This is a genomic window from Brevibacterium sp. H602, from assembly GCF_051172395.1.
Lineage (GTDB): Bacteria > Actinomycetota > Actinomycetes > Actinomycetales > Brevibacteriaceae > Brevibacterium.
Window position 1 is genome coordinate 1 of record NZ_JBPIZD010000003.1, and the last position, 57,671, is coordinate 57,671.

Here is a 57,671-nt window from a genome sequence, read left to right on the forward strand (position 1 = left end):
TAGTAGGGACGTACATAACGACGTGCAGGTGGGAGTCCTCGGAGGGAATGAGCCGGTGGTGCTCGAACTCGACGATGCCCTGCGCGTGGTGGTCGAAGACGCGCAGCCTGCTCGCGAAGCGCTCCACCGTCTGCTCGGCCCATTGCTCGCGGAAGTCCTCACTCGCCTGACTCAGCCTCTCGATGAGCGCACGGTGCCCCGGTGTACTCAAGCGCACCCCGGACTCGACGCGGAACTCGGCCAGGAAGTGACGGCTCTCTGCCTCCCAGTCGGGAAGCATCCTGCGCAGAGTGGGATCGGTGTAGATGAGCCAGATGAGATTCCGGTCGGGCTTCGGAATCGACGTGATCGCCGGATACAGCCATTCGTAGGCCGCATTCCAGCCGGCGATCGTCCAGTCCGGGGCGACAGCGAATGCTGGGAAATCGAGCGCATCGAGCAGACGCTGCAGCGACTCCGAGACCTCAGCAGGCTCATCGTCCCGAGCAGCCACGACCCGTTCGACGAGTCCGAGGACATAGTCGGTCTCGGCGGCGCTGAGGTCGAGGACCCGGGCCACAGCGGTGAGCACCTGCCTGGAGACATTGGTGTCCCGGCCCTGTTCGAGCCACGTGTACCAGGTGCTGCTCACCCCTGCGAGGGTGGCGACCTCCTCGCGGCTGAGTCCGCTGTCACCGCGCCTGGAATTCGGCGGCAGACCGGCCGCCGAACGCTGCCGTTCCCTGCGCCTGATGGTGAGGAACTCACCGAGCTGCTCACGTTGTGGTGTGCGGGGTCGAATCATGGATTGATAGTACTCACAGTACTGGTACCGATGGTAGCTTCCGCCGAAGCCACTACCGCGCTGGAATAGATTCCATGCCGACCTATCGTTCTCGCACAGTCACCCACGGCCGCAATATGGCCGGAGCCCGCGCCCTCTTCCGCGCAGCCGGAGTCTCCGGTGCCGACCTCGGCCGCAAACCGATCATCGCCGTGGCGAACTCCTTCACCGAATTCGTCCCCGGGCACACTCACCTCGCCCCGGTCGGGCGGATCGTCTCCGAGGCAGTGACCGCCGGCGGCGGCATTCCCCGAGAATTCAACACCATCGCCGTCGACGACGGCATCGCCATGGGGCACGGCGGCATGCTCTACTCACTGCCCTCACGCGACCTCATCGCCGATTCCGTCGAGTACATGGCCAACGCTCATTGCGCTGACGCCCTCGTCTGCATCTCCAACTGCGACAAGATCACGCCCGGCATGCTCATGGCCGCGCTGCGCCTCGATATTCCCACGGTGTTCGTCTCCGGCGGACCGATGGAGGCCGGGCGGACCACCTTGGCCGACGGCACTGTCCGCTCGCTCGACCTCGTCGATGCGATGTCCGAGGCCGTCAACGAGGCGACCTCCGATGCCGATGTGCTCCGCATCGAGGAGGCGGCGTGCCCGACCTGCGGATCGTGTTCGGGCATGTTCACGGCGAACTCGATGAACTGCCTCACCGAGGCGATCGGACTCTCCCTGCCCGGCAACGGTTCGGTGCTCGCTACGCACACCGTGCGAAGGGCCCTCTACGAAAGGGCGGGCAGCCTCGTCGTCGATCTCGCACGTCGCCTCTACGAGGACGATGACGATTCGGTGCGCCCCTGCGCGATCGCCACCTCGGCGGCCTTCGGCAACGCCATGGCTCTCGACCTGGCGATGGGCGGGTCGACGAACACGATCCTCCACCTGCTCGCCGCCGCCCATGAGGCAGGGGTCGACTTCGACCTCGACGATATCGACGACCTGTCACGCCGGGTGCCGTGTCTGGCGAAGGTCGCCCCAAACGTGGCCGGGGACCGCACCTTCTACATGGAGGACGTGCACCGTGCCGGTGGGATCCCCGCTCTTCTGGGGGAGCTGCGCCGTGCGGGTCTGCTCAACGAGGAGGTCCACTCTGTCCATGCTCCGTCCCTGTCCGCGTGGCTCGACGAATGGGACGTCCGCGGTGGCAAGGCCGCATCTGCCGCTGAGGAACTCTGGCATGCCGGCCCCGGAGGGAAGCGCTCCTCGACGGCATTTTCGCAGTCGGCCCGGTGGAACAGTCTCGACCTCGACGCCGTCAGCGGCTGCATCCACGACATCGACCACCCATATTCGGCAGACGGCGGTCTCGGCGTGCTGCGCGGGAACATCGCCGTCGACGGTGCCGTGGTCAAGACCGCCGGCGTCGACGAATCCATCCACGTCTTCTCCGGGCCCGCCGTGGTCTGCGAGTCACAGGAGGAAGCGGTGGAGAAGATCCTCAGCAGACAGATCAAGGAAGGCGACGTCGTCGTCATCCGCTACGAGGGACCGCGGGGCGGACCCGGCATGCAGGAGATGCTCTACCCGACCTCGTACCTCAAGGGCCTGGGCCTGGGGAAGTCGTGCGCGCTCATCACCGATGGACGTTTCTCCGGTGGGACCTCGGGGCTGTCGATCGGTCATATCTCGCCCGAAGCGGCAGCGGGCGGCACGATCGCACTCGTCGAAGACGGCGACATCATCGGCATCGATATCCCCCGCAGGTCGATCAGCCTCGAGGTCGCCGAGGCTGAACTCGACCGCCGTCGGTCCCGCCTCGAGGCGGAGGGGCCCTACCGTCCTCGTCAGCGCAAACGCACAGTCTCGACCGCGCTGCGCGCCTATGCCGCCTTCGCTCAGTCCGCAGACAAGGGAGCGGTGAGGAAGGTTCCCGAGGCGGTCTGACTATTCGTCGGTAACCGCCCGTCCGTGCTCAGCATTCTGCCAGCCGGGGCCAGGATAATTGAGACTGGCCGCCCACTTGATCACTTTCGGAAGGACCATGGACGACTATCGAAGTCCCGGCTGGGACATCACACTTCGCACCTCAGAACAATTCAATAATGCGCAGGCAGACGCTTTGCGGGCACAGAGCGCGCGGGCAGGTGGTCGCCGTTGACCTGGTTGCTCTCGCTTCTCATAGGCCTCCTCGTCGTCCTCCTCATCACAGTGGCCACCGGCTACTTCGTGGCGCAGGAATTCGCGTACATGGCCGTCGACCGCTCCCGTCTGGCCGCGCGTTCGGCCTCCGGTGATCGCGCCGCGGACAGGGCCCTGTCGATCACCCGCCGCACCTCCTTCATGCTCTCCGGAGCGCAGTTGGGCATCACCGTCACCGGACTGCTCGTCGGCTACGTCGCCGAACCGCTCATCGGCAGGGCCGTCGGCGAGGCCCTCGGCGGCACCCCGATCCCTGCCGGCACAGGCGTGCTCATCGGCACCGTCCTCGCCCTCCTCGTCTCAACGCTCATCCAGATGCTCTTCGGTGAGCTGTTCCCGAAGAACCTGGCCATCGCCCGCCCCGAGGCGCTCGCCACGTGGCTCGCACGTTCGACCTCGATCTACCTCGCCGTCTTCGGCTGGCTCATCACGATCTTCGACAAAGCCTCGAACGCCCTGCTGCGCGTCCTCGGCATCGAACCGGTCCACGACGTCGACCACTCCGCCACCCGGCGCGACCTCAAACACATCGTCGCCGAATCCCGGGAGGGCGGCGAGATCGTCGACGACGATTCGCTCATCCTCGACCGCATCCTCGACTTCCCGCAGCAGAGCGTCGCCCACGCTACGGTGCCGCGCTCACGCGTCGACGTCATCGACATCGACACGCCCCTGGACGAGGTGCGCGAACTGATGAGCCGAGGCCACTCCCGCTACCCCGTGCTCGACGCTGATGATCAGGTGATCGGCACGATCGACCTCCTCGACGTCCTCGCCGAGGCGGGGCCGGGCACCACCGAAAACCTCGCCGAGGCGGCGCCGAGCGCTGCGGACACCGTCACCGCGACCGGGGTCCGTTCCCTCCTGCGCGACCCGGTCTTCGTCCCGGAATCCCTGCCGCTGCCGGACGCGGTGGCCACGCTATTCGAACGGCGGGAGCAGATGGCCTGCGTCGTCGACGAATACGGCGGCTTCGCCGGAATCCTGACGATGGAGGACCTCGGTGAGGAACTCGTCGGTGACATCGCCGACGAACACGACCACATCGTCGAAGAACTCATCGAGACCGGCGACGGCACCTGGACAGCACCCGGGGTCATCCCCCTCGACGAGGTGGCCCGCGTACTCCAACGCGAACTGCCGACCACCTCGGCGCAGACCTTGTCGGGCCTCGTCATCGAACACCTCCGCGGATTCCCCGAGGTGGGGGATCGAGTCTCGATCGAACTGCCGATCGACCCCGCCGACCTCGGCGGAAATGACACCCCGGAGACCGACCGTCTCGTCATCGACGTCATCGAGGTGGCCACGCATGTGCCCGCGCGGCTGCGGATCGGAATCGAGGTGGCACGATGAGCAATCCCTGGGTCATCACAGCGATCACGATCGCCATCATCGGGCTGTCCGCGTTCTTCGTCGCCGTCGAATTCGCGCTCATCGCCGCTAAACGGCACCGTCTCGAAGACGCGGCCGCGGACAGCCGATCGGCCCGGGCCGCCCTGCGCAGCTCGACCGAGTTGTCGGTGCTGCTGGCCGGGTCGCAGCTGGGCATCACGGCCTGCACTCTGGCGCTCGGGGCGATCACGAAACCGGCCGTCCACCATTGGATCACCCCGGTCGCCGAGGGACTGGGTCTGCCGCTGTGGATCGCCGACATCGTCGGCTTCGTCCTCGCCCTCGTCATCGTCACCTTCCTCCACCTCGTCGTCGGTGAGATGGCGCCGAAGTCGTGGGCGGTGGCGCATCCGGAACGCTCGGCGATCATGCTCGCATTGCCGATGCGGGCGTTCATGCTCCTCACCCGCCCGCTGCTGCATGTGCTCAACAACGCTGCGAACGCGTGCCTGCGCCTCGTGCGGGTCGAACCCGTCGACGAGGTCGATCAGGCGCACACGCCCGAGGACCTGAGGCAGCTGCTACAGCATTCGGCGCAGGCGGGAACCTTGGAGAAGGAGTCCTCGGAGGCTCTGCTCGGCGCCCTCGACCTCACCCGGCTCACACTTGACGAGCTCGTGGCCGGTCGCCCGGAGCCGACGGCCGTCGGTCCGGAGGCGATTGCGGGTGAGGTGCACGAGGCGTCGCGCCGTGACCGTCACCGTCGCATCCTCGTGCGCACCGAGGCTGACGGCCCGCTGAGTCATGTGGTGCATGTCAGGGATGTGCTCGGACTTACCGAGGATGCTCCCATCGCCGAGGTAGCCCGTCCCGTCGCCGTCGTGGACGGATCGATGACCGTGGTGCGGGCATTCGAGGCGATGCGGGAGGACAGCGTGCAGCTGGCTTTGGTGGAGAGGGCCGCCGTCAGGTATGTCTGAGCCAGGACATGATGCATGCATCAATGTATGCATCTGCTATCGTGGGCCCGTGAATGATTTGCTGACACTGCCCTGGCAGCGCATCGACGACTCCGCTCCGATCGCCGTTCGGATGGCCGCGGCGACCGCCCGGGAGATCATCGAGGGCCGCCACGAACCCGGCGACCTCCTCATCGAGTCCGACCTCGCCGCCGCACACAACGCCAGCCGCACACCAGCGAGAGAGGCGATGCTCCAGCTCGAGCGTTGGCGCCTCGTCCGCCTCGTCCCGAAGAAGGGTGCGCTCGTGACCACGGTGACGGTCAAGGAACGCCGCGACCTGCTCGCCGTGCGCTCGATGTTCGAGATCGACGCCGTCGAGACACTGGCCGACGGCGGCGACCTCACCGCCCTGGCCGCCGACCTGCGCACGCTGCTCGGCGAGCAGAGGAAGACCCTTGACGCGGGCGATCCACTCGGCTTCGCCAGCGCCGACTACGCCTTCCACGCCCGCCTGATCCGCAGCGGCGACAACGCCATCGTCACCGAGATGCTCACCACCATGGGCCCGCGCCTGGCCCGCCTGACCTTCCAGGTCGCCATCGACGCGCCGCACACCCTCGACACGCTCCTGACCGAGCACGAAACGCTCACCGACCGCGCCGAGGCGGGCGACGCAGAAGGCTTCGCCCGCCTCGTCCGCGACCACATCGAAGGCTCCCACTTCCCGCAGTCCCGCTGAGGAGGACCATGACCGCTTACCCCTCGACCTCCGCGACCGTTACCGCCGCCGAGGCAGTCCCCACCGGGAACAGGAATACCCGCACCGAGGCGGCCCCCGCCGCGGACAGCGAAACGACGGTTCCGAACCCTGCCCGGTCCCACCTCGGCGAGGTGGACCCCGATCGAGAGCCAGAACGGCCACGGCGGGCACGGGCGTGGCTGATGGTGGCCCCGGCGATGTTCCTGCTCGCATGGGGCGGCAATCATTTCACCCCGCTCGTCCACATGTATGAAGAGGACGGAGGCTACGCCATCTGGCAGGCGAACCTGCTGCTGGGCATGTACGTGGGCGGACTCATTCCGGGACTGTTGGTCGCCTCGGCGCTGTCGGATCGGCATGGACGCAAACCGGTCCTCATCGCCGGATCGCTCGCCGCGATCGCCGGCAGTCTTGGGCTTGGGCTCGGTTTCGATCTGTTCTGGCTGCTCTGCCTGGGTCGGGTGCTCGCGGGGATCGGCGTCGGGGTGGCGATGTCGGTGGGCACGAGCTGGATCAAGGAGCTCTCGGCCCCGCCCTTCGATCACCAGGCCGGAATCACCGCCGGTGCCCGGCGTCCTTCACTGACGCTGACCTTGGGGTTTGCCATGGGCGCGGCGGTCACCGGGTGCCTGGCCCAATGGGGACCGGTGCCCGAAGTCGTGCCCTACGCCGTGCACGGAGTGCTCAACCTCGCCGCACTGATCCTGGTGATCTTCGCGCCGGAATCGATGCCTCGCGACCAGCGGGCAGCAGGCCATTGGTGGCACGGTCTGCGTGTTCCGCTTGTCGCGCATCGGACGTTCCTGCGACTGATCGTGCCGGCTGCGCCCTGGGTGTTCGGTGCCGCCGGGGTCGCCTATGCCGTGATGCCGGCGATCGTGCAGGGCGAGCTGGGGGAGTGGACGACGCTGTATGCCACGGTGCTCACTGTCGTCACGCTCGGAGCCGGTGCGCTGGTGCAGAACATCGTGCCGTGGATCAACAGACTGACCGGCGGGCGGGCGCTCGTCGTCGGACTGGCGCTGATGACCGTGGGGATGGGGCTCGGGGCGGTGGCCGCACTTCTGGCGGACCCGATCCTCGCGTTCATCGTGGCGATCGTGCTCGGTGTCGCCTACGGAATCTGTGTGGTCTCGGGGCTCATCATCGTCCAGGCCATCGCCTCACCGCAGGAGCTCGCCGGCATCACCGGTGTCTACTATTCGCTGGCGTACTCCGGGTTCCTGCTGCCCACCGTGCTCGCCGCCTTATTGCCCGTGCTGTCGTACACAGTGTCTTTGGCGGCGGTCGCGGTCATCTGCCTAGCCTGCCTCGCAGCAGTCGCCTTATCCACCAAACACCCCTAATTGCTACCCGACGGCGGCCCAGCAACCTGGCGCCAGGTATCTGGGCCGCCGTCGGGTAGTTCTGAGAGGGGATGCGGAGTGCGAACCCAGACACCTACCATGAGAACAACCGTCGCCTACCGATAGGGATCGACCATATGCCCGGCAAGTCACGTCACCAGTCCCCAGCCGTCAACGCGTTCATCGACATCATGGGGCCGCGCCACGTCCTCACCTCCGCGCGAGCGACCGCACCGTACGCCAAGGGCAACCGCTTCGGCGGCGGCGACGTGCTCGCCGTGCTGCGCCCGGGCAGCCTCGTCGACATGTGGCGGGCCCTGCAGGTCTGCGTCGACAACGACCTCATCGTCATCCCGCAGTCGGCGAACACCGGCCTGACCGGCGGTTCCGGCCCCGGTGCGCAGGACTACGACCGTCCGATCGTCATCATCTCGACCCTGCGGATCAACGAGATCTACCTCATCAACGACGCCCGCGAAGCGATCTGCCTGGCCGGATCCACCCTCTACGAACTCGACGAGGCACTCGCCCCGTTCCACCGCGAACCGCACTCGGTCATCGGCTCGTCCTCGATCGGCGCCTCCGTCATCGGTGGCATCGCCAACAACTCCGGCGGCTCCCAGATCCGCAAGGGCCCGGCGTTCACGAAGCACGCGATCTTCGCCCGCGTCAACGAGGAGGGGCGACTCGAGCTCGTCAACCACCTCGGCGTGGAGCTCGGAGACGACCCCGCCCACATCCTCGACAAACTCCAGCGCGGAGACTGGGACCCGGCCGGGGTCACCCCCGCCCCGGAGGACACGAAGGAAACCGAATACGGGAAGCAGGTCCGCAGGATCGTCGACTCACCGGCTCGATTCAATTCGAACTCCGACTACCTGTACGAGGCCTCCGGTTCGGCCGGAAAGCTCATGGTCTTCGCCGTGCGCACCCGCACCTTCCCCAAGGAGGAGGGAGCGACAACGTTCTACGTCGGCACGAACTCCCCAGCCGAACTCGAAGATCTGCGACGGGCGATACTGACCTCGGAGATGCCGCTGCCGATCTCAGGCGAATACATGGGCCGGCCCTCGTTCGACCTCGCCGAGAAGTACGGTAAAGACACGTTCGTCTCGGTCAAGCACGCCGGCAGCCGCGAGCAGATCAAGCTGTTCGCGCTGAAGAACTGGGCCAACGGCGTGTTCGCGAAGCTGCCGTTCTTCGGCGAGACCGTCGCCGACACGATCGCGCAGAACGCGTTCGGCCTGCTCCCGCAGCAGCTGCCCAAGCGGATGCTCGAGTACCGCGACCGCTTCGAGCATCATCTTCTCCTCGTCGTCAGTGCCGAGGAGAAGAACCGGATGGGTGCGTTCCTTGACGACTTCTTCGCCGAGGCGGCCCACCAAGGTGACTATTTCGTGTGCAGCGCCGATGAAGCTCAGTCCGCGATGCTCCACCGCTTCGGTGCCGCGAGTGCCGCGACCCGGTACTTCAACCTCAACCGTGAGGACTCCTCGGACATGATCACCTTCGACGTGGCGCTGCGCCGCGACGATGAGGACTGGCTCGAGGTCCTGCCCGACGAGATCGCCGACCAGCTGCACATCAGCTCCTACTACGGGCACTTCTTCTGCCACGTCCTCCACCAGGACCACGTGGCGAAGAAAGGCGTCGACCCGGTGGCGCTGAAGAAGCAGATGACCGAGCTGCTCGAGGCCCGGGGTGCGGCCGTGCCTGCCGAGCACAACTACGGCAGGCTCTACCCCGTGCCGCCGAAGATGGAGGCGCACTTCAAGGACCTCGACCCGCACAACGTCTTCAACGCCGGAGTCGGCGAGACGTCGGCGAAGAAGGACTGGGCCTGAGAGTTCCGCTGCGCTGTCGCCGACAGTTCAGTCGACGAGGAACCTCGGACATCACCTCGTGCAAACAGCAAAACACCCCGCCGCAGCGGGGTGTTTTTGCGCTTAGGGTAATGGACGCTCATCCACCGAACCTCAAACACCGAGCCGAATCAGTCCTCGTCTTCGATCTCATCGGCGGCGGCCGCCTCGGCGCGGGCCTGCTTGATCTTGCGCAACCGGGAGATCGTCATGATGGTCAGTGCGACGATGAAACCGAACGCTGCGCTGATCGCAATGGTGTACGCGCTGGTGGGGGCGCCGAAGGTTGTGCTCGCTCCCATGCCGACATCGATGAGCGGAACCCCCGTGCTCAGATGGAAGACGACTGCGCCGACCCATGCCACCGCGAACAGGGCGCCCACGATGTTGCCGATGATCAGCCGCCTCGGTGAGACGCGGGCCATGGCCATTGAGAAGTCCACGTTCTCTCGCTGGCAGTACGCAGAGATGACGACGCTGGTGACCATGGAGCCGAGAACGATGAGCACGCTCCACATTCCCGCGCCGATCACGGCGAAGATGAGTGCAAGCGCGAAGAACACGTAGGTGGAGACGACGGCCCCCAAGGTATATGCCCGCAGAATGACGTCGCGTTCGCGTTCGTCTCCCATCGAGGGGTCGTCGAAGCCGGCGATTCTGTCGGCAAAGGCGTTGGGGCGGTTCTTGTTGTCGCTGATGTTGTTCATGACGATTCCTCCTGAAGTGAGAAGATCTCTTCGACTGTCGTGTCCAAGGCTCGGGCGATGCGCAGCGCCAGATAGACGCTGGGGGCGTAGTCGCCGCGCTCGGTCGCGATGATCGTCTGCCGCGACACCCCGGTGAGCTGGGCCAACTGTGCCTGCGTCAGCCCCGCAGCCTTGCGGACCTGCTTGAGGTCCGAGGTCTGAACTTCCATACCGTTCCTTGATGTCAACTTCTCTTTACATCAATAAGTAAAGCATGTTTGACATCGCTATGTCAATGATCTTTGACATCGCCGAGGCGGCCCTGCCGATCCGTGGTCCCGCTCGGTCGCGTTTGGGCCGCCGGGGCTGGGCTGAGCGGTCGTGCCGTCGTCTCGTCCGCGCACAACGTCCCGCAAACACGAAAACACCCCGCCGCAACGGGGTGTTTTCGCGCTAAGAGTGATGGATGCGCACTGGCCGGCGCGAAGAGAGACTCACGCGAGGGCGTGACACTAACGGTGACGGATGCCAGCCGAGGCGGTCGCCGGCAGGCGGCACTACCGCCCAATGCGCGTGACACCGGCGCGCGGGACAGCCATCGGGCAAGCGCTCGCCTCAGCGCTCCCTACGCCTCCACAACGCGCTCGCGCCGACGGTCTTTCTCCAGCCGCGCTTCGTGACTCGACCGCTTGGGGTTGAGCAGCTTCAGCAGCGACAGCGCGATGATCGCTCCCAGCACAGCGCAGCCGGCGGGCAACAGCATCGCGGTCTTCGCATCGAAGGCGTCGATGATGTTGCCGGCGACGGCCGATCCGAACGCGACGCCGAAGCCCAGCGAGGTGCCCAACCAGGCGAACGCTTCGGTGAGCCTGCGCGGGGGAGCGAGCTGCTCGATGACGGAGTTCGCTCCGATGAGGCTCGGTGCGATCGCGGATCCGACGACGATGAGGATGATGCCGTAAGTGATCATCGAGTTGGCCAGCAACATCAGGCACGCGCCCACGGCCAGAGCGGACACGGCCACGCCGAAGCGGTGATGGATGGCGGCCTGCCAGTTGCGGGCTCCGTACAGCGCGCCGGAGATGAGCGATCCCAGCGCCAGGCACGACAGGAGCACTCCGGCCGTGGACTTCACGCCGAGTTCGTCGGCGAAGGCGACGGCGATGACGTCGATGGCACCGAAGTTCACGCCGAGGAAGATGTTGACGATGATGATCGCGAAGATGCCCGGGTTCGAGAACACGTGCCCCTTCGCCTCGGTGGTCCGTTCCACCGGCGGGGGTTCGGTCGACTTCTGGATGTAGAGCAGCAGCGAGCCGACGCCGACGGTGATCATCGACAGGATGATTCCCGCCGGCGGCCACACGGCAGTCGCGAGCACCGTGGCCAGCACCGGCCCGGAGACGAACATCAGCTCATCGGCGACCGATTCCCAGGAGAACGCGGTCTGCAGTTTCTTCGGGGTGTCGACGATGTGCGACCAGCGCGAACGCACCAGCGAACCGACGGAGCCGACGGTGGCGCCGCCGATGCCGGCGAAGACGAAGACGAATCCCGTCCACCATTCCTCGTACACGGAGACGATGAGCAGCGCCAACGCGATGAGGTGGGTGATGACGATGGGCACCATGACCTTCGCCTGGCCGAGGCGGTCGACGAGGCGAGCGATCCCGGGGCCGGCAAGTGCCTGGACGATCATGTAGACGGCGGAGACGATGCCCGCCATGCCGTACGACCCGGTCACGCCCTGGATGAAGAGGACGATTCCCAGCCCCAGCACTGCGATGGGCATCCGGGCGACGAGACCGGCCAAGGAGAACTTGAGAGCACCGGGAAGCGACAGAATTTCCCGATAGTTATTGAACACCAGGAAAGTCTACCGAGCGCCCCGAACGACAGCCAGGTCGATCCTGCGTTATTACTGGTGAGTCCCCTCACCTCGGCGCCAGAGGTCATTGGTGGGTAACGAACCGGTATCAGTCCCGGCCCACCCGGTCGAAACCGGGGATCACTGCGTCTGACAAGGCAGAACACCTCGCCGAGGCGGTCCTGCCCTCGCGTTCGCCTCCGCGGTGCGGTACGGGGTGAGTCGCGTGGCTGAGAAATGGGTCACCTCGGTCGCTATACAATGAGCGGGATTGCCCAATGACCCCCGGCGCCCGGCGCCGACCGCTCAAACCCCGGAGTGCCGATGACGGACAACACCACCTTCGACGATCTCTTCGACCACCAGAACGAGGAACAGCAGCGCCCGCGCAAGAAGAAGCGCGTCTGGCGCAAAGTCCTCGTCGCACTGCTGATCATCGTCATCCTCGGCGTGCTCGGCATCGGGCTCTACGTCTGGAGCGTCGGCCGGTCGTTCGACAAGAATGCGAACCAGCTCAGCGATGAGCAGGTCTTCGGCAAGTCCGGCGGCGGCAAGGACGGCGACGGCACGAACATCCTGCTGCTGGGCTCGGATGAGTCGATGAAAGACGTCGACGTCAACGATTCGCGCGGACTGCGTTCGGACACGATCATGGTCATGCATCTGCCCGAGAACGGCGGCAACGTCCAGATCATGTCGATCCCGCGCGACACCTACGTCGATATCGAGGGCCACGGAAAGTCGAAGATCAACGCGGCACTGTCCTACGGCGGTCTGCCGCTGGCCGTGTCGACGGTCTCGGACTTCATCGGCACCGAACTCGATCACGTGGCGATCATCGACTTCGAGGGATTCAAGGCACTGACCGACAGCCTCGGCGGGGTGACCGTGAACTCCGAGCAGGCGTTCGAGAAGAACGGCTATTCGTTCACCAAGGGCGAGAACGTCCTCAACGGTGACGAGGCGCTGACCTTCGTGCGCGAGCGCAAGCAGTTCCAGGACGGCGACTTCCAGCGTGCGCGCAATCAGCAGGCGTTCATCCGCGGTCTGACGAACGAGATGATCTCGGCCGATACGCTGTCGAATCCGAAGAAGATCCAAGACATGGTCAAGAACTTCGCGCCGTACATGTACGTCGATTCGGGCATGGACGCGAAGTACATCTCCGCGACCGCGTTCAACATGCGCGACGTCCGCCCCGGTGATATCGAGTTCTTCACCGCGCCCGTCGCCGGCGTCGGCACCTCCCCGGACGGTCAGTCGATCGTCAACGTCGACGAGGATGAGCTGAAGAAGGTCCGCGACGCGTTCAAGAACGACACCGTGGCCGATTACGTGCAGAATGCCCCGGAGGCGCATCTGTAGAACCTCGCCGAGGCGGCCCACCGTAGCCGCAGACGCCGAGGCCCAGCGTCGCTGAGTCACACGCCGAGCCCCGCTCCAGGATCGTTCTGGAGCGGGGCTCGATGGATCGGCGTTCAGATGGCTGGAGCTTCAGTCCTCAAACTGAACCTTGTGCACGGCGTTGGGAGTGCCCCACTCGTCGTCGGGGTCGACCACGGCTTCGGTGGGCATGCCGAGCGACATCTTCTCGCCGGTGACGGAGTTCTCGTAGTCGACGTAAGTCGTGCCGGCGGCACCTTCTCCGCCGACGCGGTCCCAGTGGGTGACTTCGTCGTCGCTGTGTGCCTGCAGCTCTTCGGCGACCTTGGTCGAAGCGAATGCCTCGACCCGGTCCGTATCGCCTTGACCCCAGGCTCGGACGAGCTCGTCGGCGTATTTGACCGGTTCGGTCGGGTAGTACACGGACTGCGTGTCGGCACCGGAGTCTACAGACTGGCTGGATGAGTCGGCCGCGGAAGCGTCGGCGGCCACGGCCGGGCCGGAGGCGAGTCCAAGTCCGGCGAGTCCTGCGACGGTCGCGATTCCCAGGGCTGCTGCACGGTTGCGAACGGAGTACTTCATTGTGTCGATCCTTTTCTGTTCATCTGCCGCTTCTGCTGGTGGACGTGTGAGTTTCGCAGGGCGGTATGTCGATTGACGGTGAACAGTCTTGCGATCGAATCTAGAGGGCGCGACAACGGAGCCTGACAGCCGACTCAAGGTCTGTCACAGCGGGAAAACAGGAATATTGCAGTAGTGCGACGGTCGCTGTTACACATAAGCTGACCACTGTTTGGTGGCAACATGTCTTACGGGTGAACGTCGTGGTCATGGCTTCATGCGGACGCAGTGGTCTAAGTCGCCCGCGGGGTATGCGCAATTGCGGCCGTATCGTCGGCTCGGTTGGGGGCTTCTGCAATTGCGACAATCCTGCGCAGGCAGCGATACATGATCGTGATCCGCACTCGCCCTTACAAAAGTGAACAAAAGTATCCGCGGCGGCAAAGTGTGAGCGCAGCGATGAAGTTCGCTGCATCCACACTTCGAAGCCGCGGAAGTGAGTTATTCGTACAGTCGCTGGTGCTTAGTCCAGCACGCCGTCGACGAGCGTCCGCGCATCGTGCTGGACCTGGCGCATGTGGTCCTCATCGCGCAGCGATTCGGCGTAGATCTTGTAGACGTCTTCCGTGCCCGACGGACGCACGGCGAACCATGCGTTGTCGGTGGTGACCTTGAGTCCGCCGATGGGCGCATTGTTGCCCGGCGCCGAGGTGAGCACCGCCTTCACGGGTTCGCCGCCGACGGTCTTCGCGCCCACCTGAGAGGCATCCAGGGACCCCAGCCGTGCCTTCTGTGCGCGCGTCGCCGGAGCATCCTGACGCGCGTAGGAACTGGTGCCGTGATTCGCGGCCAGCCCAGCGTAGCGCTGCGAGGGAGTCTGCCCGGTCTTGGCAGTCATCTCGGCGGCAAGGAGGGCGAGGATGATGCCGTCCTTGTCCGTCGACCACACCTTGCCGTCCCGACGCAGGAACGAAGCGCCGGCCGATTCCTCGCCGCCGAACGCCAGCGTCGAATCGAGCAGGCCGGGAACGAACCATTTGAAGCCGACAGGCACCTCGAAGAGGGTGCGATCATGAGCGGCGACGATGCGGTCGACGATCGACGAGGTGACCAGAGTCTTGCCGATCCCCGCGTCCTTCGGCCAGTCGGTGCGGGAGTCGAGCAGGTAGTCGATGGCCGCTGCCAGATAGTGGTTGGGATTCATCAGCCCTGCATCGGGAGTGACGATGCCGTGACGATCGGCATCGGCGTCGTTGCCGGTGGCGATGTCGAAGTCGTTGCGTGAGGCGATGAGGCCGGCCATCGCATAGGGGGAGGAGCAGTCCATGCGGATGTTCTCGTCCCAGTCCAGGGTCATGAACGACCAGGTGGGGTCGACGTCCGGATGGACGACGTCGAGGTTGAGGTCGTAGTCCTCTGCGATGGCCGCCCAGTAGTCGACGCTGGCTCCGCCGAGCGGATCGGCGCCGATCTTCAGCCCGGAGCTGCGAATGACATCGAGGTCGATGACAGACTCGAGGTCGTCGACGTAGTTCGAGACGTAGTCGAAGTTCTCGGTGTTCTCCAGATGGAATGCCCGCTGGAATGGGGTGCGCGGGATCTTCTCCCACCCCTCGGCCAGGTACCGGTTGGCGCGCTCGGCGATCCAGGTCGTCGTCTCGGTGCCGGCAGGTCCGCCGTGCGGCGGGTTGTACTTGATGCCGCCGTCGGCAGGCGGATTGTGGCTGGGAGTGACGATGATGCCGTCGGCCTGCGCATCCTCGCGCGACTTCCCGCCATTGAAGCCGAGGATCGCGTGGGAGACGGCAGGGGTCGGGGTGAAGCCGTCGCGTTCGTCGATGAGCGCCGGAACCTCGGCAGCGGCGAGCACCTCGAGGACGGTGAGGAATGCGGGCTCACTCAGTGCGTGAGTGTCACGGCCGAGGAAGATCGGCCCGCGAATGCCTTTGTCTCGGCGGAAGTCGACGATCGCCGCGGTGATGGCCGCGATGTGCGCCTCGTTAAAGGAGCGGTTGAAGCTCGAACCGCGATGGCCGGACGTCCCGAAGCTCACTGCTTGCGAAGGCACCGAGGGGTCGGGAACCAAGTCGTGATAGGAATCGAGAAGGGCAGGGATGTCAACGAGATCCTTGTCCTGGGCCAACTGGCCGGCGCGTGTTGTCATTCTTCTACCTAACCAAATGACAGCGGTTGCGCACAGTTGTGTCCACGGAGTTCTTGCATCGTGGACTTCGACGGCCCCTCGGCGCGAGAATCAGCGGCCTCGCCCGGCTGGCGTCTCAGTCCGGCGGCTCCACGGAATCGTCCTCCTCTTCCTTCGTGTCTCCACCGCTGATATCCCGGTCTTTGTCGGGGGAGGAGGACCCTTCCGCTTTGGCCTGGGCGTCTTCGGGATCCCGATCGATCGGAACATCGTGTTCGGCAGCGATGCGCTCGAGCCTCTCTTCGGGAGTCTGGGAACTGCCTTCGGCGTCTGTCTCAGCGCCGACTCCGACGGCAGTGCTCTCGATGTTCTGCTCGTCTTCGGTCTGGTCTTCTGCTGAGTTCTCCGGGAGGTTCTTCTTCTCGTCACTCAAGACTTCGGCTCCTTTCGGAGTTGAACACGCTCACCGCGTTCGGCGGAGGAACGGGGATCATAAGAGGTATGGAAGTGATCCGTGGTCTCGACGGTAGACCCATCGTGGAAACGGGGCAAGGGGACTCGGTCTTGCGGCTCCTCCGGTCGACTTCGCGACGACGGGAGCGACTCCCGCGGACGGTGGGATCAATCCGCTGACTGCTGGCTGGCCGACTGCAGGTGCCTTTCTGCTCACTTCACCCAGGGCTCTTCGCCGGTCTCGGAGACGATCGGCTTACCATTGTCGATGTTCCATGAGCCCATGCCGCCGTCGACATTGAAGGCGTCGAAGCCATTCTGGTTGAGCCAGGCCACGGCTCGGTTCGAGCGTCCGCCGGTGCGGCAGATGACGTACATATCGTCATCGAGAGGAAGATCGTCGAGACGGCCCGGCAGCTCGCCCAGCGGTACGTGGATCGCGCCTTCGATATGGCCGGCCTCCCATTCGTCATCCTCGCGGACGTCGATGATGGCGGCCCCCTCGGGGATGTCGTTGACGGTGACGGTCGTTTCTTCATCCATGTCTTCAGTGTAGGCAGGCAAGCCGGGTGTTCGCACCTGCCCGAAGATTCCGAATCTGCGCATGTCCGTCATCGGGTTCGCGACCCTCTGCGTGGCTGTGCGCGCAGCCTGTGCGCACTTCGAACGGCTCCGGATTTCAGTCATCTCAGTCCAGTTCCAAGGGGGCTGTTGCCGATCGGAGAGCCGTGTGAGAATGGCCGAGTAGTCGTTGATGCGCCAGTCGACCGCGACCCGCCCGAACGAGCCACGGCCCGCGTCAGCGACTTCATCGCCAGGAACCGTCTGCGAAGGGAAATGGTCATGAACAACAGAGACAAGAGCGACGAGTCGCCGGCCGAGGAGAAGGCCCGTGACATTGCATCAGCACTGGACGAAGCGACGGAGCCGCTGGGCGGCACGTCGTCCATGGAATCTCACGCCGAAGTCGGATACACCGAAAACAACGTTGAGGAGCGTGCCCAGAACACGGCAGTGGAGGAAGGCGTGACGCTGCACCGCAATCCCGATGGTTCGCATACGGCGATCGACGAATCGAAGGCCGCCGAAGCGACTCCGAACTCAGGAACCGAGAACTCCGGAGCCACTGACGCTTCCCTTGCCCCGGGTAGGGGCGCCTCGGTCGACGCCGCGAGCACGGAAGCAGCAGCCTCTGCCACTGACGACACCGAAGCCGGTCAGGTATCCGCCGCGGATGATGGGCAGAAGCCCGCAGGAGAGGCGGCGACAGACGAGCTCGACCGGGCCGATGTCGTCAAGATCCTGCGCGGCGGTGATTCTGTCATGCTCGCGACCGCGCTCGCCGACGGCAAGATCCTCGCTCACCCTATGGCACCCCAGCAGGTCACCGAGGAGGCCGACGTCTGGTTCTTCCTCGCCCTCGACGGCGACCAAGCGAAGGCGCTGCAGACGAACCCCGAGGTCAATATCAGCCTCGCGGAGGCGGGCAACTGGCTGTCGGTGGCCGGGCGCGTGAAGTTCGTCGACGACAAGGCCAAGGTCGATGAACTGTGGTCGGATTCCGCCAAGGTGTGGTTCGATGACCGCCGCGACCCGAACCTGGGACTCATCAAGGTCGTCACCCACTCCGCACAGCACTGGGGCCTGCCCGGTGGCAAGGCATCGGGTCTGTTCCGCATGGTCAGGTCCAAGCTCACCGGAGACCGCCCGTCCGGCGGCACACAGACCACGGAACTCTGAGCTGTGAGAGGCCAGGGGGCTCGGCACGACTGCTCTGCTGCCCGTGTCGGGCGCCCCACCTCACCGCGAGCCGCCTCGGCGAGGCATAGCATGGAGGCATGAGCAAGCGGATCGTCATCATCGGTGCGGGACTGGCCGGCACGACCGCAGCGCGGGAGCTGAACGCGCGCGGTCAGGCCGTCACCGTCATCGACCCCCAAGCCGGCGACACGTGTGAGCGGCCGCCGCTGTCCAAGCACCTCTTCGACGGCTCCCGCCACCACCTGCCGTACCACTTCGAATCGACCGATCACATCACCTTCGTTCGTGACCGGGCAGAAGAGCTCACCCTCGCCGAGGCGGCCGCGGACTCCCGCTACACCGCCGAGACCCAGCGACACCCCCATCCGCTGGCGGACCACCACGCCACCGCGGGCACCATCCATCTGGCGTCGGGGGAGTCCATCGACTTCACCCACTGCATCCTCGCCACCGGGATGGAGGCGAACCGCCCCGAAGTCCCCGCCTACCCGGACGCCCTGCCGGTCTATGACCTCGGCGACGCCGAATGGATCCTTGAACGTGTGAACGACGCGACAGAGGCCCTCAACGTCGGGGTGCTGGGCTCCGGTTATCTCGGAATGGAAGTGGCCACCTCGGCGGTGGCGGCCGGACACCACGCCACGGTCTACCTGCGCGGGGGCGAACCCCTGCGCAAGCAGCTCTCTGCTCCGGTGCGGCAGGCTCTATTCGACAAGCACAAGGCCGCCGGAGTCGAATTCGTCACGCACACCTCGAGCCCGGACGACATCCCGGCCGATGTTCACGACCTATTCATCACCAGCGTCGGCGCTCGCCCTCGGCTGATCCCGATCGACGGCCACCGCCCCGCTCATGCGTGGGATGTGGATGAGAGTTTGGCAACATCCCATCCGGGTGTCTTCGCCGCCGGTGACTGTGCCATCGTCACCGCCGGACCCTATGCACTCGACCAACCATGGGCCTGTGAACCGGTGGCTGAAAGCCACGGAAAATTCCTCGCTGAGCTCCTCGGTGAGGGACTGGAAACGGCCGCGAGCAATGGCGCGAACGACCCCGAACCTGCTTCAGATTCTGGGTCGGAAGACGCTCCCAAAGTCTGGTCCGACGTCCCCTGGCATTGGAGCTTCCAAGGCCCCGAGAAGGTGTTCACGGCGGGTCTGACGAGCCCTGACGCTGACGACACGCTCATCCGACACGACCCCAGCGGGTCGAAGTTCCAGGTCTTCCACTTCGATGGGCCTGACCTGGAGTCGGCGCTCGTCGGTGTCGAGACGTTCAACTGGCCGCCGATGCAGGCGGCAGCTCGACGGGTACTCGGCGGTAATAATATTCCGACGAGGGCCCACTTGGAGGACCCCGACTTCGACTTCAAGGCTCACAGCCGACTGTGAGTCTGCGCTAGTCTCATCCCGTAGACTCTTTCTGTTCTATCCCCAGTCGCCGACGAGAGAATTTTCTGTTCATGGATATGGCCAGGCTTGCTGCCGAGCACGGACTCGAGAGAGTGGGTGGACGGCCGTCTCTGCCCCAGTACGTCAAACAGCTTCTCAACCGAAGCGACTTCACGTACACGCTTGCGAAGTACCGGATGCAGTCCGAGAACGAGCGCAACCGCCTCGGCATGGCCTGGGTGCTGCTGCGCCCGTCGTTCTCGGCTCTGATCTACGGCACGGTCTTCGGCGTCATCATGCAGGGAGCGACTGCTCGACCGCCGGACTTCGCGCCATTCGTCGTCATCGGCGTCTTCATCCTCGAGTTCTTCAACACCTCGATGAATGGCGGCGCGAAGTCGATCATCTCGAATGCCTCGCTCGTCCAATCGCTGCCGTTCCCGCGCATTGTTCTGCCCATCGCCAAGGTGTTCCAGAACCTGCTCGACTTCATCCCCACCCTCCTCTTCATGGCGCTCATCGTCATCATCTTCGGCGCGCGTCCTGATTGGGATTGGTTCCTCTTCATCCCGCTGGTGTTCCTGTTCTGGGTCTTCAACCAGGGTGTGGCGTTCATCTTCGCCCGCGCAACTGTTCACTTCCGTGACCTCTCCCAGGTGACTCCGTTCATCTCCCGAATGATCTTCTACACCTCGGGTGTCTTCTTCGACCTCAAGGTCATGGTCGACAAGATCGACCCGTCCCTGCAGCCCTTCGCCGATTGGCAGCCGATCAACAATGTGCTGTCCATCGCTCGCGGCATCCTCATGAAGGACGGGGTCGTTCCCTACGACTACTTCTGGCACCTGGCTATCTGGGCATTCGGCATCTTCATCATCGGCTTCGTGTTCTTCTGGCAGGCCGAGGAAAGGTTTGGTCGTGATGAGTGACGAGAATTCGTTCGACACCGGCAGCCTCCCCGAGGTGACCCGGAACAACCCGCCCGTCGTCGTCTGCGACAACGTCCACGTCCGCTACAAGACCCTGGCCACGGGCAAGAAGCTCAAACTGGGCAGTAAGAACGTGATGGGGCGGAAGCGTGAGCTGCGAGAGGTTCACGCACTCAAAGGCATCAGCTTCGTCGCCCACAAGAACGAATCGATCGGCATCATCGGCAGCAACGGCTCCGGCAAGTCCACGCTCATGCGGTCGATCACCGGGCTGACCCCGACCTCCGAGGGCGCGATCTATGCGACGTCACGGCCGAACCTCCTCGGTGTCGGTGCCGCACTGATCCCGGATCTCTCCGGTGCTCGCAACATCATCCTCGGTTCTCTGGCTCTGGGGCTCACCCGTGACGAGGTCGACGAGAAGTTCGACGATATCGTCGAGTTCACCGGTCTCGAGGACTTCATCGACCTGCCGATGCGCACGTACTCCTCGGGTATGTCCCAGCGTCTGAAGTTCGCGATTGCGACCTCGGTGCAGCACGAGATCCTCATCGTCGACGAGGCGCTCAACGTCGGTGACAAGAAGTTCCGTGATCGTTCCGAGGGCCGAATCCGCGCCATTCGTGAGAACGCCGGTACCGTCTTTCTCGTCTCGCACTCGATGCGCACGATCAAGGACACGTGCAACCGCGCGCTGTGGATCGAAAAGGGCGAACTGATCGCCGACGGCCCGGCGCTTGAAGTCATCCGCAAATACCAGGCCTTCACCAAGGCCGAGAAAGCGAAGGAAACCGAGGAAGAGCCGGGCTGAGCCCTTTTTGCCCTGCCTTCGCCCCCTTGCGAATTCGGCCCCGTCCTCAGCAGAGGACGGGGCCGTTTCCACTACCGCATTTCTTTCAACCCACTTCGGTCAGCGCACCTCGTCGAGGTGCCCTTGAGGTACTTGCCGGTCACGCTGTCGGAGGCAACCGCGACCTGCTGCGGGGTTCCCGTCGCGACGATCTGCCCGCCATCCTGACCTCCACCGGGACCGAGGTCGATGATCCAATCGGCATTGGCGATCATGTCGAGGTCATGCTCGATGACGAGCACCGTCCCACCTTGGTCGAGAAGCTGTTGGAAGACGCGCACGAGCACGCGCACATCCTCGGGGTGCAGGCCCACCGTCGGTTCGTCGAAGACGAAGAGGGTGTGCTGCTGCGACTTCCCGAGTTCGGTGGCGAGCTTGAGCCGCTGCGCCTCACCACCGGACAGTGCCGGGGTCGCCTCGTGGAGGGTGAGGTATCCGAGCCCCACATCCTGCAGCGCCCGCAGCCGGGCGTGGACCTTACGCATCGCGGTGAGGTGGGGGAGCGCCTCGGTGACGGTGAGTGCCAACAGCTCCGGCAGCGACTGCGGCTGACCATCGGCATCTGAGGGGCGGCAGTATTCGTCCGCGTCAGGGCTGTAGCGTCGCCCTTCGCATTCGGGGCAGGGAATGTCGACGTCGGGGAGGAACTGCACGTCGAGCGTGATCTCGCCTGTGCCTTCGCATTTCGGGCAGCGCAGCGAACCCGTGTTGTAGGAGAAGTCCCCGGCAGTCAGCCCGGCATCCTTCGCGGAATCGAGTCGAGCATAGGCGCGGCGAAGGTCATCGAGCACCCCGGAATAGGTCGCCACGGTGGAGCGGACGTTGATGCCGATCGGGGTGGCGTCGACGACATTGACCCGCTCGATCCCGCCGGCATCGAGTTCACGCACGTGAGACGGCATCGCACGTTCGTCCGCGGCAGCCTCGGCTTTGAGCGCGGGGACGAGACTGTCGAGGACAAGCGTGCTCTTGCCCGATCCGGACGCTCCGGTTACGACGGTGAGCCGCTTGCGTGGGATCTCGGCCTCCAGCGTATGAACGGTGTGGATCGGTGAGGTGAGCAGCCGGATCCGACCGTGGTCGTCGATCTCGGCTTCGGGTGCGGGAGTGCGTACGAGGGCGTCGGCGCGGCCGGTGAGGTAGGGGCCGATGCGGGAGTCCGGGTGTGCGTCGAGTTCGGCGACGCTGCCTTCGGCCACGACCGAGCCGCCGTCCTTGCCGGAGCCGGGGCCGATTTCGATGAGGTGGTCGGCTTCGCGGAGGACGAGTGGATCGTGGTCGACCATGACCACGGAGTTTCCCTCCTCGAGGAGGTCGGCGATCACACCCTGCAGACCTTTGATGTTCGAAGGGTGGAGGCCGATCGAGGGTTCGTCGAGGACGTAGAGGACGCCGGTGGTCTCGTTGCGCACGGCACGGGAGAGTTGGACTCGTTGGCGCTCACCAGTCGACAGAGAGGAACCGGCCCGGTCGAGTCCGAGGTATCCGAGACCCAGGTCGAGCAGCCGGCGAGCCATGCCGAGAAGTGCGTCCACCAGCGACCGGGCCATCGGCTGCATGGGCGTGGGGAGAGTTTCGGGAACGTCCGCGGCCCAGTCGACGAGTTCGTCAAGCGTCATCGCAGTCGCATCGGCAAGCCCGAGATCGCCGATGCGCGGCGCACGGGCGGCGGGGGAGAGGCGGGTGCCCTCGCAGTCGGGGCAGACCTGCTCGGAGAGGAACCGGCTGACCCTGGCGAAGCGCTTCTCGTTGTCCGCACGTTTGAGTTCTTCGGTCACCGTCAGTCGGGCGTTGCGGAAGGTGAAGTCGAGGTCGTGGAGCCCCTTCTTCGAGGTGACCGTGATGTGCTTCTTCTCCTCGGGACCGGCGAAGACGATCTCGCGCTCCCAGTCCTCGAGGTCGCGCCAGGGCACGTCGGTGCGGACGCCGAATTCGCGGGCGATCTGCGGCTGGACGTTGAAGCCGAACATCTGCCAGGGGATGACTGTGCCGTCGTCGATCGACATGTCGGGGTCGCGGATGAGGGAGGCGTCATCGACTTCTCTGATGGTGCCGATGCCTTCGCAGCGGGGGCATGCTCCACCGGAATTGAAGGCGAGCTCCTCGGCGCCGGGAGCATGGACGGTCTCACCGCATTCGGGGCAGTCGAACGGTTCTTCGGCCGCGACGTTGAGGGTCGGCTCCTGCCGGTGCCCGTTCGGGCAGAGGTGAGAGGCCAGCCGAGAGAACATCAGGCGAACGACGTTGAGCAGCTCGGTCGAGGTGCCGAACGTCGAGCGGACCCCGGGGACTCCGGGGCGCTGCCGCAGAGCAAGGGCGGCGGGTATATGGCGGACGGTGTCGACGTCGGCGCGAGCGGCTTGAGCCATGCGTCGACGGGTGTACGTCGACAGAGCTTCGATATAGCGGCGGGAGCCTTCGGCGTAGAGGACTCCCATGGCCAGCGAGGATTTGCCCGAACCGGAGACGCCGGCGATGGCGACGAGGGTATTCAGGGGCACGTCGACGTCGATGTTCTGCAGGTTGTGCACGCGGGCGCCGCGCACCTCGACCGCTGTGGCAGGGGCAGTGTTCCGGGCTTCGGTCGACATATCGTGATCGTAACAACCGACACTGACGTGACTCGTCACCTGCTGAGACCGTCTTTGCGGCCGGATATGACGGGACTACAATCGTCACGCTGACGACCATAGGGGCACGCTCGTCAGATCGGATTCGCCGAACAGAACGACAACCAGCAACACCAGCCCCGGATGATGAGCAACGGTGCCTGCATCCTGCAAGCCCACGATCCACCACCGGCTTCGCCAACCACGGCATCCGGGCACCTACAAGAAGAGGCACACGATGACTGAGACACCCGTCGAGTCCCGCGAAGACAAGTCGCGGGCCCGCAAGGCCGTAGTTGCGGCCGGACTGGGCAACGCCCTCGAATGGTATGACATCATCCTGTTCGGGTTCATGGCCACCTCGATCACCGCGGTCTTCTACCCGGGCGAAGGCCTGTCCGCGCAGCTGATGACCTGGGCGACCTTTGCCATCACCTTCGTCGTCCGTCCGCTAGGCGCGATCATCATCGGCCGCTACTCGGACAAGCACGGCCGCAAATCGGCGCTGTCGCTGACGATCGGTCTGATGACCCTCGGTGTGTTCATCATCGTCATCCTGCCCGGCGAAGCGACCATCGGCATCTGGGGCGCGATCGGCCTCATCATCGCCCGCATCATCCAGGGCATCTCCGCCGGCGGCGAATTCGGGTCGGCCACAGCCTTCCTCACCGAGAACGCCAAGCGCGGCAAGGCCTACTATGCCTCCTTCCAGACCGCGACCCAGGGCATCTCGATGTTCCTGGCCGCCGGAATCTCGTGGATCCTCAGCTCGGCACTGAGCGAAGAGGCCCTGCACTCCTGGGGCTGGCGCGTGGCCTTCGCCCTCGGCCTGCTCATCGGACCCGTCGGCTGGTACATCCGCTCGAAGATGGATGACACCCCTGAGTTCAAGGCTGCCGAGAAGACCGATAACCCGCTGCGCGTCCTCCTCAGTGAGAACTTCGGTCGCCTGTTCTCCGCGTTCCTCATCATCGCGATGGCCACGATCTCGGTCTACCTCATCACCTTCCTGCCGCAGTTCGCCGTCACCAACCTCGGCCTCGACGCCTGGGCATCATTCCCCGGCGCCGTCGTCGCCGGTGTCATCACCCTCATCGGCGCCCCGTTCGCCGGCCGCCTGGCCGACCGAGTAGGCCCGACGACCGTGATGATCCCGACGACCATCGTCGGCATCATCGTCGCCTGGCCGATGTTCATCCTCCTGACCGCGAACCCCTCGATCGGCGTCCTCACCCTGTGCGAGGCGATCGTCGGCCTGTTCATGGTCTTCTATTTCGGCCCGATGCCGGCGCTGCTGTCCGAACTGTTCCCCGTCAAGGTGCGCAGCTCCGGCATGACCATCGCCTACAGCTTCGGTGTCGCGATCTTCGGCGGCTTCGCCCCGCTCATCCTCACCGCACTGCTCGGCGCGACCGGTCTGCTGACCGTGCCCGGCTTCTACTACGCGGGTCTGTCGCTGCTCTCCCTCATCGGCGTGATCATGGCCCGGAAGCTCTACAGCCAGCGCTGACCAAACGGCAAAAGCGAACAGACCCGACCCCGCCATTGTGCGGAGTCGGGTCTGTTCGCGTGTTCCCGCCGGCTCGCCCGTTCCTTTCTCAGGAATCCGAGCACGCGACGGGACTTCCTCGCCCCGTTCAAGCCGGCCCGCGCATTTGGGTGCGTGTACCGCGCGATAAGCGAGCTTGGCCTTGAACGACGGTATGGAAGAGCGAAGGAACGCCCTCGCCGAGGCGGCCCACCCTAACCGGTGAACTGTCCCATCCGTCGTGCTGACGTCGCAACCGCGGGTTCGAAGTGTGGGCGTTCACCGTAAAGGCCGTGCGCCCACACTTCGAACCCGCGGTTGCTGATGAGCAGGGCCGGTCAATTCGCAGCGCTCACCCGCCGACGGGCACCTCGGCGCCGGCTTCCTCGACCTTCCGCGCCTTTGCAGCAACCCGCTCGACGCGGACGACGTGGGCGATGAGGGCAAACCAGACGAGAGCCAAGCCGGCGAGCGTCAGCCACACGGTCGACGCGCCCAGCCCGAAGGTGAGCAGGATGGTGCGGATGTTCGTGAGAATGATGATTCCGCCCGCGGCGACTGCAAGCACCTTCGCCGGCAGCAGCTTCACCAGCCACGCAGCGAACGGTGCGGCGATGACGCCGCCGATGAGCAGCGCCGCCACGATCTGCCACTCGATGCCCTGCGAGCCGAGTGCGATGAGGAACCCGAGCGAACCGCCGACGGCGACGACGAACTCACTCGTATCGATCGACCCGATGACCTTCCGGGGCTCCAAACGTCCTGATGAGAGCAGCGTCGTCGTCCCGACCGGACCCCAGCCGCCACCGCCGATGGCATCGAGCGCTCCACCGACGAACCCGACCGGCACGAGCATCCCCGCGCTCGGCCGCGACTTGAACTCCGGACGCTTCCCGCCCAATGCGAGGAACCGCCAGATCACGTAGACCCCGAGCGCGAGCAGGATTCCCGAGATCCACGGGGTCGCGGCCTCCCCATCGAGGCTGGCGAGGAACGTCGACCCGAGGACCGCGCCGATGAAGCCGGGACCGGCGAGGATGCCCACCGTCCGCCAGTCGACATTGCCGAACCGGTGATGGGAGATCCCTGACACCAGGCTTGTGCCCAGTTCAGAGAAGTGCACCGCCGCCGAGGCGGCCGCCGGTGCCGTACCCGCCGCGAGCAGAAGCGTGGTTGAGGTGACCCCATAGGCCATCCCCAACGATCCATCGATGAGCTGAGCGATGAGGCCGACGATCCCGAGGACGATGAGCTGACGCATGTGCTTGCCTTTCGTGGATGACGCGAAGGTGGTGATGACGCAGAAGACGTCGAAGATGCGGGCGGTGTCAGGAACGCAAAGACGCGTTGACTAGACACACTAGCGAAACTGTTGAGCAGAATGGCGAATCATCCGCAATCCTACGAACTCGGTCGCCGTATGTCGAAAGATGACGCCACATGGCGGTATTTCCCTGATGACGAGCCTGTATGCGGCGTTGACACTGATGGGTTACGCTGTGCGAATGCAATCAAAAGTGACGAGAGCTGCTCACCCGGGCCGTGTAGTCGTTGAGCAATTGCTTTGCGCGATGACCGTGACACCCCCGGTTCCTGCGCGTGGTCGGGCGCCGCAGCCAGTGAGATTCCGGGCGCAGAGGCCTGCCCAGGAGTGGGCGCTGTGACGGGGCTGCCGTCGGTAGGGCTGATCTCCCACGGGACCTCATCGCCGACCGGCCAGGTCCTCATCGAGGTGCTCGCGGCAGAGATCGCCACAGACCTGCGCATTCGCGGGATTGCCGACGAGGTCATGCTCGGCCATGTGGACGTCCAGAAGCCCGACGTCGACGAGGTCATCGCCCGATTGCCCGCCGACCGTCCGGTCATCCTCGTGCCGCTCCTGCTCTCGCCGGGGTATCACGTCCATGTCGACCTCGCCGAGGCGGCAGGTCGTGCCGCTGAATCGGGCCGTGACGTTCGACGAACGCCCACGCTCGGGCCCGACCCGAGGCTCGCAGAGATCCTCGCCGATCGACTTCCGCCCTTGAAGGGCAGTGATGAAATCATCCTCGCTGCTGCCGGTTCGAGCGACGAACGGGCAAACGAGTCCTGTCGCGAGATGGGCCGGCTGCTGGCTGCAGAGCTCGAGCGTCCGGTCGAGGTCGGCTTCCTCGCCGGCGGGGGAGCGGCCCTGAAGGACCTCGTCGCGGAGAGTCGGAGTCGCGGCGTCCGACCCGTGCTCGCGAACTACCTGCTGGCCCCCGGCTTCTTCGACGACCTCGCCCGAAAGCATGTCGAGGGCGGCAATGACTCGACCGGCGTCCTCGCCCCGCCGCTTCTCACCGGAGGCGGCACCACGTCCGCCGTTCCGCCGAAGCTCGTTGACATCGTCCGCGATCGGGTCAGCGGAGGCATCCGCGAAAGGGTCCACCCCCACGCCTATGTCGCGGACATGCTCAAGGCCTGACCGCACCCGCGGCAGGCGGCCCCAACCGCCCCGCGGCAGACCGTGACGCCATATGTCACTCCATGACACAAACCCTTCGATGATTTGTTGAGCAATTCGCGATTCATGTAGCGTGGCTCATCACTGGTTCCCCTCAGCGTTTGGAGACAGCAATGTCCACTCAGGTGGAAGAGAACAAGGAAACAGCAGGTAAACGGACCGCTAAGCGGCGCGCCCGCCCGAAGAAGTCCAATGGGCAGTGGAAGATCGACGGCCATGAACCGTTGAACAAAAACGAGATCGACAAGGCCGAAGACAACGGCCTCAACGTTCGTGCCCGTATCGAAACCATCTACGCCAAACGTGGATTCTCCTCGATCGACTCCGACGACCTGCACGGCCGCTTCCGCTGGTGGGGCCTGTACACCCAACGCAAACCCGGAATCGACGGCGGCCGCACCGCGAAGCTCGAACCGCATGAGCTCGAGGACGAATACTTCATGCTCCGCGTCCGCATCGACGGCGGAAAGCTCACCACCGAGCAGCTGCGCACGATCGCGGACATCTCCACCGATTTCGCCCGCGACAGCGCCGACCTCACCGACCGCCAGAACATCCAGCTGCACTGGATCGAGATCGAGAACGTCCCCGAGATCTGGCGCCGCCTCGAAGCCGTCGGCCTGCAGACCACCGAAGCCTGCGGCGACGTCCCCCGCGTCATCCTCGGCTCACCTGTGGCCGGCATCGCCGCCGATGAACTCATCGACCCGACACCGGCGATCGAAGAGATCTCACGCCGCTACATCGGCGACCAGAGCCTGTCGAACCTGCCGCGCAAATACAAGACCGCGATCACCGGCCACCCCAGCCAGGACGTCGTCCACGAGATCAACGACTGCTCCTTCGTCGCCGTCGAACACCCCGAACACGGCATCGGCTACGACCTGTGGGTCGGCGGCGCCCTGTCCGTCGTCCCCCGCTTCGCCGAACGCCTCGGCGCCTGGGTCGCCCCCGACCAGGTCGTCGACACCTGGCTCGGCGTCACCCAGATCTTCCGCGACTACGGCTACCGCCGCCTGCGCAACAAAGCCCGACTGAAGTTCCTGCTCGCCGACTGGGGCCCGGAGAAGTTCCGCGAGATCCTCGAGACCGAATACCTCGGATACAAACTCGCCGACGGTCCGGCACCGGCCAAGCCGATCACCGCCGGCGACCACGTCGGAGTGCACAAGCAGACCGACGGCCGCTACTACATCGGGGTCAGCCCCGTCGTCGGCCGCGTCTCGGGCACGCTGCTCGGCCAGGTCGCCGACCTCGCCGACAAGTACGGCTCCACCCGCCTGCGCACCACCCCGCACCAGAAGTTCCTGCTGCTCGACATCGAGGAGAAGGACGTCGAAGCCGTCGTCGCCGAACTCGACGCCTTGGGCCTCTCCAGTCGCAAGGACCTCTTCCGCCGCTCGACGATCGCGTGCACCGGCATCGAATACTGCAAACTCGCCATCGTCGAGACCAAGCAGACCGCAGCTGACACCATCACGAAGCTCGAGGAGCGCCTCGCCGACATCGAGGAGCTGCCCCACCCGATCAGCTTCCACCTCAACGGCTGCCCGAACTCCTGCGCCCGCATCCAGACCGCCGACATCGGACTCAAAGGCCAGATCGTCACCACCGACGAAGGCGAACAGGTCCCCGGATTCCAGGTCCACGTCGGCGGAGGTCTGGCCTCGAAGGACCGCGACGAGGCCGGCCTCGGCCGAACCGTCCGCGGACTCAAGGTCACCGCCGAGAACCTCAGCGACTACGTCGAGAAGCTCGTCCGCCGCTTCCTCGCCGGGCGCGAGGAGACCGAAACATTCTCCGAATGGGCCCACCGTGTTGACGAGGAGGAACTGGTATGACCCGCACGAACACGACCACCACCGAGGCGGCGCCCACCTCCGCAACCGCGGCGAAGGGAGGGGCAGCGACCCAGTCCCGCCCCGAACCACGCCCCGTCGAGGAACTCAAGGCCCTCGCCGAGGCGGGTGCCCGTGAGCTCGCCGGTGACCCGGAGAACGGTGTTCCCGAGGCCAACCCCGCCGACGTCATCCGCTGGGTGTCCCGGAACTTCGACACCGCGGCCTGCGCCGTGGCCTGCTCGATGGCCGACGCCGCCCTGCCGCACTACGTCGCCCAGTACCAGCCCGGCGTCGATGTCCTCTTCCTCGACACCGGCTATCACTTCCGGGAGACCTATGACACCCGCAACGAGGTGGCCCGCCGTGTCGACGTCCACATCGTCGATGTCCTCCCGGAGCAGACCGTGGAAGAGCAGGACGCCGAGTTCGGCAAGGATCTCTTCGCCCGCGACCCGGGTCTGTGCTGCGCCCGCCGCAAGGTCGCACCGCTGAAGAAATCGCTGAAAGGCTACGAACTCTGGTTCACCGGAGTCCGCCGTGACGAGGCTCCTACCAGGACGAACACGCCGCTGATCACCTTCGATGAGAAGAACGGACTCGTCAAGGTCAACCCCCTGGCCGCGTGGTCCTTCGATGATCTCCTCGACTACTCACGCGCCTTCGACGTCCCGGTCAACCCGCTGCTGTCGCAGGGGTACCCGTCGATCGGCTGCCAGCCCTGCACTCGTCCCGTCGCCGAAGGGGAAGATCCCCGCGCCGGCCGTTGGGCCGGATCGACCAAAACAGAATGCGGACTCCACACATGAGCATCGACACCCAGTTCAACAACGACACCCACACCGCCCCCGAGGCGGCGCCCGCCAACCCGAAGAACACCTCCCTGTCCACCCTCGACGTCCTCGAATCCGAAGCGATCCACATCATCCGTGAGGTCGCCGCCGAGTTCGAACGTCCCGTGCTGCTGTTCTCCGGCGGCAAGGACTCCGTGACGGTCCTCCACCTCGCGGCGAAGGCGTTCTGGCCGGCGAAGATTCCGTTCGGACTCCTCCACGTCGACACCGGACACAACTTCGACGAGATCATCCGCTTTCGCGACGAGACGGCGGAGAAGTACGGCCTCGACCTCACGGTGGCGAAGGTCCAGGACTACATCGACGACGGTCGCCTGCGCGAACGCCCCGACGGGACCCGCAACACCCTGCAGACCCAGCCGCTGCTCGACGCCATCACCGGCGGGAAGTTCGACGCTGTCTTCGGCGGTGCCCGCCGCGACGAGGACAAGGCCCGGGCGAAGGAACGCATCCTGTCCCTTCGTGACGAATTCGGCGGCTGGAACCCCAGCAGTCAGCGCCCCGAACTGTGGAACCTCTTCAACGGCCGCCACCTGCCCGGCGAACACGTGCGCGTGTTCCCGATCTCGAACTTCACCGAACTCGACGTGTGGAGTTACATCGCCCGCGAAGGCATCGAGCTGCCCGAGCTCTACTTCGCCCACGATCGCGAAGTCTTCCAGCGCGACGGCATGTGGTGGGCCACGGGCGAATTCTCCACCCCGCGCGAGGACGAGACCGTCACGACCAAGAAGGTCCGCTACCGCACCGTCGGGGACATGAGCTGCACCGGGGCCGTCGAATCGAGCGCCGATGACCTCGAGTCCATCCTCGCCGAGGTGGCCGCCACCACCGTGACCGAGCGCGGAGCCACTCGCGCCGACGACCGGATCTCGGCCGCGGCGATGGAAGACCGCAAGAAGGACGGGTACTTCTGATGACGACGACAACCACCACCGAAACAACCACCACCGAGGCGACGCCGACGTTGGACACGACGACGAAGACGCTGCTGCGCTTCGCCACCGCCGGATCCGTCGACGACGGGAAATCCACGCTCGTCGGCCGGCTCCTCCACGATGCGAAGGCGATCCTCGCCGACCAGCTCGCCGCCGTGACAGCGACCAGCCGGGAACGAGGATTCCTGGGAGGTGAGTTCGACTTCGCTCTGCTCACCGACGGTCTGCGGGCCGAACGCGAACAGGGCATCACCATCGACGTCGCCTACCGGTACTTCGCCACCGACCGTCGCTCGTTCATCCTCGCCGACTGCCCCGGACACGTCCAGTACACGCGGAACATGGTCACGGGAGCCTCGACCGCCGATGCTGTCGTCGTCCTCATCGACGCCCGCACCGGCGCGACCGAACAGACCCGCCGGCACCTCACCGTCGTCTCCCGACTGGGCATCCGCCACGTCGTCATCGCCGTCAACAAGATCGACCTCATCGACTATGACCAGGCGGCGATCGAGGCGGTCGAGAACGACATCAAGTCACTCGCCGACGAGATCGGCCTCGAGACCCCGCACCTCATTCCGATCTCCGCCCTGGCCGGGGACAATGTCGCCACCACCTCGGACAACACGCCCTGGTACTCCGGCCCGGCGCTGCTCGAACTCCTCGAGACCCTGCCGAGCACGGACGAGGACACCGCCGACCTCGAGGCCTTCCGCCTCGACGTGCAGACCGTACTGCGTCCGCAAGGGGGACTGGCACCGGGTCTCGACCCCGAGGAATTCCGGGACTACCGGGCGGTGGCCGGACAGATCACGGCCGGGCGGGTCAGCCTCGGCGATGAGATCGAGATCCACCCCGCCGGGCTGACAACGACGGTGACCGGAATCGATACCGCCAGCGGTCCCCTTGAGACCGCGAGTGCGCCGCTGTCGGTGGCGCTGCGGTTGGCCGATGACGTCGATACCGCCCGTGGCAGCGTCATCGGCGCAGCCGGCACCTTGCCCACCCCGCGCCGGGAACTGCACGCCGAGGTGTTCCCCTTCACCGCGGAGGGCCTGCGCACAGGGGATCGGGTGCTCGTCAAGACGGGGACGACGACCGTGAAGGGGATCGTCACCATCGAGTCCAAACGCAACCTCGAGACCTCAAAGACCGAACCCGCCGAGGTGCTCGCCGGCAACGACATCGGCCTGGCCCGGGTGAAGCTGTCCGCCGAGCTGCCGGTCCCGGACTTCCGCGACCACGGCACGGCCGGAGCCTTCGTCGTCATCGACCCGCAGACAGGGAACACCCTCGCTGCCGGAATCCACACCCCCGAGGCGGCCCCCGGCCCCGAATCCACCGAGGACCAGTCATGACGCTCTTCCTCCCACAGCAGCCGGGCACGGTGCTGCTCGTCGGTGCCGGACCGGGCGATCTCGGACTGCTCACCGTCACCGGTCTGCGCGCATTGGAACGCGCCGATGTCATCGTGGCCGACCGCCTCGGCGCCAGGTCGGTCATCGATCAGCTCGAAACCGAACGTGGTGCACCCCTCGATGCACAGATCATCGACGTCGGCAAGCTGCCGGGGCACCATCCGGTGCCGCAGAGCGGGATCAACGACATCCTCATCACACAGGCGAAGCTCGGCCACCGGGTCGTCCGTCTCAAGGGCGGTGACCCGTTCGTCCTCGGACGTGGGGGCGAGGAGGTCATCGCCTGCCGGGCCGCCGGAGTCGATGTCCGCGTCGTTCCCGGGGTGACCAGCGCGAACTCCGTTCCCGCGGTCGCCGGGATCCCGCTCACCCACCGAGGCGTCGCCACCTCGTACACGGTCGTGACCGGTCACGACCAGCTGGGCGAGATCGGCGGGGGACGCGACCACACCGTCGTCGTGCTCATGGGAGTGGGCACACTCATCAACTCGGCGATGGTGCTCGCCCGATCCGGGCGCGGTGACGACTGCCCGGTCGCGATCGTCGAAGACGGATTCGGGGAGAACCAACGAGTGACCATCGGAACCCTCGGCGACATCGCCTTCCGCGCGGCTCGCCGAGGCGTCCGGTCACCGGCCGTGATCGTCGCCGGTGATGTCGTGACCCTGAGCCCCTACGCCGATGGTGCGTTCACCCAGGCGACCGAGCCTGCCGCATCGGCATCCGAACTCGTGAGGAACCCATGACCTACATCATCGCCCAGCCGTGCGTGGACTTGAAAGACCGAGCCTGCATCGAGGAATGCCCGGTCGACTGCATCTACGAAGGCACCCGTTCCCTCTACATCCACCCCGACGAATGCGTCGACTGCGGAGCCTGCGAACCCGTGTGCCCCGTCGAGGCGATCTTCTACGAAGACGATGTGCCCGATGAGTGGGAGGCCTACTACAAGGCGAACGTCGAATTCTTCGACGACATCGGCTCCCCGGGCGGAGCGGCCGCCCACGGGGTCGTCGACAAAGACCACCCCTTCATCGCTGCTCTGCCACCGCAGAACACCGACGACTGACCAGCAGCGAGTCCTCGCTCCATCACACCGAGCGACTCCCCGCTCCACGACGACTGATCAAGGAAACCCATGCCTACTATTCCCTTCAGAGTGGCCATCATCGGTGCCGGCCCCGCCGGTATCTACGCAGCCGACCTGCTGACCAAGGCCGAACATGACCTGGAACTCAGCATCGACCTGTTCGAACGCCTGCCCTCACCCTTCGGGCTCGTCCGCTATGGGGTCGCCCCCGACCATCCGCGCATCAAGGGCATCATCAATGCGCTCATCAAGGTCCTCGACCGCGGTGACATCCGCCTGTTCGGCAACGTCGAATACGGGGCCGATATCAACCTCGGCGAGCTCACCGACCGCTACGACGCCGTGATCTTCTCCACCGGCTGCTTCGTCGACGCACCGCTGTCGCTGCCCGGGATCGATCTGCCCGGTTCCTATGGGGCAGCCGACTTCGTCAACTGGTACGACGCCCACCCCGATGTGGCCCAGACCTGGCCGCTGGAGGCGGAGAAGGTTGCTGTGCTCGGCAACGGCAATGTCGCCCTCGACGTGGCCCGGGTGCTCGCGAAGCAGGCCGATGACCTGCACACCACGGAGATCCCCGATCACGTCTATGAGGGGCTGAAGTCCTCGAAGGTCACCGACGTCCACATCTTCGGCCGCCGGGGTCCCGCGCAGGCGAAGTTCACGCCTCTCGAGCTGCGTGAACTCGGGCAGGTCGACGACGTCGACATCATCGTCTATCCCGAGGACTACGAGTTCGATCAGGGTTCACTCGAGGCCATCGAGTCGAGCAACCAGGTCAAGCAGGTGACGAAGACGCTCACGGACTTTGCGATGCGGGAGGAGACCGGGGCGAAGCGGCGACTGCACCTGCACTTCCTCCACGCGCCGGTGGCCATCCTCGGCGAGGATCGGGTGACCGGTCTGCGCACGGAACGTCAGGAACTCGACGGGACCGGTGGCGTCAACGGCACCGGAGACTTCCACGACTGGGACATCGATGCCGTGTACCGGGCCGTCGGCTATGCGGGTACGCAGCTGCCGCAGCTGCCCTTCGACGAGGCCAAGAAGGTCATCACGAATCACGAAGGACGCGTCGTCGACGCCGAAGATCAGGGCCGGGCCGCCGAGGCGGACGTCATCCCCGGCGTGTACACGACCGGGTGGATCAAGCGCGGCCCCGTCGGGCTCATCGGTCATACGAAGGGCGATGCGCTCGAGACGATCGGGCACATCCTCGACGACCAGGCCGCCGGGGCGCTCACCGAACCCCTGTACCCGGAAGAGTCCTCGATCGTCGAGCTGCTCGAGTCGAAGGGCGTCGACTTCACCGATTGGGAGGGTTATCACCGGCTCGAGGCCGCAGAGAAGGCCCTTGGTGTGGCCGAGGGACGTGAGCGGGTGAAGATCGCGACCCGTGAGGCCATGCTCGCCGAGGCGCGCGCCCACCTGACCGCGGACGCGAACTCCGGGAGCTGAGCGGGCCGATACGGCAGCCGAGACCCGAAGACCCAAATCCTCACATAGTGACCCTCAACGTTCCACCATTCGACCCCGAACACCGAAAAGACGTGTTCGGGGTCGTTTGAGTTTGTGACCTTGCCGTATAACCCAGCTATGTAATTGACATCACGTTTCGACAGGAGAAAGCTGGCGGCGGAAACTCAGCCGTCACTACCTAGGGAGGCCCTGGTGCCCTCACGCAATTCCCTGTCATCGGGCTCGCATACGAGCGTGACAGTCGTCCATGACAAAGGACTCAAACGCGATATCGGCAAGACCGGCCTGCTCTTCACCGGAGTCGGGTCGATCATCGGCTCCGGTTGGCTCTTCGGCGCCTTTGATGCCGCAAGCATGGCCGGACCGGCCGCGATCCTGTCGTGGGCCCTGGGCGCGGTCCTCATCATCTTCGTGGCACTCAACTATTCCGAACTCGGCGTCATGTTTCCCGTCGCCGGCGGTGTCGTGCGCTACCCGCACTATGCCTTCGGTTCGTTCGCCAGCTACACCAGCGGGTGGATCACGTGGCTGTCGGCGGCGGGAACCGTGGGCATCGAGGTGCTCGCCGCCGTCCAGTACGCCTCGAGCTACATGCCGTGGCTGATGGAGTCGAAGGAAGGCGTGCTCGTCCTCACGGTTCCGGGCATCTTCGTGAGCATCGCGATGGTCGCGGTCTTCTGCGTCATCAACATGTTCGGCGTGAAGTTCTTCGCCCAGTTCAACAACGTGCTCGTGTGGTGGAAGCTGATCGTCATCGTCCTCGTGTTCATCGGACTGGCGCTGCTGGCGTTCAACCCCGGTCACTTCCACATGCCCGAGTTCGGCGGTTTCGCCCCCAACGGCATCGCTCCGATCTTCGCGGCCCTGCCCGCGGCGGGCATCGTGTTCTCCTACCTCGGATTCCGACAGGGAGTGGAGTTCGCGGGTGAGACGAAGAACCCGCAGAGGAACGTGCCCTTCGCCGTCATCGGTTCGATCGTGCTCACCGGCATCATCTACATCCTCCTGCAGGTCGCGTTCATCGGCGCCATCCCCACCGAACTGCTCAAGGACGGTTGGGGCGGACTGTCGTTCTCGAACTCGGCGGGACCGTGGGCCGAGATCGCGATCATGCTCGGTGCGATGTGGCTGGCGATCATCCTCTACATCGATGCTGTCGTCTCCCCGGCCGACACCGGCCTGATCTTCACCGCGCTCACCCCACGCCTGTCGTACTCGCAGGCCCGCGTGGGCAATGCCCCGAGCGCGATGGCGAAGCTGAACAAGAAAGGCATCCCGTGGTTCGGTCTGCTCATCACGTTCATCGTCGCCTGCTTCCTGTTCTTTCCGTTCCCGTCGTGGGCGAAGATGGTCGGCTTCATCACCTCCGGCACCGTCATCTCCTTCGGCTCCGGACCGATCACGGTCGCGGCACTGCGTCGTCAGCTGCCCGCCCAGGAGCGTCCATTCCGCCTGCCCGGCGGGGACGTGCTCCCGTTCCTCGGATTCCTCGCCGCGAACCTCATCGTGTTCTGGACAGGGTGGGACACGAACTGGAAGCTCTTCCTGGCGATGGCGCTCGGCTACGTGGTCCTCGGCCTGCACTATGCGTTCAGCGATCGCAGCAAGATCCCGCCGCTGCAGTTCAAATCCGGTTGGTGGATGATCCTGTGGCTCGGCGGTCTGGCCGTGCTCAGCCTGTTGAGCAACTATGGCGAGGGCGCCATGGGCGTGCTCACGTTCGGATGGGGTGAGCTGGTCTGCACCATCTTCACCGCCATCGTCTTCTACGTCGGCATCAAGACCCGGCTCAAGTCGGACGAAGTCGTCACCAACGTCGAGAACACCAAGGAGACCGCAGCCGAACACATCGACGGGGAGTGAAGCCGTGGCAGAGCGTCAAATTCTTCGACGCTAGATAGCGAAATCCTCGCCGAGGCGGCCCGACCCCGTACATCCACGAACAGTGGGGTACGGAGTCGGGTTCGTGTTGACCGAAAGCGGGTTCAACGGTCCGTGGCAAGTGCACCGAACGTCAGGGTAGCTATCAATTCCGACACGATCGTTCGGCTCACCAGCGAGCGGGTCCAAAACCGGCGGAAAATTGCGCCATGACCCACTTCGCCGTCAAGAACAAACTGTGTACATCCCCGCTGGACTTCACAGAACACGCTGATGCGTGGATCGGCCAACTGGAGGCCGAGCTATCGAAGACCTATCCTGACGTCTCTCTCTGCTCGAGTACACGTTCTAGCGAGTTCAAAGGGGCGTTCGTCGACCTCGACACACTTGGGGTCAATCGTGAACTTAACAGTGGGCTCGGACTGCTTGTCGAGCAGGAAGGCACCCGCAACCAGTTCTTTGTAGTCAGTGACATCCCCATTGACGGCGACCTTTTCAAAACGTTGAGGAAAGCTGTTCAGCGAGCGTGCCAGAAAGCGGAGGCGGCAGCCACTGGTATCGAATGGTCGGCCATGCTGGTACAAACCCCGAAAATTCTCAGTCATCCGTCCCGGTTGGAGGGTACTCTTCGCATTGGGAAAATGACGCTGTGCGCTTCGGAAACTGACTTTACGGATGTCGTCTACCACTACGATTCCGGCAGCTCGATGTCGTCGGGCTACAAGTGGCAAGTTTCTCGCCCTATCTGCGTGGCTGGACATACAACTGCGTCGTCGAAGGAAAGTGCCATTAGCCGGGCGGGGCGAGAATTGCGTCGCCTGTGTGGCTTGCTTGCTGTTTCTTGGGGCGTACCTTATGAGATCGCGCACCCTCCAATGCCGCAATACGATCAGGAAGGGCCGCCCCAATACAAAGTTCGCCCTGGACTCAGGCTCCTTCAAGAAGCACCGGCTGTGGAGAAAAATGGAGGCGCATCCAGTGCCAAGCTGGACGGCAGATGCTTGGCGCCAAGCTGAAAGAGTAGAGCTCACAGCCGCCCTCGACATGTTCCTCGAAGCGGAATACGTCACTGCTCGTCATCCGTCCCTGTCCGCCGTCGCATACGTTGCGGCGATCGAAGCGATTGGCGACGGGCTCTTCACCGTCGAGCAATGCAAGTGTTGCAAGTCGATTCCGGGAGCGACGAAGAAGTATAAGGCGACCATTCGACTCGTAGTATCAGAACCCGTTGCTCAGAGACTAGACCGCGTGTACGGCTGGCGCTCGACCACAGTTCACCGGGGTTCACTTCATTCGACGGAAGTGAATGCGAGCCGTGGATGGGCGCATATGCTCAATCCTCGATACTCGGAAAATCTGACCGCCGTCTTACCGGAATTAAGAGAAGCCGCTCGGTCGCTGATAGAGCGCGGTCTCGACAATCAACTGCCCGAGTCTAGACCACTACACGACATCGGATGAACGGAAAGGTAGCTTCTCGGCTCACGCGTTGTCGCACTGTTGTGGAGAAGCCTTATGCCTCCACTGTTACCTCTATCGACGACGTGGGAGTAGTGGCCCATGTCGTTACGCTCCAAGGTCATGTGCCCTGAACGGTTGGACAACGTAGACCACTTCTTCTCCTTCAGACTAGCTGTCCGCCCCACCCTTAAACCGCGCAAAGTACTCCAGCGCCTCGAACGAATCCACAGCATCCGGGTTCGCCACCTTCCCCAGCGCATGCCCCTGGATAAGCCGCTTCACCGGGACCTCGAGCTTCTTGCCTGTCTTGGTGTGCGGGATCGCCGGGACCGCGATGATGTCATCGGGCACGTGCCGCGGTGACGCCTTCGAGCGAAGCTCCGAAACAATCCGCCCCCGCAAACCAGAAGACAACGAAACCCCCGACGCCAGAACGACGAACAACGGCATCCAGTACCCGCCGTCGGGCTGCTCGGCGCCGATGACCAGGGATTCGGCCACCTCGGGGATGCCGTCGACGACGTCGTAGATGTCGGCGCTGCCCAGGCGCACTCCCTGCCGGTTGAGGGTGGCGTCCGAGCGGCCGGAGATGATGACGCTGCCGTGGTCGGTGATGGTGATCCAGTCGCCGTGGCGCCAGACTCCGGGGAACATCGAGAAGTACGTGTCGCGGTAGCGCTCACCGTCGGGATCGTTCCAGAACTTCACCGGCATCGACGGCATCGGGGCGGTGATGACCATCTCGCCGACCTCGCCAACCAAAGACTGGCCGGAGTCGTCCCACGACTCCAACGCCACGCCGAGTACTGGCCGTGAGAGCTCCCCAGCCCAGATCGGACAGTTCGGAGCGGATCCGGCGAAGCCGCTGACGACGTCCGTGCCGCCGCTCGTCGAGGCCAGCTGCACGCGCTCGCCCACGGCATCGCGCACCCACGGGAAGCAGTTGGCAGGCACCGGGGCACCGGTGGCACCGATCGTCCGCAGCCCGGTCAGGTCGAACTCCTTACCGGGTTCGATCCCCGCCTTCATCCCGGCCAGGAAGATCCCGGGACTGACCCCGAGCACATTGGCCTTCGTGTCCGCGGCGATCTCCCACAGCCGGCCCGGCCCCGGATAGAGGGGACTGCCGTCGAAGCACACCGTGGTCGCACCGCCCACCAGCGCCGAGGCGACGAGGTTCCACATCATCCAGTTCGTATTCGTGTACCAGAAGAACCGGTCACCCGGCCGAATGTCGAGGTGGAGACCCAGCAGACGCAGGTGATCGATGACGACCCCGCCGTGGCTGTGCACGATTCCCTTGGGAATCCCCGTCGTGCCCGAGGAGTACAGCACCCACAGCGGGGTATCGAAATCGACGCGCGCGAACTCAGGTTCCGCATCCCCTGCGGTGATATCGTCCCAGGCGGTGAGGTTCGTGATCTGACCGTGTTCATCGGTGAATTCCTCGCCGAGGTTGCCCACCCCGACCACGGCGCGCAGGCTCGGCATCCGGTTGGCCAGATCCGCGACTTGGTCGCGGCGGTCGAAAGCCTGACCGTTCCACAGGTAGCCGTCGGCGGCGAAGAGAACGGTCGGTTCGAGCTGGCCGAGTTTCGTCCCGGCACCTTCGGCCGCGTAGTCCTGGGCGCAGGCGGACCAGAAGGCCCCGATTGAGGCGGAGGCGAGGAAGGCGATGAGGGTGTGGTGGGTGTTCGGGAGGTAGCCGACGACGCGGTCGCCCTGTTCGACTCCTTGGCCGCGCAGCCAGGCGGCGACGGATCCGACTTGGCGACGCAGCTCGCGCCAGGTGATCTCGGTGCGTTTGCCGTCTTCGGTGATGGTGATGATGGCCGGTTCGTCGGCGAGCTTGTCATCGAGGCCAGCCCGCAGGGCGTGTTCGGCGTAGTTGAGGCGGGTGCCGGGGAACCAGGTGGCTCCGGGCATGGATCGGTCGGCGAGCACCTCGGTATAAGGCTCGTCGGCGATGACGTGGAAGTAGTCCCAGACCGCACCCCAGAACCCGTCGAGGTCGTCCACCGACCACTGCCACAGATCGTCAAAGCTAGACATAGTCTTTCCGGTGCGCTGATTGCCAAAGTCGATGAAGTCGGCGATCTGCGGTCGCGGGGTCTGGTCAGGGTCGGGCAGCCAGATCGGTTCAGCGGTCAATTCTTCTCCTCAGCACAGCGGTGGGCGGTAGCTATAGCGGTCTCCACCAGCTGAAACGAGGCACACTCATTCCGCGGGGGAGACGTTGAGTCCACCTTACGCCGCCATCCCAGCGGCTTTTGCAGGCCGCCCAGAACGCAACTGCGCCGCTGAGAATTGTCAGCGGCGCGGTCGATAGGGTAGTGGGTTGAGCCTCAGCCCCACACGCCTCGAGTATCGTGAACGATCTTCTGCGTGAGCAGCGAAGCATCCAGGTTGATGAACTCATTGTGGTCGACGAGGAGGAGAACGATGTCGGCCTGCTCGATCGCAGTTTCGGTATCGGCCAGGGTCACGTTGTCACGGGACACCAGCTCGGCCGGAAGCTCTTCGATGTTCGGTTCGACGGCCAGAATCGTCGCTTCAGGAAGTTCCTCGGCAAGGCGATTGACGATCTGCCGGGCGGGGCTCTCACGCAGGTCATCGATGTTCGGTTTGAACGCCAGTCCGAGTGTCGCGATCTTCACTTCGTTGATGCGCTTCGCTTGAGGGATGAGCTTGTCCAAGACGAATCCGGGCTTGGAATCGTTGACATCGCGAGCGGTCTTGATGAGTGATGACTGCTCGGGTGCGGTAGCAACGATGAACCATGGGTCTACAGCGATGCAGTGGCCGCCGACTCCGGGTCCTGGCTGCAGGATGTTGACGCGGGGGTGGTGGTTGGCCAGCTCAATGAGTTCCCAGACATTGATGTCGAGACCGTCGGCGATCATGGACAGCTCATTCGCGAAGGCGATGTTGACGTCGCGGTAGGCGTTCTCGGTCAGCTTGGACAATTCTGCCGTCCGAGCATCGGTCATGAGGAACTCGCCCTCACAGAACAACTGGTAGAGGTCACGGGCGCGTTCGCCGGCGTTGCCGTTGAGGGTGCCGACGATCCGGTCGTTCGTACGAAGCTCGATCATGATGCGGCCCGGCAGAACCCGCTCTGGGCAATGAGCGAAGTAGATCGTCTTGGATGTGCCCTCATCGAGGGTCAGATCTGGACGCTCCGACAGAATCGTCTCGGCCAGGAACTCGGTTGCTCCGGGAGGTGAAGTTGATTCGAGGATGACAAGCTCGTTGCCTTTGAGGAGCGGTGCGATCTGCTTGCCGGCGGTCTCGATGTAGGACAGGTCAGGCTTGTGCCCATCTTTGAATGGTGTTGGCACGGCGACGATGTAGTTGTCGGCATGCGGGGTCTCGGTGGTCGCACGCAGATAGCCCTGGGAGACGACACCGGCCACCGTTGTCGACATATCGGGCTCGACGAACGGGACCTTGCCCTGATTGATGAGATCGACAGCTTTCTGGTTGATGTCGACGCCGACGACGTTCGCACCAGAACTGGCCAACACGGCGGCTGTAGGGAGTCCGATGTAGCCGAGTCCGATGACGGCGACCGAAGGTCGATTGCTCTCGGGGGAGGGGGTCATGATTCTTCTCTCTGAGTTCTAGCGTCGACCGTTAGCTGCGGTGGATAAGTACGGTCAGTGGCGAACGGCCTGCTTGGCACACAACAAATGAAATGTTATTGGATAATTACGAGACCGTGAAACGATTTTTGGCAAAAGCGCGAGTTAGTGATGCGGAACACCTGGTCAGTTAAGGTTCGGTAAATTTTCTTCACTCATGGATCATTTAAGGATCAGCCCGCTGTCGAAGTGTGGTTGAATCTTGTGGAAGCTAGAGGATTCCTCGGCATTCTGGCGGGCCCGGCCATCTGTCAACGGTCGGCCCGTTTTTGTACATCTGGAGCAAGTTTTCAACTGACGAAGGAGCCGCATTGAGCGCTGGCAAGTCTGGCATCACCCCAAAGGTCATGGTTGTCTATGGCACTAGGCCAGAGGCTATCAAGGTGGCTCCAGTGATCAAAGCACTTGAAGCGGATCCGAATCTTGAACCGATCGTCGTCGTGACTGCGCAACATCGTGAGATGCTTGATCAGGTCAACGAGGTGTTCCAGATCAAACCTGATGTCGACCTCAACCTCATGGCCCATGGGCAGACTCTCAACAGCATCGCGGGCAGCGTCATCTCGAAGATCGACGAGGTGCTCACTGAGCATGACCCCGACGCTGTTGTCGTCCAGGGCGACACGACCACGGTGATGGGCGCGGCGATTGCGGCCTTCAACCGGGAGATCCCGGTGGTCCATCTCGAAGCAGGACTTCGCAGCGGCGACATCAATTCGCCCTTCCCTGAAGAAGCCAACAGGAAGATCGTCTCCCAGATTGCACGTGTGCATCTTGCGCCGACTATGGTCTCGCGCGGCAACCTGCTTGCCGACGGGGTTCCTGATGAGAATATCCACGTCATCGGAAACACCGTCATCGATGCACTGCAGTGGGCTGTTGAACGCCCAGTGGAGTTCAGCCTTCCTGAGCTTCGAGCTCTCGAATCCGACGACCGCCGAGTTCTGCTGGTAACCACCCACCGCCGGGAGAACCTTGGCGACAACATGGTGAACATCGGCAAGGCCATGAGGCACCTGGCGACTCACTATCCTGATCTGCTCATCGTCTGGCCCGCGCACAAGAATCCGAAGGTTCGCGCCTCGATCGCGCCTCAGATCGAAGACCTTGACAATGTGATTTCCATCGAACCCGTCGAATATGGCGAGTTCTCGCACCTCATCAACGCTTCGGACATCGTGCTCACCGACTCAGGCGGAATCCAGGAAGAAGCCCCCAGCCTCGGTAAGCCGGTTTTGGTGCTTCGAGAGAACACAGAACGCCCCGAAGCCGTGGACGCAGGAACCGTAAAGCTTATCGGAACCGCAACAGAGAAGATCATCGCTGAAGTCTCACAGTTGCTCGACGACAGTAAGGCTTACCGGGACATGGCCAATGCCGTGAACCCCTATGGGGACGGCCACTCAGCCGGTCGCAGTGTGGATATCCTCAACGAGCTTCTCAGCGGCAGTTGAGACTCTGTTCAGAAGCAGTAATGTCCACGGCTGAAACCAAAGCTGTGGACATTACTGTTGGCCAACAATAGGTCGTCGTCGACACTCCATGTATGACTATGAGAGTCACGAACTTGGACGAAATTGAATCGGTCTGCTGAGTAGATTCGTGCTCCATCCGAAACGAGTCGCCGTTGCAGGTCGGTATCTTCGCCCAGCGTGCGATTAGCGAATGGGGTGCGTCGGAACAGTTCTCTGCTGCCCATCAATGTGGGTCCCATAACGAGATCGGTGAAACGGTGCTCGCGTTCGGGAAACCTGCACATGACGATGTCACGATTGCGCAGGTGTAGGTAGTGAGCCTGCTTACCGACGAGATCCGCATTCGAATAGCGCAGAGCCGCCAACTGGTCCGTCAGATAATGCTCACCGTAAATATCATCGTCGTCCATCTTGGCGATGACGTCACCTGACGCCGCTTCAATTCCGCGGTTAAGGCACGCGCCCAGAGAGTCTGATTCGAGGGCCTCAAGCAGCACCAGGTTTTCGATTCCCAGATCGGCTGCATGATGCAGTAGCTCCGGAGATGAAACGAACCCATGTTGGACGATGATGAGCTCTCGGTTCTCAAGCTTCTGCGCGGCGTGTGTTTCAAGGACGTTCCTGAGGTGTTCAGGCCGATTCGTTGATACCACGACAGACACTGAACGAGGAATCGGATCGCTGTACTCAACTCCGATAGAGTCCATGATCGACATCGCGCGATGAGTGTAGGTGTGTTCGTGCCAAATGCGCCGTTGCGCGAGATGAACTGTGCGGTCGCGCAATTCGCTGCTTCGGACGTATGCCCTGAGAGTAAGTTCGGCTTCTTCCTGGGTCTCAGGCTGGGGGAGCTCGGAAGGTGGGAAAAACCGCTTCGTTGCCTTGCTGGGCGTCGAAATTACCGGAGTTCCGGCAGCCGTGATCTCGAATATGCGCCTTGCACACATGCTTGGTGAGTCGACGACCGAGTTCACGTTGAGGAATACTTTGTAGTTTTTGTACGCAGTCAACAAGTTGCGGTAGGGCAACGATCCGACAACCCTGTCGGCAAGGTTGCCGGGAAATTGGTACCGCTCATCGTTGCCAAGGAACCGGGAGAAGATTTCAAGTCCGTGCTCCATCCGCGAGGACACTGTGTCTGCAGCTCCCAGAAGCAAATCCATTTGGGCCCGACGTTCAGGAAATTTGTGGGTGAAATACATCCCCGCGAACGCGATATCACGTGCGGCGAAGTTCTTTGACGGACGGACAGGAGAATGTATCGCAGGCTGGGCGGCAAAGGCCAGAGGGGCGATGCGGTCATGTCCAAGGTGTTGCCGGTACTTGTCTATCAGCCGCACGTCGCTAGTGAACACGACATCGAAAAGTTCGGCCAAAGGAAGGAAGTCATCGAAATGGGGCGGATCTTCCTTGTTCCAGAACACCGTGGGGATACCGCGATGGCGACAACTGTCCAACAGCTCGACAACCTCGGGGCTCGGGCCGGCTGTGCCGGTGAGCTTGAACTTCCAATCTCCGCCGTTGCCATTCCATGCAGACTCAATGAAAACGAAGTCGATCAAGTCCAGTTGCGATGCCCATCCAAGTCGGTTCAGTGGGACCGTCTCCCATTCGTAGCCGAAGCTCTCCGCTGAGAACTCGTCGAGGATGGTGCCTACCCTGAGGCCGTTGAAGACGGGCCGACGGTTGGGCCTCGGAGCTGCAGGGAACGCCTCTTGCAGGTTGTCGGAAGTAAGCTGGTCAGCCGGTCTGCCGTCGGCAACTCCTCGGTCAAGATTCCGGCGTCGCCTCCACTTCAGGAATTGAGCAGGGCCGCCTTGGCGCAGATGCCAGAGTCCGGTCCTCACAGTATGAAGCGGAGTGGGAGGCACAGTGTGGTCCTTTCGACCTGATAGGAATCACGCGCCGTCTGGTTTAGCGGAGGCTCGGTTCAATAAGGCGTGATCAATACGGCGGTTTATCCCACTCTACTTGCAGTGGGTCAACCGAAAATGAAACCAATTCTTAACGCTTTCGACTGCCTTCCTGTGCGAAAGCTGTTAGCCCCAATAGTACAATCAAGAGGTTGCAAGAAGCTCAGTCGGCTGTTGTGAGATGCACGCCATAATCCTAGGCTGAACTGAGTCGGACCATGGACGTCGAGAGAAATGAGGACAGTGGGAAGCAGCTCAGGGCCCATTCCCTCACGGACCCCAATGAGGCGTCACGGCAGAGCCATGGCGCTGTCACTCATCGACGGTCTCGTCTTCGCGTTCCTCGTCGTAGCGATGACGCTGGTGCGATACGACTTCCACACTGAGCTCGTCAATGCATTGGGCATGTTCGTCTGTTCGGCGATCGGCCTGATCGTCTTCCTCATCGGCGGGCCGTTGGCGATCTACCGTGGCCGCTACCGGCGCGGCTCAACCGATCAGTTCGCCGCGATCGTGGGAACGGTCGCATTGGGCGTCGGCATCATGTGGGTTGCGGAATTCGCGCTCGCCAGCGAACTGCTCATCCCGACCAGTGTCCCCATCACGGCGGGAGCGCTCATGGTGGTGGTCAAGAGTCTCGAGAACTGGATTCGTCGCAACATGAGGCAGCGCAGCCTCACCACGTCCGGCGCATCTCGGCCCACGATCGTCGTCGGCGCGGGCGACCAGGGCATGCTCGCCCTCGATATGATCGCTCAGGACTCGCACAACGAATTCGTCGCCGTCGGCATCCTCGACGACGACCCTGCCAAGCGGCATCTGCGCTACAACGGAATTCGCGTGCTCGGACCGATCGCCGACATCGCCGCCCATGTCGATCGCACCGGTGCCGGTGCAGTCATCATTGCGATCTCTGACCTGCCTCCCGAAGATCTCTCCCGCATCGTGTCGAATCTCGAATCCCGGCCGGTCGAGATCAAGATCATGCCGAAGCTCTCGGACTCCGCGCTGGCCCGTCCCGAGCCGGACGCCCATGACGTCGCCGACCTGCGTCACCGAAGCTTCCGCGATGTCAGCCTCGAAGACCTCATTGGACGCAAACCGATCTCAACGAATATCGACGACATCGCCTCGGCGATCACCGGCAAGGTCGTGCTCGTCACCGGGGCGGGCGGTTCAATCGGCTCACAGCTGTGCCGCCAGGTCGCCCGCTTCGACCCGGCCCGACTCATCATGACCGACCGGGACGAATCCGGTCTGCACGCAACCGAGCTCGGCCTCGAAGGTTCAGCCCTTCTGACCAGTGACGACCTCGTCCTCGGAGACCTGCGAGATCCAGCATTCATCGACGCGCTCGTCGCCGAGGCGAAGCCGGACATCGTCTTCCACGCCGCGGCCCTCAAACACCTGACTTTCCTCGAGCGCTTTCCGGAGCAGGCAGTGCGCACGAACGTCGGAGCCAGCCTCGACTTGCTCAACGTGGCGGTGGCTCACGACGTCGATGCCTTCGTCCACATCTCCACCGACAAGGCCGCCGGCGCGACCTCGGTGCTGGGACGGACGAAGTTCTCCATCGAGCGGGCGATCGCCTCTGTGGCTGCCGCAACCGGGCGACGTTATATGTCGGTGCGATTCGGCAACGTGCTCGGTTCTCGGGGATCCGTGCTCGAGACCTTTGTGGCTCAGGTGGCGGCCGGCGACCCCGTCACTGTCACCGACCCCGAGGTCACTCGCTACTTCATGACTGCCGATGAGGCATGTGAGCTCGTTCTGCAGGCAGCGGCGATCGGCGGCCCTGGAGAGACCTTGGTCCTCGACATGGGCGAACCGATCCGCATTGATGACCTGGCCAAACGAGTGATCGCACTGTCGGGTCGCACTGATGCGCAGATCGTGTACACCGGTCTGCGCCCGGGGGAGAAGCTCACTGAAGCGCTGCTGTCGCCAGGTGAAGTCGACAGCAGACCCAATCATCCGCTGATCACTCAGGTCCCGATCGCTCCGATCGATCTGGAGAAGCTCGGTGCTCTGGTCGCCGAATCTCGTGACCCGCAGGTCTTCACTCACCGATCGGTCCTCGAGGAGCGCTTGACGAGCCTCCTCGACTCCGATGCAGTCCCGGTCACCGATGACGCGACGGCGGCCATCGAACCGGCAGTGACGTCATCAAAAGCCTCCGAGCCGGGAGCAGATCCTCATGACACCGGAGTCGGCCTCTGATGGCTCTTCAGTCGCTGGTGATCCTGGTTGTGGCCGCGGTGGTCACGGCTCTCAGCGCCTTCATCGCCTTCCCCTTGCTGCGTAGAGCGGGGGTCGTCGATGTCCCTTCTCATCGCTCTTCACATACGCTGTCGACCGTACGCGGCGGGGGGATCGCCATCGGCTGCGGCATCACCGTGGCCACGATTCTCGCCATGGTCTGGAGCGTTAGCGAAGACGGTGTCTTCGGCCTGGGCGGCGTCCTCCTGCCGATCGGTTTCCTGGTGCTGACCTGGTGCTATTCGGCCATCGGGATGAGCGACGACCTCGACTCCCTGCGCCCTGCCGGGCGACTGATCGGACAGGTCATCCTGGCTCTGTTGTTCAGCGCGATCATCGCGATGTTCTCCACTCAGGGAATCGCCCACGTGATCGCCTTCGCCGTCATCGGAGTGACCACGGTCAACGCCGTGAACTTCGTCGACGGGCTCAACGGCTATGTCACCGAATGGACCATCGTCACGGCCGGATGGTTCGCCTTCGTCGGCTCCTGGGTGGGTGAGAACGATATCGCTCTGCTGGCTCTGGCGCTGGCCGGTGCTGCTGTCGGTTTTCTCCCGTTCAACCTCGGTCGGGCCAAGGCATTCCTCGGAGACACGGGAAGCTACGGAATCGGAGCGGCCGTCTTCGCTCTTGCGGTGTGGCTGTTCGTTCAGGGAGTGCCGATCGTCGTCATCATCGCTCCGATGATCTTCGTCTTCTTCGACGTCGGACTCACTCTGGTTATGCGACTCTTCCGAGGAGAGAACATCCTCTTGCCTCATCGAGAACACATCTACCAGCGGATTCAGCAAGCGGGGTGGCCGCACAGCTCCGTTTCGCTTTTCCACGCCGCGCTGAGCGTCCTTGCCTGCATTATGGCCATTCCGACCCTCATCAGCGGAAATACGGCGACGACGTACCCGGCTCATGTGTTCTGGGTCGGTTTACTTGCTCTCTACGCGCTTCTGCCCATGTGGTTGAACCGTCGAGCACGTACGGAGGCGGTCACCGCATGAGAATCGTTCTGCTCAGTCATTACTACTACCCTGAGGTCGGCGCACCGCAGCGACGGTGGCGGATACTCGTCGACCATCTGCGCGCCGCAGGACACGACGTCATCACGGTGGCACCGCACCCGCACTACCCGTATTCCGACCGGAACGGATTCTTCGGCTCCAAAGTTGGGCGGGGGCGCCGTCGAGTCGACGTGCGCCTCGACGGTACCTGGGACACCGGAATCGACGGTGAGCGGATCCTCCGGGTGCCGTACTTGCACAGCGGATCGTCTATGGCTCGTCAGCTGCTCGACCAGACGGTGTCAGCGACAGGCGCGATGTCGGCGGTCATCGATCGGCTGCGAGGCAGAATGCGCCCCGATGTCATTGTCTCTACGACTCCGGCACTGCCGTTTCTGCTGGCCGGCGACACTTTGTCGCGGCTGCTGCGGGTGCCGCATATCGCTGAAGTCCGCGATGCGTGGCCCGACCTCATTTCGGAGATGAACCTGGTGACTGGAGCCGTTGGGAAGTATCTTCCCGGGTCGCTGACGCAGCGTCTCGAACATCGACTGCTGCCGGACCTGCTCACTCGTGCTCAACGGCGTGCAGCGGTCGTCGTCGTCACCACGGAGGGTTTCAAACGTCGCTTGGAACAGCGTGGGGTGACCGCCGAGGTCGTCCGCAGCGGAGTCTCCCCGGCGGAGCTGGAAGGTGCGTCCGGGCTGACTGCAACAGGAGCGATTCCCCTCGTCCCCACGGTAGAAGAGACGGGCAATGCCGACGGCGATGTCACTGGCATGGCTGAAGGCGAACGCAGTGAGCTCAACCTGCTGTATGTGGGCACTGTCGGGCGATCTCAGGATCTCAGCACCTCGATTCGTGCTCTGGCTCGCACCGAGGGTGTGCGACTGCGAATCGTGGGCGATGGCGTCGATACTGTCGAGCTCAAGACCGTCGCTTCCGCGTACGATCTTCCGGTCGAGTTCCATCCCCAGATCGCAGGTGCCGAACTCGCGGCCCATTGGGAGTGGGCAGATGCCGGGCTGGTCAGCCTCAGCTCGCTCGACTCCTACGAATGCACAGTGCCGTCGAAGCTCTATTCACTGATGGCCCGTCGAATCCCAGTCCTCGGTGTCGTCGCCGGTGAGGCCGCCGACATCATCACAGCCACCGCGGCAGGAGAAGTTGCGGTTCCCGGTGACGTCGATTCCGTAGCCGCGGCGATGAAGAGGATGCGAGAACGAGTCGAAGCCGGTGAGGAATTCGGATCGAATCCGGCCTCAGGTCTGAACCCGCACGACTGGGTGGTTCGGAATGCTTCGGCAGCCGCAATGGGTCGCACATACGAACGGGTCCTTGAGCAGGTGGTTTCGTGAACCTGCGCTTCCTCGCACGACAGCTGACGAACGTTGTTCTGACCACCGCTGGTCATATCAACGACGACCGGGTGTTCTTCGGAATGCAGTTGGCACGTCGACTGCCTGGCCCTGCCTCGCGCTTCATCGGACAAGCACTCGGACAACTGCCGGGCGACGCCACTCGGGCGGCATCCGCGTGGCTGCTCGGAAAAGAGACGACAGCGAAGTCATTGGTCGCCGGATCTCCCTCGCCTTCGCGCCTTCTCGGCGAGATCGCACTCAATCTGGGACTCCTCGACGCGGCCGAATCGATCGCAGCTGCCGTTCCCGGCGCTCATGCACTGTGCTCACGTATCGAGTGGACCAAAGGGCACATCGACGAGGCCATCGCAGTCCTGCCAGACGGCGCGCGCCGGACACGCCTGCTCGATGAGCGACGGAGTCTCCAACCTCAATGGTGGCCGGAAGTGTCGAGCCATGTCACGGCTCGGCGGGCACGCGGCAATGCCGACCTTGATCGAGGTCAGCATCCGACGGCGCTGCATGTGTTGACGAATTCCCTGCCGCACACCCGCTCCGGCTATACCTACCGCTCTCATGCCATCCTCACCACTCTGCGGGACGCCGGCCATCAAGCGGCCGCGATCACACGCCCGTCGTATCCCGTGACCATCGGACGACTGAGCCAGGCGCCGGTCGAGATCGTCGACGGGGTCGAATACATTCGTGATGTCCCGCTGAGACCGCGGCCCACGCCATCCGAACGGCTGAGCGAGCAAGCGAATCACATCGCTGCGGAAGCCCACGAACGTAGTGCTGAGATCCTCCACACGACGACGCACTACGTCAACGGCATGGTCACTGGTGCGGCCGCGAAGACAGCGGGCCTGCCATGGGTCTACGAAGTCCGCGGAGTCTTGGAAGAGACATGGGCAGCTGCCGGCGGCAGTCCGGAAGAGCGCTCTGCACGTCGGGACAGCCAACGCTTCGCACTCATGCGAGCCAAGGAGATCGAAGTCGCATCGGCAGCCGACGCAGTCATCACCTTGGGCGAGACGATGCGTGAGCACCTGATCGCTGGGGGAGTGCCAGCCGAAGCCATCACTCTCATCCCGAATTCGGTCTCCGAAGCCGTTGTCGACACCGATGTCACCCGCACTCCGGCCGAGGTGAGAAGGAGCCTTGGCCTGCCAGAAGATGGAATCTGGGTCGGCACAGCAGCGTCGATCGTCGGATATGAGGGCCTCGACGACCTAGTCGACGCCGTGATCCTCGCCCGAAGCCAAGGGACGGACCTGCGGTTGCTGATCGCCGGCGACGGTGTCGCACTGCCGGTACTGCGCGAACGCGCAGCTGTTCTGGATGATAACGCCGTCTTCACCGGACGGGTCTCCCAAGTCCAGGCAATTGAGTACCAACTTGCGCTCGATGTCATTGTCGTGCCGCGTAAGGATGAACCAGTCTGTCGCTTGGTCACGCCGATCAAGCCGATTGAAGCGATGGGCCTTGCCAGACCCGTTGTCATCTCCGACCTGCCGGCACTGCGTGAACTGGTTCCAGGCAGCGCAGGATTGGCGACACCGCCGGAAAACCCGCAGAAGCTCGCGGAACTGCTGTCCGAACTCGCCGCCGATAACACTGCGCGGGCAAGATTCGGAGACAATGGACGAGCACACGTTCTTGCAACTCGCAGGTGGAAGGAAATCGGACGACGATATGGGCAGGTTTATTCTCAACTCATGGGGAGTGATGCGCGATGAGTGAGACAAAGAACCCCCTCGGGCTGAGCTCGATCCCGTCCGTGTCGAGTGACGGCCTCGTGCCTGTCGGACGACGAGCGAGCCTGCGTAGCTACCTCGTCGCACTGTGGAACCGCCGCCACTTCATCATCGCCGAGTCTCGAGCCAAGATGTCGAGCTCGACGAGGAAGAACATACTTGGTTACGGGTGGCTCTTCTTAAATCCGTTACTTTCCGTACTCGCATATTGGTTCATCTTCGGATTCATTCTGCAAACCGCACGAGGCATCGATAACTTTCTCGGATTCCTTGTCATCGGTGTATTCTTCTTCGGCTACACAGGTAAGTGCATGACCGGCGGAACGGGAGCCATCCGAGCGGGAGCATCGATGATTAAGGGATTCCAGTTCCCCCGCGCCGCACTACCAATTTCAACAGTCGTCCGCAACTTCCTGGACTTTGTGCCAACCGCGCTTGTCATGGTTATCGTTCTTGCCGTTGTTCCGCCACTTGAAGAGATCACCTGGCGTGTAGTACTTGTGATCCCAGTTATTGCTCTGCAGACAATCTTCAATGTTGGCCTTGCGTGTTTTCTAGCCCGTCTCGGTCATAAGATTCCTGATCTCACGAACTTTATGACGATTATTAGCAGATTCTGGTTGTATGGCTCAGGCGTTTTCTTCTCAATCGAGGACCGCCTAGCTGATCACCCTGCCCTTCTAGCGATCATGCAGTACAACCCAATGCATGCCTACCTAACTTTGGTGCGCAATTCGCTGCTCTACGGAATCGATTCGGATCCGAAGATGTGGATAGTCGGCATGGTATGGGCATTCGGTCTTCTCATCTTCGGTTTCCTGTTCTTCTGGAGAGGGGAGGAAAACTATGGCCGACTCTGAAGTCCAAGAACCAAATATCATTGCGGAAAACGTCCAAGTCCGCTATACCGTCAACACCAACGATCCTGGTAGCAGGGCAACGGGTATCCGACGCCTGACGAACAGGCTCGTTGGGCGGCAGGGCCAGACCACCGTGCGAGCGCTACGGGGGGTCAACTTCGTTGCCCGTGAAGGAGAAATGGTGGGAATCGTCGGGGCCAACGGCTCCGGAAAATCCACCTTCCTGCGCAACGTTGCTGGGGTCGAACAACCAGATCGGGGCCGAATCCTCGTCCGTTATCAGCCACTTCTGCTCGGTGTCAGTGCGGCCCTGCAACCTGCGCTGTCGGGAAGTGAGAACGTGCGCCTCGGATGTTTGGCAATGGGATTGTCTCCCGAAGAGGCCGTCGAAGCCTTTGATTATGTCGTTGAACTCTCGGCACTGGGATCGGCTATCCACCGGCCAATGGGAACCTATTCCTCGGGTATGGGTGCCCGACTCCGATTCGCCATCGCCTTGGCTGCGCGACCGAAGATTCTGCTCATCGACGAGGCCCTGTCGACAGGCGACGCGACCTTTGCCGAACGCAGTGAACGCGCAATGGACGAGCTTCTTGCCGAGGCAGGAACGGTTCTGCTCGTCAACCATGCTGCAAAAGTGATTCAGGAGCTGTGCACCCGCGCAGTCTGGATGCACCGAGGCGAGATCCTCATGAATGGCCCCGCCGAGGCTGTCGCCGAGAAATACCGCTGGTGGGCGTGGAATGTTGCCAAGGGTAAGGACGACATCGCAGACAAACTCCTTGCCGATGTGGTGAGCAACGCGGTGAAAGAGGAGATCAATATCCTCGAACCTGAACTCATCAAGAACCCCATCCCACGGCACGCAGCGCGCCCATCTAAGAAGAAGTCCGCTCCTGCACGCCACGTGAAGCGGCAGCACACTGTCGACGAAGTCGAAGAGACACCGGCTCCGATGTTGGCCGCTGCCGAGGAGCAGGTCTGGCCCAAATCATTTGACGCTGAGATGCCAAAGGCCAAATTCCCGGCCCTGCCCAAGCCGGCTTCTCAGGCGGTAAGCGCCCCACGAATCACCGACGCCCCGCCGCTGCGTTTGAATCCCAGCAAGAAACGTGTCGTTCTGCGCGCCGCGAACCCGCATGATCGTGCGTCCGCAGTTGCCGCCGCGGATGATTTCACCGGCCGAAGGCTCGCTTCTCGTGCCCGCAAGATCGCCGATGAAAGGTACGAGGAACGACAGCGTTTGCGTCAGGTAGACGAGGGTCCTGCCCTCCATCAGGATTCGCGCCGATGAACATCGCAATCTTCGGTTCATGCGTGAGTCGTGATACGGCCGAGGTCATGTCAGACGTTCATGTCGTGGAATACGTTGCGCGGCAATCCGTGGTTAGTTTAATAGCGCGCCATGGATCATCCATGCGTGAATTGGAACGCCTCCAATCGCCGTTCCAACAAAAAATGGTCACGGGAGATCTGATGGGGAACGGAGCAGCGCGACTGATTCTAGCCAGGGAAGAAGCCGACGTTGTTCTCATCGACTTGGTGGATGAGAGAAGGGGATTCTGGCTGTTCCCAGACAACACGGTCATGACTAACTCAATCGAGGTCGAATCCTGTGGCGCAGCACGTTCAGCTCGAAGGCAGGGGGCTCGTTTGGTGCGTTTCGGTAGCGATGAACATTTCGAATGGTGGAAGCTCGGGTTCGCAGCCCTGGAGGCTGAGCTGAGAAGCCAGTCTCTATGGGATAGGTCCATACTATTGAAGATTGAATGGGCGGCAGCGTTCGAGGGCGCGAAACACCCGCACAGTACACTGCTCTCGAGCGTGGGGCGTGCACAGCGAATATTACGACGTGGTGCCAAACAAGCAGGCCGGAGCTTCGCGAGAGGAGATGGACTTGGAAAGCTCCTGAAGAACGTGGCCAACGTGTCACCAACCGAGGCGGAAGAATTTGCAAGACGAGCTTCCGAGGCGAATCGCACGTACAAGAGATATTACGCACATGCTAGCCGCATGACTTCTTTTACAATATCTCGCCAAAGTGAGTCTGTTCGAATCTCTCGCGATCACAAGTGGGGACCTCAGCCATTTCACTATCGAAATCAGGACTATCAGGAAATCGCAGCTGAGATACGACAGGTATTCAAAGAATTCGGAGAATGAGCTGATGATGACATCCGAGTCGCCAACTATCGAACCGCTCGAAATTCGAAGAGGTGTAGTAGAACCCATTTGGCTTGTCCGCACAGGACGCTCATTAGAGTCGGTAGAAGTTTGCTAAGCAGACGAGACTCGTATAAAAAACCCGTAATACCGCATCGGTCTGATGTCTACGTGAATCACGATGGAGTGAACCGTCAGAGAAGATCAAATCGTCAGACAGGCAAAATAGGAACTTCTACGAAGCAGAAAGTGGAAAAATGAAAAGAGTGAATCTCTTAGTTGCCGTGGCAACGGTGTGTGGACTGGGAGCACTTCTCTTGGAGGTTGTGTCTACTAGAACATTTGGGATAGATGCCGTACTGATCCTACTGATTCTGCTAACGGTCGCAGCCCTATCGATGTCGCTACGAGTAACGATACGTGGCGAACGCCAGCACCGTTGGGCCTTATCAAGGCGAGTAACAAACTTAGAGAACGAACTGACTTTGAGACGCCAAGAGCCTTCTGTGAACGCGGAATTGAGCGGCAAACTTTCGTCCGCGGGAAGTAAGAAATTCGTGGATGATAGCTATCCTGCGCTAGCGCCTATTTACGACCGCATCCATGCTTTGGAATCAGAACGAAACCAGGCGCGCTAATGAAACCAAGAAAATCTATCACAAGCACTAAATACGACGAGGACCGCCTAGATGTCGAATTCTAACTCAATCCCTCTGGTTGGTTTCCGAAGCAACCTCAAATCGCCTAACGAATGGTCTGTCACGCACGAAGACCGAGTGCGTGTCAGATTGGACTCACAAGGTCGGACTGAAGTAAACACGGCCTCTGCAGAATCAATCTACTTTATTCTCAACGGCCGGCCTAAACACTTTAAGAAGCTCACACTCGACGATGATGCAGCAATAGCCGCGGATTGCGCGTTCATCGTGGAACTCAAAGCAGCGTCCAATAGCAGTCTTCGTCCAGAACTTCACATTCTCGAGTACAACGAACTAGGAGAAAGACTGGGCACCACCGTCGTAAGAGCTGGTGATCGGACCCTCTACACACCTGGAGCATCAGTAGCCTGGGTTATGCCCACAATCCGACTACGCGGTAAAGGAGAGTTCGTCCTCGACGAAGTTTGTATCGATAAGGTAGATCGGCCCAATAATATTCCCTCTGCTACGAGTGTATCGGTCTCATATGCAGCTGATAACGCACACGGCGACAATCAACGGGATTCGTTATTTGACCTGCAAAGATCGCTGAATACTGCAGTAGAAGCTGGTCGTAGCGCTCAGCGGAATCTTGAGGAAATCCGTTCGAGCGTAGAACGAGATGTTATCGATGCCGAAGCCGGCAGCACCGCTACGGGGAGGTCCATAGCCTCGAGACAATTGAGCAGAGAGCTACTCCTCGAGTTGGCGTCGACGTTGCCCCAAAGCAATGGTTCAGAATATTTCTCGAGAAAACACCCATATCATGTGGCTATCATCACTGACGAATACATGTACAACTTCTATAGGGATGCTTTCGAGCAGGTCACCTATGTCAAACCTTCGACGGTGGATGACGTTCTTTCCGAAGGCTTCGACATTCTGCTTTACGTTTCTTGTTGGAAAGGCCTGGCGAACGAGGATTGGCGCGGCGTCAAGTTCAGAGACGAACCCCGGAGCGCGCTGGATAGACTTATAGGCTATTCAAAAAAGCATGGAAAACTCACAGTCTTTCAGTCAATCGAAGATCCAAGCAACTTTGAATATTTCCTGCCGGTGGCGGAGAAGTTCGATTTTGTATTTACATCCGATTCTGATTGCATAGATCGTTACCGCGAGACTCTAGGGCACGACCGTGTTGCATATTTGGAATATGGAGCTAATCCTCATCTGAACAATCCAATTGGATCTTACAGGCACGCAATCAACAAAGCCTTTTTCGCAGGCTCCTATCCCAAGCGCTACCAGGAGCGCATTGAAGATATGCATGCAATATTCGATTCCGTATTATCAACTGGCGATAATCTTACCTTGATCGATCGCAATTTCGGAAACGAAGAATATGCTTTTCCGCAAAAGTATTCCGATCTGGCTTTAGAGCCTGTCCCGCACGACGATCTCCAGCGAATCCATAAACTGTTTCGATGGAGTTTGAACTTCAATTCAATAAAATCGAGTCCGACAATGTGCGCGATGCGAGTATATGAGCTGCAGGCGCAAGGCAAGGGTTTAATTTCCAACTATTCCAACTCTGTCTTTAACAAGTTTCCAGAAATTCGAATAGTCGTTGAACCTGAACAACTAGACAGTCACTTTAGCTCTTCCATTACGATGAGCGAGTTGAAGAACAATGAGGCGCAGGTAAGAAATGTAATGACTAGCCGGACGGCGTTCGACATATCGTCACGAATGCTGGAGTT

The 57,671-nt window shown here is 62.8% G+C and carries 44 protein-coding genes (1 of these 44 running past the window's edge); 31 read left to right on the forward strand and 13 right to left on the reverse strand.

Annotated features, from left to right (window positions below; all coding sequences use genetic code 11):
- The coding region (locus tag ACSBQT_RS03225; protein ID WP_435000850.1) for a helix-turn-helix transcriptional regulator at positions 1-784 on the reverse strand (784 nt) is incomplete at its 3' end.
- 74 nt (positions 785-858) lie between these two features.
- Between ACSBQT_RS03225 and ilvD the strand changes: the two genes are divergently transcribed.
- The 6 genes from ilvD to dld all read left to right on the forward strand — a co-directional run bounded on the left by ilvD (position 859) and on the right by dld (position 9,220).
- Positions 859-2,718, forward strand: coding sequence for a dihydroxy-acid dehydratase (ilvD, locus tag ACSBQT_RS03230; protein WP_435000851.1), 1,860 nt, complete (start codon positions 859-861; stop codon positions 2,716-2,718).
- Positions 2,719-2,928: 210 nt separating this feature from the next.
- On the forward strand, positions 2,929-4,329 hold the full coding sequence (locus ACSBQT_RS03235; RefSeq protein WP_435000852.1) for a hemolysin family protein: 1,401 nt from the start codon (positions 2,929-2,931) through the stop codon (positions 4,327-4,329).
- The gene (locus tag ACSBQT_RS03240) at positions 4,326-5,288 is read left to right on the forward strand and encodes a CNNM domain-containing protein (protein ID WP_435000853.1); all 963 of its coding nucleotides are present in this window, start codon (positions 4,326-4,328) and stop codon (positions 5,286-5,288) included. Before ACSBQT_RS03235 ends, ACSBQT_RS03240 begins: the two co-directional genes overlap by 4 nt.
- A 49-nt stretch (positions 5,289-5,337) precedes the next feature.
- The gene (locus ACSBQT_RS03245) at positions 5,338-6,009 is read left to right on the forward strand and encodes a GntR family transcriptional regulator (RefSeq protein WP_435000854.1); all 672 of its coding nucleotides are present in this window, start codon (positions 5,338-5,340) and stop codon (positions 6,007-6,009) included.
- A gap of 8 nt (positions 6,010-6,017) precedes the next feature.
- Positions 6,018-7,376, forward strand: coding sequence for an MFS transporter (locus ACSBQT_RS03250; protein ID WP_435000855.1), 1,359 nt, complete (start codon positions 6,018-6,020; stop codon positions 7,374-7,376).
- Between the two features lie 137 nt (positions 7,377-7,513).
- Complete coding sequence (gene dld / locus ACSBQT_RS03255) at positions 7,514-9,220, forward strand: D-lactate dehydrogenase (protein WP_410709747.1); 1,707 nt, start codon at positions 7,514-7,516, stop codon at positions 9,218-9,220.
- 149 nt (positions 9,221-9,369) lie between these two features.
- On the opposite strand, the gene ACSBQT_RS03260 is transcribed toward dld, so the two are convergent.
- The 3 genes from ACSBQT_RS03260 to ACSBQT_RS03270 form a co-directional block, all read right to left on the reverse strand.
- A complete protein-coding gene (locus tag ACSBQT_RS03260) occupies positions 9,370-9,945 on the reverse strand; it encodes a hypothetical protein (RefSeq protein ID WP_410709748.1) in 576 nt (191 codons plus the stop codon).
- Positions 9,942-10,154: a helix-turn-helix transcriptional regulator gene (locus ACSBQT_RS03265; RefSeq protein WP_262776929.1), complete on the reverse strand. Its 213-nt coding sequence runs from the start codon at positions 10,152-10,154 to the stop codon at positions 9,942-9,944. The genes ACSBQT_RS03260 and ACSBQT_RS03265 overlap by 4 nt, the downstream gene beginning before the upstream one ends.
- Before the next feature lie 395 nt (positions 10,155-10,549).
- A complete protein-coding gene (locus ACSBQT_RS03270) occupies positions 10,550-11,791 on the reverse strand; it encodes an MFS transporter (protein ID WP_410709749.1) in 1,242 nt (413 codons plus the stop codon).
- Positions 11,792-12,115: 324 nt separating this feature from the next.
- Here ACSBQT_RS03270 and ACSBQT_RS03275 point away from each other — a divergent pair, with 324 nt between their 5' ends.
- On the forward strand, positions 12,116-13,156 hold the full coding sequence (locus tag ACSBQT_RS03275; protein ID WP_410709750.1) for an LCP family protein: 1,041 nt from the start codon (positions 12,116-12,118) through the stop codon (positions 13,154-13,156).
- 129 nt (positions 13,157-13,285) lie between these two features.
- On the opposite strand, the gene ACSBQT_RS03280 is transcribed toward ACSBQT_RS03275, so the two are convergent.
- From ACSBQT_RS03280 to ACSBQT_RS03295, 4 genes are all read right to left on the reverse strand, one after another.
- The gene (locus ACSBQT_RS03280) at positions 13,286-13,756 is read right to left on the reverse strand and encodes a hypothetical protein (RefSeq protein ID WP_435000857.1); all 471 of its coding nucleotides are present in this window, start codon (positions 13,754-13,756) and stop codon (positions 13,286-13,288) included.
- Between the two features lie 502 nt (positions 13,757-14,258).
- A complete protein-coding gene (gene pgm, locus ACSBQT_RS03285; protein ID WP_435000858.1) occupies positions 14,259-15,899 on the reverse strand; it encodes a phosphoglucomutase (alpha-D-glucose-1,6-bisphosphate-dependent) in 1,641 nt (546 codons plus the stop codon).
- A gap of 115 nt (positions 15,900-16,014) precedes the next feature.
- Positions 16,015-16,311, reverse strand: coding sequence for a hypothetical protein (locus ACSBQT_RS03290; protein WP_435000859.1), 297 nt, complete (start codon positions 16,309-16,311; stop codon positions 16,015-16,017).
- Between the two features lie 233 nt (positions 16,312-16,544).
- A complete protein-coding gene (locus tag ACSBQT_RS03295) occupies positions 16,545-16,874 on the reverse strand; it encodes a rhodanese-like domain-containing protein (RefSeq protein WP_410709754.1) in 330 nt (109 codons plus the stop codon).
- Between the two features lie 300 nt (positions 16,875-17,174).
- Here ACSBQT_RS03295 and ACSBQT_RS03300 point away from each other — a divergent pair, with 300 nt between their 5' ends.
- From ACSBQT_RS03300 to ACSBQT_RS03315, 4 genes are all read left to right on the forward strand, one after another.
- Positions 17,175-18,071, forward strand: coding sequence for a pyridoxamine 5'-phosphate oxidase family protein (locus ACSBQT_RS03300; protein WP_435000860.1), 897 nt, complete (start codon positions 17,175-17,177; stop codon positions 18,069-18,071).
- 98 nt (positions 18,072-18,169) lie between these two features.
- The gene (locus ACSBQT_RS03305) at positions 18,170-19,483 is read left to right on the forward strand and encodes an FAD-dependent oxidoreductase (protein WP_435000861.1); all 1,314 of its coding nucleotides are present in this window, start codon (positions 18,170-18,172) and stop codon (positions 19,481-19,483) included.
- Between the two features lie 71 nt (positions 19,484-19,554).
- Complete coding sequence (locus ACSBQT_RS03310) at positions 19,555-20,412, forward strand: ABC transporter permease (protein WP_092009006.1); 858 nt, start codon at positions 19,555-19,557, stop codon at positions 20,410-20,412.
- Positions 20,405-21,223: an ABC transporter ATP-binding protein gene (locus ACSBQT_RS03315; RefSeq protein ID WP_435000862.1), complete on the forward strand. Its 819-nt coding sequence runs from the start codon at positions 20,405-20,407 to the stop codon at positions 21,221-21,223. Before ACSBQT_RS03310 ends, ACSBQT_RS03315 begins: the two co-directional genes overlap by 8 nt.
- Positions 21,224-21,294: 71 nt before the next feature.
- Here ACSBQT_RS03315 and ACSBQT_RS03320 read toward each other — a convergent pair whose 3' ends face one another.
- Complete coding sequence (locus tag ACSBQT_RS03320; RefSeq protein WP_435000863.1) at positions 21,295-23,853, reverse strand: excinuclease ABC subunit UvrA; 2,559 nt, start codon at positions 23,851-23,853, stop codon at positions 21,295-21,297.
- Positions 23,854-24,109: 256 nt separating this feature from the next.
- Between ACSBQT_RS03320 and ACSBQT_RS03325 the strand changes: the two genes are divergently transcribed.
- The gene (locus ACSBQT_RS03325; RefSeq protein ID WP_139469992.1) at positions 24,110-25,381 is read left to right on the forward strand and encodes an MFS transporter; all 1,272 of its coding nucleotides are present in this window, start codon (positions 24,110-24,112) and stop codon (positions 25,379-25,381) included.
- Positions 25,382-25,751: 370 nt separating this feature from the next.
- Here ACSBQT_RS03325 and ACSBQT_RS03330 read toward each other — a convergent pair whose 3' ends face one another.
- Entirely contained in the window at positions 25,752-26,660 is a 909-nt protein-coding gene (locus tag ACSBQT_RS03330; RefSeq protein WP_435000865.1) for a sulfite exporter TauE/SafE family protein, read from the reverse strand.
- A 399-nt stretch (positions 26,661-27,059) separates the two neighbouring features.
- On the opposite strand from ACSBQT_RS03330, the gene ACSBQT_RS03335 reads away from it, so the two are divergent.
- The 10 genes from ACSBQT_RS03335 to ACSBQT_RS03380 all read left to right on the forward strand — a co-directional run bounded on the left by ACSBQT_RS03335 (position 27,060) and on the right by ACSBQT_RS03380 (position 38,398).
- Positions 27,060-27,845: a sirohydrochlorin chelatase gene (locus ACSBQT_RS03335; protein ID WP_435000866.1), complete on the forward strand. Its 786-nt coding sequence runs from the start codon at positions 27,060-27,062 to the stop codon at positions 27,843-27,845.
- Between the two features lie 152 nt (positions 27,846-27,997).
- The gene (locus ACSBQT_RS03340; RefSeq protein ID WP_435000867.1) at positions 27,998-29,725 is read left to right on the forward strand and encodes a nitrite/sulfite reductase; all 1,728 of its coding nucleotides are present in this window, start codon (positions 27,998-28,000) and stop codon (positions 29,723-29,725) included.
- Complete coding sequence (locus tag ACSBQT_RS03345; protein ID WP_435000868.1) at positions 29,722-30,531, forward strand: phosphoadenylyl-sulfate reductase; 810 nt, start codon at positions 29,722-29,724, stop codon at positions 30,529-30,531. The genes ACSBQT_RS03340 and ACSBQT_RS03345 overlap by 4 nt, the downstream gene beginning before the upstream one ends.
- On the forward strand, positions 30,528-31,493 hold the full coding sequence (gene cysD, locus ACSBQT_RS03350) for a sulfate adenylyltransferase subunit CysD (RefSeq protein WP_435000869.1): 966 nt from the start codon (positions 30,528-30,530) through the stop codon (positions 31,491-31,493). The genes ACSBQT_RS03345 and cysD overlap by 4 nt, the downstream gene beginning before the upstream one ends.
- Positions 31,493-32,872 carry a sulfate adenylyltransferase subunit 1 gene (locus ACSBQT_RS03355; RefSeq protein WP_435000870.1) on the forward strand — a complete coding sequence of 460 codons (1,380 nt, stop codon included), beginning with the start codon at positions 31,493-31,495 and terminating at the stop codon, positions 32,870-32,872. The genes cysD and ACSBQT_RS03355 overlap by 1 nt, the downstream gene beginning before the upstream one ends.
- Positions 32,869-33,678, forward strand: a complete 810-nt coding sequence (gene cobA / locus ACSBQT_RS03360; protein WP_435000871.1) for a uroporphyrinogen-III C-methyltransferase — start codon at positions 32,869-32,871, stop codon at positions 33,676-33,678. The genes ACSBQT_RS03355 and cobA overlap by 4 nt, the downstream gene beginning before the upstream one ends.
- On the forward strand, positions 33,675-34,001 hold the full coding sequence (gene fdxA, locus ACSBQT_RS03365; RefSeq protein WP_025776713.1) for a ferredoxin: 327 nt from the start codon (positions 33,675-33,677) through the stop codon (positions 33,999-34,001). Before cobA ends, fdxA begins: the two co-directional genes overlap by 4 nt.
- Before the next feature lie 69 nt (positions 34,002-34,070).
- Positions 34,071-35,480 (forward strand): FAD-dependent oxidoreductase, encoded by a 1,410-nt coding sequence (locus tag ACSBQT_RS03370; protein WP_435000872.1) that lies wholly within the window; start codon positions 34,071-34,073, stop codon positions 35,478-35,480.
- Positions 35,481-35,735: 255 nt separating this feature from the next.
- Positions 35,736-37,364 (forward strand): APC family permease, encoded by a 1,629-nt coding sequence (locus tag ACSBQT_RS03375; protein ID WP_435000873.1) that lies wholly within the window; start codon positions 35,736-35,738, stop codon positions 37,362-37,364.
- A gap of 227 nt (positions 37,365-37,591) precedes the next feature.
- Positions 37,592-38,398 carry a hypothetical protein gene (locus tag ACSBQT_RS03380; RefSeq protein WP_435000874.1) on the forward strand — a complete coding sequence of 269 codons (807 nt, stop codon included), beginning with the start codon at positions 37,592-37,594 and terminating at the stop codon, positions 38,396-38,398.
- 613 nt (positions 38,399-39,011) lie between these two features.
- Here the strand turns inward: ACSBQT_RS03380 and ACSBQT_RS03385 are convergent.
- Together ACSBQT_RS03385 and wecC are read right to left on the reverse strand one after the other, a co-directional pair.
- A complete protein-coding gene (locus ACSBQT_RS03385) occupies positions 39,012-40,994 on the reverse strand; it encodes an acetoacetate--CoA ligase (protein ID WP_435000875.1) in 1,983 nt (660 codons plus the stop codon).
- Positions 40,995-41,188: 194 nt separating this feature from the next.
- Complete coding sequence (wecC, locus tag ACSBQT_RS03390) at positions 41,189-42,448, reverse strand: UDP-N-acetyl-D-mannosamine dehydrogenase (protein ID WP_435000876.1); 1,260 nt, start codon at positions 42,446-42,448, stop codon at positions 41,189-41,191.
- Positions 42,449-42,834: 386 nt separating this feature from the next.
- On the opposite strand from wecC, the gene wecB reads away from it, so the two are divergent.
- Complete coding sequence (wecB, locus tag ACSBQT_RS03395) at positions 42,835-43,941, forward strand: non-hydrolyzing UDP-N-acetylglucosamine 2-epimerase (protein WP_410709934.1); 1,107 nt, start codon at positions 42,835-42,837, stop codon at positions 43,939-43,941.
- A gap of 8 nt (positions 43,942-43,949) precedes the next feature.
- On the opposite strand, the gene ACSBQT_RS03400 is transcribed toward wecB, so the two are convergent.
- Positions 43,950-45,809, reverse strand: a complete 1,860-nt coding sequence (locus tag ACSBQT_RS03400) for a glycosyltransferase family protein (protein WP_410709771.1) — start codon at positions 45,807-45,809, stop codon at positions 43,950-43,952.
- Between the two features lie 369 nt (positions 45,810-46,178).
- On the opposite strand from ACSBQT_RS03400, the gene ACSBQT_RS03405 reads away from it, so the two are divergent.
- The 8 genes from ACSBQT_RS03405 to ACSBQT_RS03440 form a co-directional block, all read left to right on the forward strand.
- Positions 46,179-48,095 (forward strand): polysaccharide biosynthesis protein, encoded by a 1,917-nt coding sequence (locus tag ACSBQT_RS03405; RefSeq protein WP_410709772.1) that lies wholly within the window; start codon positions 46,179-46,181, stop codon positions 48,093-48,095.
- A complete protein-coding gene (locus ACSBQT_RS03410) occupies positions 48,095-49,132 on the forward strand; it encodes an MraY family glycosyltransferase (protein ID WP_410709773.1) in 1,038 nt (345 codons plus the stop codon). Before ACSBQT_RS03405 ends, ACSBQT_RS03410 begins: the two co-directional genes overlap by 1 nt.
- Positions 49,129-50,490, forward strand: coding sequence for a glycosyltransferase family 4 protein (locus tag ACSBQT_RS03415; protein ID WP_410709774.1), 1,362 nt, complete (start codon positions 49,129-49,131; stop codon positions 50,488-50,490). Before ACSBQT_RS03410 ends, ACSBQT_RS03415 begins: the two co-directional genes overlap by 4 nt.
- Positions 50,487-52,232 carry a glycosyltransferase family 4 protein gene (locus tag ACSBQT_RS03420; RefSeq protein WP_435000878.1) on the forward strand — a complete coding sequence of 582 codons (1,746 nt, stop codon included), beginning with the start codon at positions 50,487-50,489 and terminating at the stop codon, positions 52,230-52,232. Before ACSBQT_RS03415 ends, ACSBQT_RS03420 begins: the two co-directional genes overlap by 4 nt.
- The gene (locus ACSBQT_RS03425; protein ID WP_410709776.1) at positions 52,229-53,110 is read left to right on the forward strand and encodes an ABC transporter permease; all 882 of its coding nucleotides are present in this window, start codon (positions 52,229-52,231) and stop codon (positions 53,108-53,110) included. The genes ACSBQT_RS03420 and ACSBQT_RS03425 overlap by 4 nt, the downstream gene beginning before the upstream one ends.
- A complete protein-coding gene (locus ACSBQT_RS03430) occupies positions 53,097-54,404 on the forward strand; it encodes an ABC transporter ATP-binding protein (RefSeq protein ID WP_410709777.1) in 1,308 nt (435 codons plus the stop codon). Before ACSBQT_RS03425 ends, ACSBQT_RS03430 begins: the two co-directional genes overlap by 14 nt.
- Positions 54,401-55,273 carry a DUF6270 domain-containing protein gene (locus ACSBQT_RS03435; RefSeq protein ID WP_435000881.1) on the forward strand — a complete coding sequence of 291 codons (873 nt, stop codon included), beginning with the start codon at positions 54,401-54,403 and terminating at the stop codon, positions 55,271-55,273. The genes ACSBQT_RS03430 and ACSBQT_RS03435 overlap by 4 nt, the downstream gene beginning before the upstream one ends.
- A gap of 689 nt (positions 55,274-55,962) precedes the next feature.
- Positions 55,963-57,671, forward strand: partial view of a glycosyltransferase gene (locus ACSBQT_RS03440; protein ID WP_435000882.1) — the 5' portion only. 1,435 nt of this gene lie beyond the right edge of the window; only the first 1,709 of its 3,144 coding nucleotides appear in the window; it begins with the start codon at positions 55,963-55,965; the stop codon falls past the right edge of the window.

What these genes read in the sequence shown, in the direction of transcription:
- ilvD (WP_435000851.1), top strand. Translation starts at nt 859, where the DNA reads ATGCCGACCTATCGTTCTCGCACAGTCACCCACGGCCGCAATATGGCC.
- ACSBQT_RS03240 (WP_435000853.1), top strand. Translation starts at nt 4,326, where the DNA reads ATGAGCAATCCCTGGGTCATCACAGCGATCACGATCGCCATCATCGGG.
- ACSBQT_RS03250 (WP_435000855.1), top strand. Translation starts at nt 6,018, where the DNA reads ATGACCGCTTACCCCTCGACCTCCGCGACCGTTACCGCCGCCGAGGCA.
- dld (WP_410709747.1), top strand. Translation starts at nt 7,514, where the DNA reads ATGCCCGGCAAGTCACGTCACCAGTCCCCAGCCGTCAACGCGTTCATC.
- ACSBQT_RS03260 (WP_410709748.1), bottom strand. Translation starts at nt 9,945, where the DNA reads ATGAACAACATCAGCGACAACAAGAACCGCCCCAACGCCTTTGCCGAC.
- ACSBQT_RS03265 (WP_262776929.1), bottom strand. Translation starts at nt 10,154, where the DNA reads ATGGAAGTTCAGACCTCGGACCTCAAGCAGGTCCGCAAGGCTGCGGGG.
- ACSBQT_RS03275 (WP_410709750.1), top strand. Translation starts at nt 12,116, where the DNA reads ATGACGGACAACACCACCTTCGACGATCTCTTCGACCACCAGAACGAG.
- ACSBQT_RS03280 (WP_435000857.1), bottom strand. Translation starts at nt 13,756, where the DNA reads ATGAAGTACTCCGTTCGCAACCGTGCAGCAGCCCTGGGAATCGCGACC.
- pgm (WP_435000858.1), bottom strand. Translation starts at nt 15,899, where the DNA reads ATGACAACACGCGCCGGCCAGTTGGCCCAGGACAAGGATCTCGTTGAC.
- ACSBQT_RS03295 (WP_410709754.1), bottom strand. Translation starts at nt 16,874, where the DNA reads ATGGATGAAGAAACGACCGTCACCGTCAACGACATCCCCGAGGGGGCC.
- ACSBQT_RS03300 (WP_435000860.1), top strand. Translation starts at nt 17,175, where the DNA reads ATGAACAACAGAGACAAGAGCGACGAGTCGCCGGCCGAGGAGAAGGCC.
- ACSBQT_RS03305 (WP_435000861.1), top strand. Translation starts at nt 18,170, where the DNA reads ATGAGCAAGCGGATCGTCATCATCGGTGCGGGACTGGCCGGCACGACC.
- ACSBQT_RS03310 (WP_092009006.1), top strand. Translation starts at nt 19,555, where the DNA reads ATGGATATGGCCAGGCTTGCTGCCGAGCACGGACTCGAGAGAGTGGGT.
- ACSBQT_RS03315 (WP_435000862.1), top strand. Translation starts at nt 20,405, where the DNA reads ATGAGTGACGAGAATTCGTTCGACACCGGCAGCCTCCCCGAGGTGACC.
- ACSBQT_RS03320 (WP_435000863.1), bottom strand. Translation starts at nt 23,853, where the DNA reads ATGTCGACCGAAGCCCGGAACACTGCCCCTGCCACAGCGGTCGAGGTG.
- ACSBQT_RS03325 (WP_139469992.1), top strand. Translation starts at nt 24,110, where the DNA reads ATGACTGAGACACCCGTCGAGTCCCGCGAAGACAAGTCGCGGGCCCGC.
- ACSBQT_RS03330 (WP_435000865.1), bottom strand. Translation starts at nt 26,660, where the DNA reads ATGCGTCAGCTCATCGTCCTCGGGATCGTCGGCCTCATCGCTCAGCTC.
- ACSBQT_RS03340 (WP_435000867.1), top strand. Translation starts at nt 27,998, where the DNA reads ATGTCCACTCAGGTGGAAGAGAACAAGGAAACAGCAGGTAAACGGACC.
- ACSBQT_RS03345 (WP_435000868.1), top strand. Translation starts at nt 29,722, where the DNA reads ATGACCCGCACGAACACGACCACCACCGAGGCGGCGCCCACCTCCGCA.
- cysD (WP_435000869.1), top strand. Translation starts at nt 30,528, where the DNA reads ATGAGCATCGACACCCAGTTCAACAACGACACCCACACCGCCCCCGAG.
- ACSBQT_RS03355 (WP_435000870.1), top strand. Translation starts at nt 31,493, where the DNA reads ATGACGACGACAACCACCACCGAAACAACCACCACCGAGGCGACGCCG.
- cobA (WP_435000871.1), top strand. Translation starts at nt 32,869, where the DNA reads ATGACGCTCTTCCTCCCACAGCAGCCGGGCACGGTGCTGCTCGTCGGT.
- fdxA (WP_025776713.1), top strand. Translation starts at nt 33,675, where the DNA reads ATGACCTACATCATCGCCCAGCCGTGCGTGGACTTGAAAGACCGAGCC.
- ACSBQT_RS03370 (WP_435000872.1), top strand. Translation starts at nt 34,071, where the DNA reads ATGCCTACTATTCCCTTCAGAGTGGCCATCATCGGTGCCGGCCCCGCC.
- ACSBQT_RS03380 (WP_435000874.1), top strand. Translation starts at nt 37,592, where the DNA reads ATGACCCACTTCGCCGTCAAGAACAAACTGTGTACATCCCCGCTGGAC.
- wecC (WP_435000876.1), bottom strand. Translation starts at nt 42,448, where the DNA reads ATGACCCCCTCCCCCGAGAGCAATCGACCTTCGGTCGCCGTCATCGGA.
- wecB (WP_410709934.1), top strand. Translation starts at nt 42,835, where the DNA reads ATGGTTGTCTATGGCACTAGGCCAGAGGCTATCAAGGTGGCTCCAGTG.
- ACSBQT_RS03405 (WP_410709772.1), top strand. Translation starts at nt 46,179, where the DNA reads ATGGCGCTGTCACTCATCGACGGTCTCGTCTTCGCGTTCCTCGTCGTA.
- ACSBQT_RS03410 (WP_410709773.1), top strand. Translation starts at nt 48,095, where the DNA reads ATGGCTCTTCAGTCGCTGGTGATCCTGGTTGTGGCCGCGGTGGTCACG.
- ACSBQT_RS03415 (WP_410709774.1), top strand. Translation starts at nt 49,129, where the DNA reads ATGAGAATCGTTCTGCTCAGTCATTACTACTACCCTGAGGTCGGCGCA.
- ACSBQT_RS03425 (WP_410709776.1), top strand. Translation starts at nt 52,229, where the DNA reads ATGAGTGAGACAAAGAACCCCCTCGGGCTGAGCTCGATCCCGTCCGTG.
- ACSBQT_RS03430 (WP_410709777.1), top strand. Translation starts at nt 53,097, where the DNA reads ATGGCCGACTCTGAAGTCCAAGAACCAAATATCATTGCGGAAAACGTC.
- ACSBQT_RS03435 (WP_435000881.1), top strand. Translation starts at nt 54,401, where the DNA reads ATGAACATCGCAATCTTCGGTTCATGCGTGAGTCGTGATACGGCCGAG.